The 56,924-nt window shown below is 38.2% G+C and carries 66 protein-coding genes (1 of these 66 running past the window's edge); 64 read left to right on the top strand and 2 right to left on the bottom strand.

Features of this window, described 5'->3' with window-relative positions; genetic code table 11:
* Positions 1-535, bottom strand: partial view of a transposase gene (locus EV203_RS05180; RefSeq protein WP_012268686.1) — the start only. 884 nt of this gene lie to the left of the window's left edge; 535 of the gene's 1,419 nt are visible here — the first part of the coding sequence; the start codon lies at positions 533-535; its stop codon lies off the left edge, out of view.
* 155 nt (positions 536-690) lie between these two features.
* Here EV203_RS05180 and EV203_RS05175 point away from each other — a divergent pair, with 155 nt between their 5' ends.
* From EV203_RS05175 to EV203_RS05070, 24 genes are all read left to right on the top strand, one after another.
* Positions 691-2,598, top strand: coding sequence for a molybdopterin biosynthesis protein (locus EV203_RS05175; RefSeq protein ID WP_132039443.1), 1,908 nt, complete (start codon positions 691-693; stop codon positions 2,596-2,598).
* Positions 2,599-2,610: 12 nt separating this feature from the next.
* Positions 2,611-3,564 carry a GTP 3',8-cyclase MoaA gene (gene moaA, locus EV203_RS05170; RefSeq protein ID WP_132039441.1) on the top strand — a complete coding sequence of 318 codons (954 nt, stop codon included), beginning with the start codon at positions 2,611-2,613 and terminating at the stop codon, positions 3,562-3,564.
* Positions 3,565-3,567: 3 nt separating this feature from the next.
* On the top strand, positions 3,568-4,044 hold the full coding sequence (gene moaC / locus EV203_RS05165; RefSeq protein ID WP_009052272.1) for a cyclic pyranopterin monophosphate synthase MoaC: 477 nt from the start codon (positions 3,568-3,570) through the stop codon (positions 4,042-4,044).
* A gap of 2 nt (positions 4,045-4,046) precedes the next feature.
* Complete coding sequence (locus EV203_RS05160; RefSeq protein WP_003868651.1) at positions 4,047-4,487, top strand: MOSC domain-containing protein; 441 nt, start codon at positions 4,047-4,049, stop codon at positions 4,485-4,487.
* 157 nt (positions 4,488-4,644) lie between these two features.
* Complete coding sequence (gene modA, locus EV203_RS05155; RefSeq protein ID WP_003868652.1) at positions 4,645-5,160, top strand: molybdate ABC transporter substrate-binding protein; 516 nt, start codon at positions 4,645-4,647, stop codon at positions 5,158-5,160.
* A complete protein-coding gene (locus EV203_RS13380; protein WP_029687712.1) occupies positions 5,144-5,395 on the top strand; it encodes a type 2 periplasmic-binding domain-containing protein in 252 nt (83 codons plus the stop codon). Before modA ends, EV203_RS13380 begins: the two co-directional genes overlap by 17 nt.
* The gene (locus EV203_RS05150; protein ID WP_003868653.1) at positions 5,323-5,925 is read left to right on the top strand and encodes an ABC transporter permease; all 603 of its coding nucleotides are present in this window, start codon (positions 5,323-5,325) and stop codon (positions 5,923-5,925) included. The genes EV203_RS13380 and EV203_RS05150 overlap by 73 nt, the downstream gene beginning before the upstream one ends.
* On the top strand, positions 5,922-6,089 hold the full coding sequence (locus EV203_RS14065) for an ATP-binding cassette domain-containing protein (protein WP_207910866.1): 168 nt from the start codon (positions 5,922-5,924) through the stop codon (positions 6,087-6,089). The genes EV203_RS05150 and EV203_RS14065 overlap by 4 nt, the downstream gene beginning before the upstream one ends.
* Positions 6,090-6,127: 38 nt before the next feature.
* Positions 6,128-6,427, top strand: a complete 300-nt coding sequence (locus EV203_RS14060) for an ATP-binding cassette domain-containing protein (RefSeq protein ID WP_081448163.1) — start codon at positions 6,128-6,130, stop codon at positions 6,425-6,427.
* 206 nt (positions 6,428-6,633) lie between these two features.
* Positions 6,634-7,092 (top strand): MOSC domain-containing protein, encoded by a 459-nt coding sequence (locus EV203_RS05140; protein ID WP_003868655.1) that lies wholly within the window; start codon positions 6,634-6,636, stop codon positions 7,090-7,092.
* 81 nt (positions 7,093-7,173) lie between these two features.
* On the top strand, positions 7,174-7,551 hold the full coding sequence (locus tag EV203_RS05135; RefSeq protein WP_012268702.1) for a helix-turn-helix domain-containing protein: 378 nt from the start codon (positions 7,174-7,176) through the stop codon (positions 7,549-7,551).
* 139 nt (positions 7,552-7,690) lie between these two features.
* Entirely contained in the window at positions 7,691-8,059 is a 369-nt protein-coding gene (locus EV203_RS05130) for a Lin0512 family protein (RefSeq protein ID WP_132039439.1), read from the top strand.
* A gap of 16 nt (positions 8,060-8,075) precedes the next feature.
* The gene (gene pdhA / locus EV203_RS05125) at positions 8,076-9,062 is read left to right on the top strand and encodes a pyruvate dehydrogenase (acetyl-transferring) E1 component subunit alpha (protein ID WP_009610620.1); all 987 of its coding nucleotides are present in this window, start codon (positions 8,076-8,078) and stop codon (positions 9,060-9,062) included.
* Positions 9,059-10,030 (top strand): alpha-ketoacid dehydrogenase subunit beta, encoded by a 972-nt coding sequence (locus EV203_RS05120; RefSeq protein WP_009610613.1) that lies wholly within the window; start codon positions 9,059-9,061, stop codon positions 10,028-10,030. The genes pdhA and EV203_RS05120 overlap by 4 nt, the downstream gene beginning before the upstream one ends.
* A gap of 25 nt (positions 10,031-10,055) precedes the next feature.
* Positions 10,056-11,054 (top strand): ATP-NAD kinase family protein, encoded by a 999-nt coding sequence (locus EV203_RS05115; protein ID WP_132039437.1) that lies wholly within the window; start codon positions 10,056-10,058, stop codon positions 11,052-11,054.
* A gap of 6 nt (positions 11,055-11,060) precedes the next feature.
* On the top strand, positions 11,061-12,236 hold the full coding sequence (locus EV203_RS05110) for a dihydrolipoamide acetyltransferase family protein (RefSeq protein ID WP_043884091.1): 1,176 nt from the start codon (positions 11,061-11,063) through the stop codon (positions 12,234-12,236).
* Between the two features lie 99 nt (positions 12,237-12,335).
* A complete protein-coding gene (locus EV203_RS05105) occupies positions 12,336-13,199 on the top strand; it encodes an MBL fold metallo-hydrolase (protein WP_132039435.1) in 864 nt (287 codons plus the stop codon).
* 86 nt (positions 13,200-13,285) lie between these two features.
* Entirely contained in the window at positions 13,286-13,954 is a 669-nt protein-coding gene (locus EV203_RS05100; protein WP_022587359.1) for a hypothetical protein, read from the top strand.
* Positions 13,955-14,058: 104 nt separating this feature from the next.
* A complete protein-coding gene (locus EV203_RS05095) occupies positions 14,059-14,325 on the top strand; it encodes a metal-sensitive transcriptional regulator (RefSeq protein WP_022587360.1) in 267 nt (88 codons plus the stop codon).
* 13 nt (positions 14,326-14,338) lie between these two features.
* Positions 14,339-15,490: a cysteine desulfurase family protein gene (locus tag EV203_RS05090; protein ID WP_132039433.1), complete on the top strand. Its 1,152-nt coding sequence runs from the start codon at positions 14,339-14,341 to the stop codon at positions 15,488-15,490.
* 4 nt (positions 15,491-15,494) lie between these two features.
* Positions 15,495-16,637, top strand: coding sequence for a tRNA uracil 4-sulfurtransferase ThiI (thiI, locus tag EV203_RS05085; protein ID WP_132039431.1), 1,143 nt, complete (start codon positions 15,495-15,497; stop codon positions 16,635-16,637).
* Between the two features lie 141 nt (positions 16,638-16,778).
* Positions 16,779-17,141, top strand: a complete 363-nt coding sequence (locus EV203_RS05080; RefSeq protein ID WP_011025878.1) for a DUF2089 domain-containing protein — start codon at positions 16,779-16,781, stop codon at positions 17,139-17,141.
* A 13-nt stretch (positions 17,142-17,154) separates the two neighbouring features.
* On the top strand, positions 17,155-18,123 hold the full coding sequence (locus EV203_RS05075; protein WP_132039429.1) for a DUF4097 family beta strand repeat-containing protein: 969 nt from the start codon (positions 17,155-17,157) through the stop codon (positions 18,121-18,123).
* Between the two features lie 10 nt (positions 18,124-18,133).
* Entirely contained in the window at positions 18,134-18,508 is a 375-nt protein-coding gene (locus EV203_RS05070) for an SHOCT-like domain-containing protein (protein WP_132039427.1), read from the top strand.
* Between the two features lies 1 nt (position 18,509).
* Here the strand turns inward: EV203_RS05070 and ychF are convergent, their stop codons facing one another.
* Entirely contained in the window at positions 18,510-19,601 is a 1,092-nt protein-coding gene (ychF, locus tag EV203_RS05065) for a redox-regulated ATPase YchF (RefSeq protein ID WP_011025875.1), read from the bottom strand.
* Between the two features lie 142 nt (positions 19,602-19,743).
* Between ychF and EV203_RS05060 the strand changes: the two genes are divergently transcribed.
* From EV203_RS05060 to EV203_RS04865, 40 genes are all read left to right on the top strand, one after another.
* Positions 19,744-20,304, top strand: coding sequence for a YhcN/YlaJ family sporulation lipoprotein (locus EV203_RS05060; protein WP_132039425.1), 561 nt, complete (start codon positions 19,744-19,746; stop codon positions 20,302-20,304).
* Between the two features lie 96 nt (positions 20,305-20,400).
* Entirely contained in the window at positions 20,401-21,666 is a 1,266-nt protein-coding gene (gene yfmF, locus EV203_RS05055; protein WP_132039424.1) for an EF-P 5-aminopentanol modification-associated protein YfmF, read from the top strand.
* 3 nt (positions 21,667-21,669) lie between these two features.
* Positions 21,670-22,944: an EF-P 5-aminopentanol modification-associated protein YfmH gene (gene yfmH / locus EV203_RS05050; RefSeq protein WP_009611104.1), complete on the top strand. Its 1,275-nt coding sequence runs from the start codon at positions 21,670-21,672 to the stop codon at positions 22,942-22,944.
* 148 nt (positions 22,945-23,092) lie between these two features.
* Positions 23,093-23,524 carry a division/cell wall cluster transcriptional repressor MraZ gene (gene mraZ, locus EV203_RS05045; RefSeq protein ID WP_011025873.1) on the top strand — a complete coding sequence of 144 codons (432 nt, stop codon included), beginning with the start codon at positions 23,093-23,095 and terminating at the stop codon, positions 23,522-23,524.
* A 15-nt stretch (positions 23,525-23,539) separates the two neighbouring features.
* A complete protein-coding gene (rsmH, locus tag EV203_RS05040) occupies positions 23,540-24,466 on the top strand; it encodes a 16S rRNA (cytosine(1402)-N(4))-methyltransferase RsmH (protein WP_009611109.1) in 927 nt (308 codons plus the stop codon).
* Between the two features lie 28 nt (positions 24,467-24,494).
* Positions 24,495-24,935, top strand: coding sequence for a cell division protein FtsL (ftsL, locus tag EV203_RS05035; RefSeq protein ID WP_011025872.1), 441 nt, complete (start codon positions 24,495-24,497; stop codon positions 24,933-24,935).
* A 51-nt stretch (positions 24,936-24,986) separates the two neighbouring features.
* Positions 24,987-27,023: a stage V sporulation protein D gene (locus EV203_RS05030; RefSeq protein ID WP_165911583.1), complete on the top strand. Its 2,037-nt coding sequence runs from the start codon at positions 24,987-24,989 to the stop codon at positions 27,021-27,023.
* An 81-nt stretch (positions 27,024-27,104) separates the two neighbouring features.
* The gene (locus tag EV203_RS05025; protein WP_031313955.1) at positions 27,105-28,553 is read left to right on the top strand and encodes a UDP-N-acetylmuramoyl-L-alanyl-D-glutamate--2,6-diaminopimelate ligase; all 1,449 of its coding nucleotides are present in this window, start codon (positions 27,105-27,107) and stop codon (positions 28,551-28,553) included.
* Between the two features lie 21 nt (positions 28,554-28,574).
* Entirely contained in the window at positions 28,575-29,525 is a 951-nt protein-coding gene (mraY, locus tag EV203_RS05020) for a phospho-N-acetylmuramoyl-pentapeptide-transferase (protein ID WP_132039420.1), read from the top strand.
* Between the two features lie 12 nt (positions 29,526-29,537).
* Positions 29,538-30,890: a UDP-N-acetylmuramoyl-L-alanine--D-glutamate ligase gene (murD, locus tag EV203_RS05015; RefSeq protein ID WP_132039418.1), complete on the top strand. Its 1,353-nt coding sequence runs from the start codon at positions 29,538-29,540 to the stop codon at positions 30,888-30,890.
* 4 nt (positions 30,891-30,894) lie between these two features.
* The gene (spoVE, locus tag EV203_RS05010) at positions 30,895-32,001 is read left to right on the top strand and encodes a stage V sporulation protein E (protein ID WP_011025867.1); all 1,107 of its coding nucleotides are present in this window, start codon (positions 30,895-30,897) and stop codon (positions 31,999-32,001) included.
* 6 nt (positions 32,002-32,007) lie between these two features.
* Positions 32,008-33,102: an undecaprenyldiphospho-muramoylpentapeptide beta-N-acetylglucosaminyltransferase gene (gene murG / locus EV203_RS05005; protein ID WP_022587308.1), complete on the top strand. Its 1,095-nt coding sequence runs from the start codon at positions 32,008-32,010 to the stop codon at positions 33,100-33,102.
* Positions 33,103-33,175: 73 nt separating this feature from the next.
* Complete coding sequence (gene murA / locus EV203_RS05000; RefSeq protein ID WP_009611123.1) at positions 33,176-34,429, top strand: UDP-N-acetylglucosamine 1-carboxyvinyltransferase; 1,254 nt, start codon at positions 33,176-33,178, stop codon at positions 34,427-34,429.
* Positions 34,430-34,485: 56 nt separating this feature from the next.
* Positions 34,486-35,184: a cell division protein FtsQ/DivIB gene (locus tag EV203_RS04995; protein WP_132039416.1), complete on the top strand. Its 699-nt coding sequence runs from the start codon at positions 34,486-34,488 to the stop codon at positions 35,182-35,184.
* Positions 35,185-35,199: 15 nt separating this feature from the next.
* Positions 35,200-35,928: a DUF881 domain-containing protein gene (locus EV203_RS04990; RefSeq protein WP_011025865.1), complete on the top strand. Its 729-nt coding sequence runs from the start codon at positions 35,200-35,202 to the stop codon at positions 35,926-35,928.
* Entirely contained in the window at positions 35,928-36,272 is a 345-nt protein-coding gene (locus EV203_RS04985; protein WP_011025864.1) for a small basic family protein, read from the top strand. The genes EV203_RS04990 and EV203_RS04985 overlap by 1 nt, the downstream gene beginning before the upstream one ends.
* Positions 36,273-36,296: 24 nt before the next feature.
* Positions 36,297-37,523: a cell division protein FtsA gene (gene ftsA, locus EV203_RS04980; RefSeq protein WP_011025863.1), complete on the top strand. Its 1,227-nt coding sequence runs from the start codon at positions 36,297-36,299 to the stop codon at positions 37,521-37,523.
* A 14-nt stretch (positions 37,524-37,537) separates the two neighbouring features.
* Positions 37,538-38,611: a cell division protein FtsZ gene (gene ftsZ / locus EV203_RS04975; RefSeq protein WP_011025862.1), complete on the top strand. Its 1,074-nt coding sequence runs from the start codon at positions 37,538-37,540 to the stop codon at positions 38,609-38,611.
* A gap of 174 nt (positions 38,612-38,785) precedes the next feature.
* A complete protein-coding gene (gene spoIIGA / locus EV203_RS04970) occupies positions 38,786-39,598 on the top strand; it encodes a sigma-E processing peptidase SpoIIGA (RefSeq protein WP_132039414.1) in 813 nt (270 codons plus the stop codon).
* A 14-nt stretch (positions 39,599-39,612) separates the two neighbouring features.
* Positions 39,613-40,338 carry an RNA polymerase sporulation sigma factor SigE gene (gene sigE, locus EV203_RS04965; protein ID WP_011025860.1) on the top strand — a complete coding sequence of 242 codons (726 nt, stop codon included), beginning with the start codon at positions 39,613-39,615 and terminating at the stop codon, positions 40,336-40,338.
* A 72-nt stretch (positions 40,339-40,410) separates the two neighbouring features.
* Positions 40,411-41,187 (top strand): RNA polymerase sporulation sigma factor SigG, encoded by a 777-nt coding sequence (gene sigG, locus EV203_RS04960; RefSeq protein ID WP_031313941.1) that lies wholly within the window; start codon positions 40,411-40,413, stop codon positions 41,185-41,187.
* A 69-nt stretch (positions 41,188-41,256) separates the two neighbouring features.
* On the top strand, positions 41,257-41,508 hold the full coding sequence (locus EV203_RS04955; protein ID WP_011025858.1) for a YlmC/YmxH family sporulation protein: 252 nt from the start codon (positions 41,257-41,259) through the stop codon (positions 41,506-41,508).
* Positions 41,509-41,566: 58 nt separating this feature from the next.
* Complete coding sequence (gene nrdR / locus EV203_RS04950) at positions 41,567-42,043, top strand: transcriptional regulator NrdR (protein WP_011025857.1); 477 nt, start codon at positions 41,567-41,569, stop codon at positions 42,041-42,043.
* A 21-nt stretch (positions 42,044-42,064) separates the two neighbouring features.
* Positions 42,065-42,787 carry a response regulator transcription factor gene (locus tag EV203_RS04945; protein ID WP_132039412.1) on the top strand — a complete coding sequence of 241 codons (723 nt, stop codon included), beginning with the start codon at positions 42,065-42,067 and terminating at the stop codon, positions 42,785-42,787.
* Positions 42,780-44,150, top strand: coding sequence for a two-component system histidine kinase PnpS (pnpS, locus tag EV203_RS04940; protein WP_132039486.1), 1,371 nt, complete (start codon positions 42,780-42,782; stop codon positions 44,148-44,150). The genes EV203_RS04945 and pnpS overlap by 8 nt, the downstream gene beginning before the upstream one ends.
* A gap of 77 nt (positions 44,151-44,227) precedes the next feature.
* Positions 44,228-45,103, top strand: a complete 876-nt coding sequence (locus EV203_RS04935) for a phosphate ABC transporter substrate-binding protein (protein ID WP_132039410.1) — start codon at positions 44,228-44,230, stop codon at positions 45,101-45,103.
* A 190-nt stretch (positions 45,104-45,293) separates the two neighbouring features.
* On the top strand, positions 45,294-46,187 hold the full coding sequence (gene pstC / locus EV203_RS04930) for a phosphate ABC transporter permease subunit PstC (RefSeq protein ID WP_009610335.1): 894 nt from the start codon (positions 45,294-45,296) through the stop codon (positions 46,185-46,187).
* Positions 46,184-47,071 carry a phosphate ABC transporter permease PstA gene (pstA, locus tag EV203_RS04925; RefSeq protein ID WP_011025855.1) on the top strand — a complete coding sequence of 296 codons (888 nt, stop codon included), beginning with the start codon at positions 46,184-46,186 and terminating at the stop codon, positions 47,069-47,071. The genes pstC and pstA overlap by 4 nt, the downstream gene beginning before the upstream one ends.
* 43 nt (positions 47,072-47,114) lie before the next feature.
* Complete coding sequence (pstB, locus tag EV203_RS04920) at positions 47,115-47,864, top strand: phosphate ABC transporter ATP-binding protein PstB (RefSeq protein ID WP_011025854.1); 750 nt, start codon at positions 47,115-47,117, stop codon at positions 47,862-47,864.
* 14 nt (positions 47,865-47,878) lie between these two features.
* A complete protein-coding gene (gene phoU, locus EV203_RS04915; RefSeq protein WP_009610351.1) occupies positions 47,879-48,565 on the top strand; it encodes a phosphate signaling complex protein PhoU in 687 nt (228 codons plus the stop codon).
* A 101-nt stretch (positions 48,566-48,666) separates the two neighbouring features.
* On the top strand, positions 48,667-49,365 hold the full coding sequence (locus tag EV203_RS04910) for a DUF1614 domain-containing protein (RefSeq protein WP_011025853.1): 699 nt from the start codon (positions 48,667-48,669) through the stop codon (positions 49,363-49,365).
* On the top strand, positions 49,328-50,467 hold the full coding sequence (locus EV203_RS04905; RefSeq protein WP_022587311.1) for a stage II sporulation protein P: 1,140 nt from the start codon (positions 49,328-49,330) through the stop codon (positions 50,465-50,467). The genes EV203_RS04910 and EV203_RS04905 overlap by 38 nt, the downstream gene beginning before the upstream one ends.
* On the top strand, positions 50,464-51,369 hold the full coding sequence (locus EV203_RS04900) for a YIEGIA family protein (protein ID WP_132039408.1): 906 nt from the start codon (positions 50,464-50,466) through the stop codon (positions 51,367-51,369). The genes EV203_RS04905 and EV203_RS04900 overlap by 4 nt, the downstream gene beginning before the upstream one ends.
* A gap of 4 nt (positions 51,370-51,373) precedes the next feature.
* Positions 51,374-51,577, top strand: a complete 204-nt coding sequence (locus EV203_RS04895; protein WP_011025851.1) for a capping complex subunit for YIEGIA — start codon at positions 51,374-51,376, stop codon at positions 51,575-51,577.
* 8 nt (positions 51,578-51,585) lie between these two features.
* The gene (locus EV203_RS04890) at positions 51,586-52,017 is read left to right on the top strand and encodes a DUF3189 family protein (protein WP_132039406.1); all 432 of its coding nucleotides are present in this window, start codon (positions 51,586-51,588) and stop codon (positions 52,015-52,017) included.
* A gap of 9 nt (positions 52,018-52,026) precedes the next feature.
* Positions 52,027-52,491 (top strand): DUF3189 family protein, encoded by a 465-nt coding sequence (locus EV203_RS04885; protein WP_011025849.1) that lies wholly within the window; start codon positions 52,027-52,029, stop codon positions 52,489-52,491.
* Positions 52,492-52,550: 59 nt separating this feature from the next.
* Entirely contained in the window at positions 52,551-53,861 is a 1,311-nt protein-coding gene (locus tag EV203_RS04880; RefSeq protein ID WP_132039404.1) for a DUF512 domain-containing protein, read from the top strand.
* A gap of 5 nt (positions 53,862-53,866) precedes the next feature.
* Positions 53,867-55,186 (top strand): ribosome biogenesis GTPase Der, encoded by a 1,320-nt coding sequence (der, locus tag EV203_RS04875; protein WP_009610356.1) that lies wholly within the window; start codon positions 53,867-53,869, stop codon positions 55,184-55,186.
* 18 nt (positions 55,187-55,204) lie between these two features.
* Positions 55,205-55,801, top strand: a complete 597-nt coding sequence (gene plsY / locus EV203_RS04870) for a glycerol-3-phosphate 1-O-acyltransferase PlsY (protein WP_011025846.1) — start codon at positions 55,205-55,207, stop codon at positions 55,799-55,801.
* A 15-nt stretch (positions 55,802-55,816) separates the two neighbouring features.
* Positions 55,817-56,809 (top strand): NAD(P)H-dependent glycerol-3-phosphate dehydrogenase, encoded by a 993-nt coding sequence (locus EV203_RS04865; protein ID WP_132039402.1) that lies wholly within the window; start codon positions 55,817-55,819, stop codon positions 56,807-56,809.
* Positions 56,810-56,924 lie beyond the last annotated feature (115 nt).

The following is a 56,924-nucleotide window of genomic DNA, read 5'->3' as shown; positions in this document are numbered from 1 at the left end:
GATTAGATTTAGAGAACTTTTTAATATTTCTATAAAGGGAATCAAAGAACTTAGGATTATTTTCTCTGACATAAGGTTCAAAGCCAGTAGTATCAGCGATGAGGATATTAGAAAGTGAAGGATTAATAGCCTGACAAATAGGCTCAGTTAAATTAACAAGATTATTGAAGAAATTCTCCAAATCTTTGAGGAAAATGGATTTAAATCTAGAGAATTGAGAAGGATGAGGGACTCTTTTAAAGCCACAAAGCTCTCTTAATTCTTTAGATAGTTTAAGAACATGTGCAAGGAGTTGAACAGTAGGGATAGAGAGAATTTTTTGGATAATCAAAGCAGTGAGCATAGATTCAAGAGAAAAATCTCTATGACGTCCAAAGTGGGAATAATAGTGGGCATAAAAAGAAGATGGAATAAGTTCAGATAAATCAACAAAGGAATCAAAGAGTTTAATAAACTTGGGTTTATCTTCTTCAAAGAAGGATTGAACATCATCGTAAATATCGGAGAGAGAAAGTTGTTTAGCTTTGATTTTCATAGGATTTCCTCCATTTCTTTTTGGGATTTGGTTCTCTATATAAATTCGACGAAAGTGGAGGAATTCCTTTGAAAATATATAGCAGAATCCCTTAATCCATAAGGATTTTGGGATTCTGCAAAGACCTAAAAGTTTATAAATTTTAGGAGGGTGCTATGAGGCAAAATATCTATCTTTCAAATATAAGCTTGAATGAGGCAATAAATATTTTTCTTGAAAAAATAAAAGATTTTAAGCTTGGAAGAGAATATGTAAAAACTTATGGAGCAAATGGTAGAGTTACAGCAAAACCTATATTTGCTAAAATTTCATCACCTTTTTACAGCTGTTCTGCTGTTGACGGGATTGCAACAGTAGCAAAAAAGACATTTACTGCAACAGACAAAAATCCTGTAAGGCTTAAAGAAGGAGTTGATTATGTAGTTATTGATACAGGTGATCCTATTCCAGATGAATATGATTGCGTAATTATGGTTGAAGATTTAATTTGGGTATCTCAAGATGAGGTTGAGATAATAAAGCCTGCTATTCCATGGCAAAATATACGACAAATTGGTGAGGATATAGTAGAAGGACAACTTATACTTCCTCAAAGCCATAGAATAAGACCTGTTGATATTGGTGCTTTGATTGCAGGAGGAGTATTTGAAGTTGAAGTTTATAAAAAGCCTAAAGTTGCAATCATTCCAACAGGAACAGAGCTAGTAGAACCAGGGGAAGAACTTAAAGTTGGAGATATAATAGAATTTAACTCGAGAGTTTTTGCCGCGCAGGTTGAAGAATACGGCGGAATTCCAACAAGATTTGATATTGTAAGAGATGATTTTGAGAAATTGAAAGCTGCTGTTGATAAAGCTTCAAAGGAATACGACATTATCCTATTAAATGCTGGTTCATCTGCAGGACGTGAGGATTATTCTAAAAAGGTTATTGAAACCTTAGGTGAAGTCTATATTCATGGAATTGCTATAAAACCTGGAAAGCCAGTTATACTAGGAAAGGTAAACAATAAGCCTATTGTTGGAATACCAGGTTTTCCTGTTTCAGCTTATTTTATAATGGAAAACATAGTTAAGAAGCTTATCAACTTTGTTCAAGGATATGATATAAAGGATAAGAGATATATAGAAGCAACTCTTTCAAAAAGAATTATGTCATCTTCAAAATATCTTGAGTTTGTAAGAGTAAAACTTGGTTTTATAGACGGTAAATACATCGCAGCGCCAATTGAACGGGGAGCAGGTACTACAATGAGCCTTGTAAGGGCTGATGGGGTTTTGGAAATACCTGAGGAGCTTGAGGGTTATGAAAAAGGGACAAGGGTTAATGTAAACATATTAAAAAGCGAAGACGAGATTAAAAATACAATTCTTTGTATAGGAAGCCACGATTTGATACTTGATATTGCAGCAGATCTTCTTGCCAAAAGAGGAAAATTCACGCTATCTTCAGCCCATGTCGGAAGCATTGGGGGAATACTCTCATTGAAGGATAGGGAAACACATTTTGCAACAATTCACCTTCTTGATGTGGAAACGGGTGAGTATAATAAATCTTATGTGAAAAGATATATTCCAAACAGAAAAATTGCCCTTATAAAATTTGTAAAAAGAATTCAGGGGCTTATGGTTAAAAAAGGTAATCCACTAGAGATTAATTCTTTGGAGGATATTGTAAAAAAAGGTGCAAGGTTTGTGAACAGGCAAAAGGGATCTGGTACAAGGATTTTGCTTGATTATGAATTAAAAAGATTGGGTATAAATCCCAAAGACATCATAGGTTATGATAGGGAAGAATATACTCATATTTCGGTTGCAGCACAAATAGCTAAAGGAAATGCAGATGCTGGACTTGGGGTATTTTCTGCTGCTAAGATTATGGACCTTGATTTTATTCCGATAGCAAATGAAGAGTATGACATTGCAATTCCCGTTGAGTACTTAGAACTTGAAGGGGTAAAGCAGTTTTTGGAGGTTATAAATTCAGAAGAATTTAAAAATGAGCTTGATAAGCTTGGAGGGTATGACTATAGCAATTTAGGAGAAATTATCATTATCGAGTAAAGGAGAGTTTTTATGAGAGATAGGTTAGGAAGAAATGTTGATTATTTAAGAGTTTCTGTTACGGATAGATGTAACTTAAGGTGCATTTATTGTATGCCGGAGGAGGGAATACCCAAAAAAGATCATAATGAGATTCTAAGGAACGAAGAGATTTTAAAAATAATTAGGATTTCAGCAGAACTTGGCATTAAAAAGGTAAGGTTTACAGGAGGCGAGCCACTTGTAAGGAAGGGAATTGAGAACATAATTTATGAAACATCAAAAATAAAAGGCATTGAAGACATTGCACTTACAACTAATGGAACAAAACTTTATGAAATGGCAGATACTTTAAAAGAAGCAGGACTTAAAAGAGTTAACATAAGCCTTGATAGTCTTAAAAAAGATCGATACCGTATGATTACAAGGCTTGGGAATATTGATGATGTATTTAGGGCTATTGACAAAAGTTTATCTATTGGACTTGAACCTGTAAAAATTAATACGGTTGTAATAAAAGGTATAAATGACGATGAAATTTTTGATTTTGTGAAGCTTGCCGATGAAAACCCGCTTCATATCAGATTTATTGAAATAATGCCGATAGGTGAAGGAGCAAAATTTAAAGATAACTATATATCGTCGGATGATTTAATAAGTAGCATTCCCGGACTGATTCCGGTTGAAACAGAACCGGGTAGCACTGCAAGGGTTTTTAAAAGAAAAGGAGCAAAGGGAACGGTTGGTTTTATTGCACCTTTGTCATGTAAATTTTGTTCAAGTTGTAATAGGATTAGACTTACTGCAGCTGGAACTATAAAACCTTGTCTACATTCAAAATATGAAGTAGATATTAAAAGTTTTTTAAATGATGAAGACAAGATAAGAGCAATGCTGGAACATGCAATCTTAAGTAAGCCGGCAGGGCATAATCTTGAAAAGGAAATAAGCCAGAGTCAAAAAATGATGTTTCAAATAGGGGGATAGTATATGAATTTAACACACATTAATGAAGAAGGTAGAGCAAGGATGGTTGATGTTAGCGATAAAGATGAGACAAAAAGGGAAGCTGTTGCAATAGGAAGCATTTATATGAAAAGTGAAACTTTAAGAAGAATACATGAAGGAACTATTAAAAAAGGAGATGTCCTAGCAGTTGCACAGGTTGCTGGTATTATGGCTGCGAAAAATACATCTCATATGATTCCAATGTGTCATCCTATCATGATAACCGGGTGTGATATTAGTTTTAGTTTGGATTTTGAAAATTCAAAGATTGACATTAAAGCGGTAGTTAAAACTGTTGGACAAACAGGGGTTGAGATGGAGGCATTGACTGCAGTTACGGTTGCAGCTCTTACGATTTATGATATGTGTAAAGCAATAGATAGAGACATGGTTATAAGCGAAATAATGCTTGTGAAAAAAAGTGGTGGAAAATCAGGCCTTTATGAAAGGGAGGTTTAATAATGGCAAAGGTGGTGTCAGTTAATATTAGCGAAAAGAAAGGAACTGTAAAAAAGCCTATAGAAAAGGGATATTTTAGGGAAAACCACGGGCTTGAAGGAGATGCTCATGCTGGAAGGGGACACAGGCAGGTCAGTCTTCTTGCAGAGGAGAGTATAGAAAAAATGAAAGCAAAAGGCATTTGGGATTTGGCTGCAGGAAAATTTGCAGAAAATATAACAACGGAAGGAATTGAACTTCACACTTTGCCGGTAGGGACAAAACTTAAAATAGGAGAAGAGGTTATTCTTGAAATATCTCAAATAGGGAAAAAATGTCACGAAGCTTGTGAGATCAGAAAGATTACAGGCGATTGTATAATGCCAAAAGAAGGTGTATTTGCAAGGGTGTTAAAAAGCGGGTTTATAAAGCCCGGAGATGAAATTATAGTTATAAATGGATAAAATTACTGTAACTCCGAGAGATAATTTTTGTCTTTTAAAAATTTTAAATTATATGTCAAGGAGATAAGCAGCAAATATGGCAGGTATGTATATAAAAGGAAGCTATTACTCTCAACAAAAATGATGAAGAAATTATGAAAAGTTTAAAGTGTTATAAATGAAAAGGAATGTTTGGTTATTGGCGATTTTTGCATTGTTAATGTTCCTTACCAATGGATGCGTTAATGCGGGCAAGAGTTCAAAAGAGACTCCAAAAATGAAAAGTGCAAGTTACACAGGACAAAAACTTTACATTTATGCACCAACATCACTTAAAAAACCTATGGATGAAGTTATTTTTAGCTTTGAAAAGAAAACAGGAGCTAAAGTAATACCAAATTATGGAGCTTCCGGTGAACTTTACTCTCAGATAAAAAGTGGACAGCCTTGCGATATTTATTTTTCTGCTGATTGGCTTTATGTTGATAAACTAAAAAGTGATGATATGCTAAAAACTTCTCAGAAATTCTTGGAAGATGTTGTAGTGCTTATAGTTTCAGAAAAAGGCAAGAACAAGGTTCAAAAAGTGGATGATTTGTTAAAACCGAATGTAGTAGTGGGAGTGGCTGATCCTAAAGCTCCTATCGGTGTTTATACCGAAACAGCACTTAAGAAAAATGAAATTGTGGGATAAATTAATTTTGTCGGGAAATCTTAAAGCTCGACCTGCAACTGTTAATCAGGTTGCGATGATGGTTAAAAATGTTGAGCTTGATGCCGGTTTTGTTTACTCAAGTGTAGCTAGCGTTAAGAACACTTTTGTAATTGCTTTTTTTGCTTCAATTTTAGCACCTTTTTGGCTTTGGGATTTGGATATTACCATCTTTTTTCTAAGAATTCTTTTATATATCGTTTTGCCAATCTTATAAATGATTTGCCTGTTGCTGTGCTCCATACAGTAGCCGGAGCTGCTCTGCTTTTGGCATTTGGACGCAATGTTTTGGGATTTATCAGCAATACTGGTCTTGCTTTCATGATGATTTCGGTTGTATTAGCTATGTTTTTTGTATCATATCTATTAGCTGCAAGAGCAATAGCAAGTGGAGCAGATCAAATAGAACCAGAACTAGTAGACGTAGCGCGCACCTTGTGGGATATACTCTTCAAAGTTTACTTGCGAATTATCCTTCCTCTTTTGAAAGAGGCTATATTTTCAGGACTAGTACTTACCTTTGCTCATTCTTTAAGTGAGTTTCCTGCTGTAATTATGTTTGGTGGAAATATTCCAGGTGTTACTCAAGTTTTAGCTTCTCATGTATTTACTAAAATTGAGGAGGGCGAACTTGATATGGCTGTGACAGCTAGCGCTTTTTGTGCCGTAATATCCCTAATACTTGTTGGATTGCTTAATTTAATAAAGAAGGAGGAGTATCAAAAATGCTTGAAATTATTGAGATGACTAAAAGTTTTAAAGAACGAAAAGTGCTAAAAGATGTGACATTCAAAATATCTTCTGAAATTAAAGTAATAATAGGATTGAATGGAAGTGGTAAATCTACATTGCTTAGAATCATAGCTGGAATAATAAAACCTGATAAAGGGCGAATAATTATTAACGGCTAAGATGTAACCATGCTGCCGCCCGAACACAGAAAGGTAGGATATGTGCCGCAGCGCACAGCCCTTTTTTTGGTCATCTGACAGTAAAAGATAATATCATATATCCATTGAAAAATGGACGAGGATCTAAGGAAACAGCAGAAAGAATGATTGAGATATTGGGGCTAAAAGACTATTTGTATTATAAGCCACGACAACTTAGTGGAGGGTATAAAATGCGAGTTTCGTTAGCTCGAGCTTTAGTATATGAGCCGCAAATTATGCTTCTGGACGAACCTTTTAGTGAAATTGATGCTGTGCAGCTAAAGAAAAGCTTTTACCTGAGTTTTATAGACTGCTGAAAAGCAGAAATATACCGTTACACATGATATCCATGAGGCAGGGTTAATAGGAGACAGCTTTGCAGTTGTGAATGATGGAGAGCTTATTCATATTGATTCAGCATCTAAAGCCTTTGAGCTTATAGAAGATAAGGTTTTTCAAAAATCATATTTTTCAGGACACGGCAAAAAATGATCTATATGAACATGAGAGAGGAGGCAGAAATATGGAAGGAATAGTTTTGTCGATAAATATAAGTGAAAAAAAGGGTGAGCCTAAAACACCTATATCAGAAGGTTTTTTTAGGAAGGATTTTGGGCTTGAAGGTGATGGACACGCAGGTGTAGATATATACCGGCAAGTAACATTTTTGGATATAGAGACTATTGAGGAAATGAAAGTTTTAGGAATAGAAGGTTTAAAACCTGGTATGATTGCCGAAAATATTACAACTAAAAACATAAAACTTTACCGATTTCCTATTGGTACAAAAATAAAAGTTGGAGAAGTGTTTTTGGAGATTACAATGATAGGGAAGAAATGCGAAAAGCCAGAAAATTGTTCATTGAAAATAGAAGTAGATAAATGTTTAGCAAAATCGCGTATAGTTTTTGCAAAAGTTATAGAAAGTGGAAAAATAAAAGTGGGCGATATAATTAAAGTGCTAGACTATAAAGATGAGTAGAATGGAAGATACTCAGATTAATGTAAAAAGTATACATTTCTCTAAGACTTTTAATTTTTAATATAGTTAAAAAAGGGTTCTTTGTCAAGAGTTGGGGCAGATATTTGTCCGTGTCAAGATTTTGTAGGTAAAAATTTTTTTAATTATAAATTGCAATATAGAGAATTGCAGAATGCCATTGACAGAGCCTATTACCTGGCAGAAGGCGAAATAATCACTGAAGATTATTTTCCCGAGAATATAGAGAGAAAAAATTGTGAGGAAGACATAAATGTGACTGCAGTACTTCCTTTTGATGTTATTGAGGAGAAGAATATAAAAGAAGCATTAAGGCTTGCAAAGGGCGACGTTGTCAAAGCGGCTAAGATGCTAAATTTAAGCAGAGCGACTATTTACAGAAAAATAAAGAAATACAAAGTAAATTTGAAAGAACTTTCATCTCTAGTTGAGACAAAATAGTTTAAGTCTCAAAATGAGACGCAATATATGTCTCATTTTGAGACTGTTACTTTTATGTCCCCTAGGATTATGGGGGTTTTTATTTTGGCATAAAACTTACATAAATACTGAGTATGAGGCAAAAACTACTTAAGTAAAAATGGAGGTGATATCTATTAAAAGATATGTAGTGGAGTTTGGATATGGAGTAGATTTACATGGACAGGATGTCAATAAAGCTGCTCAAAAAGCAGTAAAGGATGCTATATCTCATAGCTGTTTGTGTGGCCTTGAGGAGATTTTAGGTGTAAATCTAGATGAAGTGATAGTCGAAGCAATAGTAGCAGTTTCAAGGCCAGAGGAAATTGATGAAGAGGGCATAAAAGCTGTGCTCCCAATTGGTCAGAAGTATGTAAAAGCCGTAAAAGGGGGATTGAGAGTCCCGGGAATAAAGGAGCCACAGTTTGGAGACACAGAAGATGATTCTATCGAAGTGGCAGTTGCTTGTGTGACAGTAAGTATTAAATGAAAGGAGATGAAAGGTTATGGAAATTTCAAGAGAAGTTCTTTTGGATATGTACACTAGAATGGTTAAAATAAGAAAATTTGAAGAAAGGGTCGCTGAGCTATTTGCACAAGGGAAAGTTTTAGGGTTTGTTCACTTATACATTGGTGAGGAAGCAGTGGCGGTGGGAGTTTGTGAAAATTTAAAAGAAGAAGACTACATCACGAGTACTCATAGAGGGCATGGTCATTTGATAGCAAAAGGTGGAGACCTTAAGTACATGATGGCTGAACTATTTGGAAAAGAAACGGGCTATTGTAAGGGCAAAGGTGGCTCCATGCACATAGCAGATGCTACAAAAGGTATTCTGGGAGCTAATGGAATTGTAGGAGGAGGCTTTCCTATCGCCGCAGGAGCAGCTCTTTCTGCCAAAATGAGGGGTACTGACCAGGTGGCAGTGTGTTTCTTTGGTGATGGAGCTTCAAACCAAGCGACTTTCCATGAAGCCCTAAATATAGCTTCAATATGGAAGCTTCCCGTTGTATTTGTATGTGAAAACAACCTGTACGGCATTTCCATGAGACAAGACAGACATCAAGCGATTAAAGACATAGCAGACAGGGCTGTAGGGTATGGAATTCCTGGGGTTACTGTAGACGGAAACGATGTCTTGGCGGTATATGAAGTAGCAAAAGAGGCTATAAATAGGGCCAGGAATGGTGCTGGACCAACTTTAGTAGAATGTAAGACTTACAGATACAGAGGGCATTTTGAAGGAGATCCAACTGTGTACAGACCAAAGGAAGAGGTTGAAGAATGGTTGGCAAAAGACCCAATACTTCGACTGACAAGGTATATTTTAGACAATGATATAGCAAGCGAAAAAGAGTTAAAGGATATTGAGGCAAAGATAATCGAAGAAGTAGAGGAAGCTGTAAAATTTGCAGAAGAAAGTCCTTATCCAAAAGAGGAAGCAGCGGTAGAAGATGTTTATACAGATATAGTAGAGGAGGTAAGGGTAAGATGAGGATTATGACTTACGCAGAGGCGTTAAGAGAGGCCTTAAGAAATGAGATGAAAAGGGACCCACGGGTATTTCTTTTAGGCGAGGATATTGGAGTTTTTGGTGGAACATTTGGTGTAACTAAAGGGTTGTTAGAAGAATTTGGAGAAGATAGAGTAAGAGATACTCCTATTTCGGAAACAGCTATTACAGGAGTCGCTATTGGAGCTGCTGCTACTGGTATGAGGCCTGTAGCTGAACTTATGTTTATGGATTTTGTGACTGTTGCTATGGACCAGTTAGTGAATCAAGCTGCGAAAATGAGGTATATGTTCGGAGGCAAAATTACAATTCCCATGGTTTTAAGAATGCCTGCAGGAGCGGGGATACAGGCTGCTGCTCAGCATTCCCAGAGCCTAGAAGCATGGTTTACACATGTTCCTGGGTTAAAGGTGGTCTATCCTTCTACCCCCAAGGATGCATTGGGGCTACTGATATCGGCTATAAGAGATGACAACCCAGTGGTTTTTGTTGAACATAAAGTCTTATACAGCATGAAAGGAGAAGTCCCAGATACTAATGAACCTATACCATTGGGAGTAGCGGATGTGAAGAGAGAAGGAGAGGATGTTACTATTGTTGCAACAGGCCTTATGGTACACAAAGCTTTAAAAGCTGCAGAAGAATTGGCTAAAGAGGGAATAGAAGCAGAAGTAATAGACCCCAGAACTCTGTTCCCGCTGGATAAAGAAACGATATACAGTTCATTAAAGAAGACTCACAGAATTGTAATTGTTACAGAGGAAGTTAAAAGAGGTAGCTGGGCAGGAGAATTAGCAGCTATGATAGCGGAAGAAATGTTTGATTACCTTGATGCTCAGATAGTAAGAGTCTGTGCTTTGAATACGCCTATACCATTTACGACAGTTTTAGAAAATGTAGTAATTCCTAACGAAGTGGACATAATAAAGGCGGTGAAGTCAATAGTGTAAATTTGCCCGTAAGAAGGAGGAAAAAATGAAAACAATAGGAATAATCGCAAACCCTGCATCTGGAAAAGACATTAGAAGGCTGGTTGCTCATGCCACGGTTATTGACAATTATGAAAAAGTGAATATTGTTGAAAGGATAATAGCAGCTGCACAAGAATTTGGAGTGGAAAAAATATATATAATGCCAGATACTTATGAAATTGGATATAAAGCTGTGAACAATCTCTGCTATCTAAATCAATTAAAAACTGATGTAGAAATACTTAAAATGCCTGTTACTGCAAGCTTCAAAGATACTTTTGTTGCTACGCAAAAGATGGAAGAATTAAAAGTCGGATGTATCGTTTCTTTAGGAGGAGATGGTATCAATAGAGTCATAGCAAAAGCGATAGATGAAACGCCGCTTTTGCCTATTTCAACAGGGACAAACAATGTTTATCCTCTCATGTTAGAAGGTACAATTGCGGGTATTGTGGCGGCAGTAGTAGCATCGGGAAAATTTGATAGAGAAATTTTTTGTAAAAAAGATAAACGAATCGAAATATATAGAGAAGGTCAGCTTGTAGATATTGCATTAATTGACGCGGTGGTGTCTAAAGAAAAATTTATAGGCACTCGTGCAATATGGAATATTTCGACAATTACTGATATCTTTGTGACAAGAGCCCATCCTAAAAATATAGGTTTTTCTTCTATTGTGGGATATAAGTATACACTTTCTGAAGAGGAAGAAGGAGGCATATGGGTTGAAATTGGAGAAAGCCCGGAGAGGGTGCTGGCACCTGTTGCTCCGGGCGTTGTAGAGGAGGTTAGGATAAAAGAGTTTAAAAAAATAGACAACGATGTGGATTATGTTTATGAAGTAAAAGACACGGGAACAATAGCGTTGGATGGGGAAAGAGAAATAATTGTAAAAAAAGGAGAGACATTGATTTTTAGAATATCAAGAAAGGGACCTTGTAGAGTGAATGTTACAAAAACACTTGAAATTGCTCAACAAAAAGGATTTTTTGAAAAGAGGTGAAAAATAATGCCAGTGAACGTCGTAATGCCTAAACTGGGGCTTACTATGACGGAAGGAAGAGTAGATAGATGGTTAAAGAGGGAAGGGGAAAAGGTAAAAAAAGGAGAAGAGATAGTAGAAATATCGACGGATAAGATAACTAATGTAGTGGAAGCACCTGCAGATGGAATTTTGGCCAAAATTTTAGTACAAGAAGGAGAAACAGTCCCTGTGGCAGCTCCTATAGGGATAATTGCGCAAGAAGGAGAAAAATTGGAATTAGGTTCAGAAGTGAAAGGAGAAACTAAAGGAGAAGAAAAAGAAGAGAAATTTATAAAAGCTACTCCTGTGGCTAAAAGATTGGCTAAAGAGCACAATATTGACCTTTCTCTGATTACAGGAACTGGTCCAGGAGGTCGTATTACAGAGGAAGATGTAAAGAGATATATTTCTGAAAAGCAAATTGGTACTTTACCAGAGAAAACTGAAAAGGAAATAGCTTTAAGAGAAGAACAGATTCTCAAAAAAGCAGAAAGAGTGCCAATGGACACTATGAGAAGGACTATAAGTCAAAGAATGAAAAAAAGCTGGACAGAGATTCCTCATGTGACGGAAAACATCAAAGTAGATGTGACAGAACTTGTTAATTTAAGGGAGAATTTAAACAAATCTGGAGAACATAAATTTACCTACACTGATTTGATTGCAAAAGCTTGTGTTATTGCATTAAAGAAAAATCCTGTTTTAAATTGGTCTATTGAGGGAGATGAAATAATTAAAAATCCTAACATCAACTTAGGAATTGCAGTGGCATTAGAGGATGGATTAATAGTTCCTGTGGTGAAGAATGCTGAAAATAAATCTTTATTAGAACTTTCAAAAGAGATTAAAGAACTAAGTGAAAAAGCAAGAGAGAATAAGCTAACTCCTGATGAAATAACAGGTGGTACTTTTACTATCACTAACCTAGGAATGTATGAAATAGATAGCTTTACTCCTATTATAAATCCTCCAGAAAGTGCTATATTAGGAGTTAACAAAATATACAAAGAACCAGTGGTAATAGAAGACAATATTGTCATACGGCACACAATGAAACTTAGTCTTTCTTTCGACCATCGACTGATTGATGGAGCTACTGCTGCTAAGTTTTTGCTCGACCTAAAGAAAATTTTGGAAAATCCTGTATCCATGCTTATTTAAATCTTTAAATGGCGGGCCATGTATTTTAGGCTCGCTTCTTTTATATTTTAAAAACTATGATATAATTAGAGTTAACATATTGAAGGGAGTGTAACCCTTATGTTAGAAAAGCTTATTATTACGGTTTTAGCGGAAGATTCTGTGCTATATGAAAGTCCTTTTTTAGGGCAGCATGGTGTCTGCTTTTTTGTAGAGGCATATGGAAAGGAGAAAAGAAATATACTAATAGACGTAGGGCAAAACATCCAGGCAATAGCTCATAATATGGAGCTAATGGGGATTTCTTTTAAGGAGATTGATGCTATTGTTTTGACTCACTGCCATTATGACCATACTCAAGGGATTGTTGAGGTATTGGAATTAATTGGCAAAAAAGAAGTGTCTGTTGTTGCTCATCCTGATATTTTTAGGTTAAATTTCATAACAGATCCATTTATAAGACATGTAGGTGTAATGAGGGAAGGTATAAAAGAAAAAATAGAAGAGAATGGGGGACGCTTGTTTTTGACAAGAGATCCTCTAGAAATAATGCCAGGGGTTATAACTACAGGTGAAGTTGAAAGGGTCACAGACTTTGAAGAAGTTGGCATTTCTCTAAAAACTATAACTGAAGATGGAAGAATTGTAGAAGATGTAATGAAGGATGACATATCTTTTGTGGCAAATATAAAGGGGAAAGGGATTGTGATAATTTCGGGTTGTAGTCATGCTGGAATTGTAAACATAACAAAAAGAGCTGTAAAACTTACTGGAGAGGATAAAATTTTGGCTATAATTGGAGGGCTTCATTTAATTGATGCTTCTTCGGAAAGAATTTCAAAGACAGTGCAAGCTTTAAAAGAATTTGACATAGAACTTATTTCTGCTGGTCATTGTACGGGCTTTAAAGCACAGGTAGAGCTATACAAGGCTTTTGGTGAAAGATTTGTTCCCCTTCATACGGGAATGAAATTTGAATTTTGACAATTGTAACACATCCCCCTTTATCTGCGTATATTGTAGTAGTAGAAGAAGGCTAAGCTTTTCAAAGATAAAAAGGGGGAAATAATATGGCTTTTACTAGAAAGCTGTTAGGACAGCAGGAGATAGTGCCAGGGCCAGTACAACCAGGGCAACTTCCGGAACCTACAGAAATTGCCTGCATAGAAGTCACTAAAATATACGATGCTTGTTCTCAAAGGCTGTGCCTGGATAATATACCGCCAATTACTTTTGTCCCAACACTAACTACTTTGACACCTACTTTTGGTGAGATAACAAATATAAAAATTTCCCTTGTAGAGCCGCCAGGCTTTGTGATAACTCCTATCGCTGAAAGACCTGGTTTTGCAAGGGTTGAAGCGACTTTCCAGGTAACTTTTGATGTCGTCATAAATTACCCTGATGGTACAACACAAACATTGCCGGGAAATATTACTACTTTTAGTAAAGACATCGTGCTTTATGTACCTGATCCAAATGTAGCTATAATGAAGTACGAAGCAATGGGAGAAGGTTTATACGGCAAAGTGAATGTAGGGGTAACTACTACTGTAGAGGTCATAATAGGCGTCTGGATCATAATAAAATCTGCAGTGGATGTGCAATTGCTAGTGCCTTCTTACGGATTCTGTCCTACACCTGCAGCCTGCGAAGAGTTTGCTACAGACGTCTGTGACATTTTCTACAAAAAACCCTTCCCAACCTTTGAGCCGCCACAGATGTACCAAAATCCTTAATTTGCCAGCGAATTCGCTGGCTTTTTTACATAACAATTGACTGTTTGCAAATTTTATGGCAAAGTTAATATAGGAAAACAAACTTATTGAAAGGTGTGTTGCAAGTGGTGGACAATTTGAGAAATGATATATTAATGAGATTAAGGACCATAAAAGGTCATATAGCTGGAATAGAAAAAATGGTGGAAGAGGAGAAAAGCTGTGAGGAGATTTTACTTCAAATTGCAGCAGTAAAGGCATCTTTAGAAAAAGTAGGCATGTCAATAATACAGGAGCATGCAAAAGACTGTATACTTGCCAGTAAAGATGGAAAGGCTACTTATGAAGATGTGCAAAGAATTATTAACCTTTTAGTTAAATTTGCAAAATAAAGGGATGATGATTATGGAAGTGTATTTGGACAACAGCGCTACCACAAAAGTGAGAAAAGAAGTCATAGACAAAATGCTTGAAGTTTTAGAAGAGGAATATGGTAATCCTTCTTCACTTCACAGAAAGGGTTATCAAGCAGAAAAGCTCTTAAAAGAAGCGAGAGAAAATGTTACGTGTCTTATAGGCGGCAGACCAGAAGGCATTATATTTACTTCTGGCGGGACAGAGTCTAATAACCTTGCTCTCATAGGAGTGGCAGAAAGCCTTAAGAAAAAGGGCAATCACATAATTTCTTCTACCATCGAGCACCCCTCTATTTTAAATGTCCTCAAATTTTTAGAAGAAAATGGTTTTGAGGTTACCTATCTTGAAGTTGATAAAAAAGGAAGAGTCCACCCAGAGGATGTGAAAAGTGCTATTAATGATAAAACAATACTTATCTCAATTATGGCTGTAAACAATGAAATAGGAACAATAGAGCCTATTGGAGAAATAGGTACGATAGCAAGAGAAAAGGGAATTTTATTTCACGTGGATGCTGTACAAGCTGCTGGAAAAGTAGAAGTTGACGTAAAAAAGCAGAAGCTTGACATGGTGTCTTTAAGTGCGCATAAGATTCACGGTCCAAAAGGAGTAGGGGCGCTATATTTATCGGAGGAAGTGAGAATAAGACCCATAATATTTGGAGGAGGGCAGGAAAAGAACATAAGGTCTGGCACAGAAAATATGCCCGGTATTGTAGGATTTGGAGTTGCTAGCAGACTGGCCAAAGAAAGTTTAGAAGAAGTTTCTCAGAAGCTCATGGGGTTAAAAAAGAGGTTGTGGGAGGGTATTTCTTCAGAAATAAAAGATGTGCATTTGAATGGACCTGAAGTAGAAGAAGGCGCGCCGCATATACTTAACGTTTCTTTCCGTGGAGTCAGAGGAGAGGTGCTTTTACACGCTTTAGAAGAAGAGGGTATTTACGTCTCCACTGGATCTGCTTGTTCATCGAAAAAGAGAGGAGGAAGTCACGTCCTTAAAGCAATAGGCTTAAAAGGAGACCTGCTAGAAGGGGCTATCCGCTTTTCTCTGGGGATTTTTAATACTGAGGAAGACATAGATTACACAGTGGATATTTTGAAGAAAAAAGTTGACTTTTTAAGAAGATTTAAACGGAGGTAAAATAATGAAAGACGTACTTCTCATAAAATACGGAGAATTGGCATTGAAAGGAGAAAACAGGTCTTTTTTTGAAAATACACTTGTAAAAAATATAAAATACGCTCTAAGAGATTTTGATGGCGTAAAAGTCGAAAAAACCCATGGGAGAATTTATGTGGAGTGCGAAAAAAATGTTGAAGAGGCAATAGAAAGGTTAAAAAAAGTCTTTGGAATAGTCGGGATAACGAGGGCAAAAGAGGCTGACCTTGACCTTGAGGAAATTTTTAAAGCTGCTGTAGATCTCATGAAAAGTCACCAGGGCAAGACTTTCAAGGTAGAAACCAAAAGGCCCAACAAGGCCTTTCCTTATAATAGCATGGAGATAAGCAGAAGAGTAGGAGCAGCCGTTTTGAAGAATGTGAAAAACATGAAAGTGGATGTACACAATCCTGATGTGCTCCTTAATGTGGAGATAAGGGAAAAAGCCTTTTTATATGCAGGGGTTATTGAAGGGGCAGGAGGTCTTCCTCTTGGCACGAATGGAAAAGCGACTGTACTTCTTTCGGGAGGAATTGACAGCCCTGTAGCGGCATGGATGATGATGAAAAGAGGTGTGGAAGTAGAGGCTGTTTACTTTCACAGCCCTCCGTACACGTCAGATAGGGCGAAGGAAAAAGTTGTGGACCTGTGTAAAGTGCTTTCTCAATATGGAAGGGGAATGCGACTGCATGTAGTCCACTTCACTGACTTGCAGCTTGAAATTTACGAAAAATGCCCTGCTAGGTTAACGACGATAATAATGAGAAGAATGATGATGAAAATAGCGGAAAAGATCGCTCAGCAGAATGGCTCTCTAGCCCTTATAACGGGAGAGAGCCTTGGACAGGTGGCAAGCCAGACCATTGAAAGCCTGTATGTAACCAATTCTTCTGTTTCACTTCCTGTTTTTAGACCTTTGATTGGGATGGATAAGAGGGAAATAATTGATATAGCTCAGAAAATTGGCACCTACGAAATCTCCATAAGGCCTTATGAGGACTGCTGTACCATATTCGTTCCAAAACATCCTGCTACAAAGCCCAAGCTGGAGAAGGTTTTAGAAGCAGAAGAGAAGATGGATTATCAAAAATTTATAGACAATTTTGAAGAAGAAGTAATAGAAATTTGAGTCAGGTTGCAACCTGACTCAAATTTATTTTTTAAAAATTAAACTTTTAGCTAGATAAAATTAAAAAATTTAAAATTGATATTGACATTTTTGAAGGAAGTGTTATAATGAAATCAAAGCTTATGACTTGAGGTGAAACCTATGAAAGAAGTGATAGGGATTTGTCCTGTGTGCGGGGAAAAGATGAGGGTTACGAGACTAGAGTGCTCTCACTGTGGAACTGCTATTGAGGGGCAATTTGAACTTTGCAAATTTTGCTATCTCACAAGGGAACAGAGGGAGCTGTTAGAGATTTTCATAAAGACAAGAGGAAATATAAGGGAGATGGAAAAAGAACTCAATCTGTCGTATCCGACTATAAGGAACAAACTGGATAATTTGATTGCAGCATTAGGGTATGAAGTGGAAAGAAGACCTGTGGTCGATAAGAAGGAGGTGCTGAGGAAGTTAGAAGAAGGGGAAATCACTGTAGATGAAGCTATAAAGCTTCTTAAAGAAGGATGAGGGAGGGTTTTTAATGGAAGAGGAAAAAATGGTGGTATTGAGAATGCTGGAGGAGGGCAAGATTACTGCTGAAGAAGCAGCCATTCTCTTGGAGGCTTTGGAAGGGAGAAGAGAAGTGAATCTTCAGGAAGAAGGTAGTTTTAATTTATTAGACAAATTTAAGGAAAGGATGACTGCTCTTTCCGATATTCCGAAAGAAGTAGAAAAAGGGCTTGATAAAATTGAAGAAAAAATTGAGGGAATAAAGAAAAAGGATTTTGGAACCAGCATTGCTGACAGGATATTGGATTTTATCTGGGAGGGGAGGGAAGAAAAGCTTGAGAAAGATTTTGAATTTAAAGATGTTGGAGAAAGCATTTCTTTAAAGATAGCCGTTGCAAACGGCAATATAACTTTGAAGAGGTGGGATAAAGATTACATCCGGACAAAGGTGGAGTATGCAATAAGAAGCAGAGGGGGAGGCTTAGATGTAAAATATGAGGAAAATTATTTAAAGATAGTAGGAGATAAGGGAGTGAAAAAAGCAGAGATCGAAGTGTACCTTCCAGCTGTCAAGTGCGATGAAGTAAAACTTGAGACCGTAAATGGGGAAATTTCTGCTGAGGACCTAAAGATGAAAAAAGTAGCTTTAAAGAGCATTAACAGCGATGTAGACTTAAAAGATGTATGTTTGGAAGAAGCGGACATTTCCACGGTAAATGGGGATGTCTCTATTCACAACCTTAAGGTCGATTTGCAGAAAGTTTTTCTGAAAATAGATACTATCAACGGAGATGTTGAGGTCAAATTAGAGGATAAAAATGTGGGAGTATATTACAAATTGAAGACGATAGCTGGGGATTGCAGCATAAATTTACCAGGGACCTCTCAGGCGACAAGAAATAGGCACTATTTAAAAGGAAATACAAAAAATTACAGAGAATCAGAAAAGAAACTGGAAATTCATGTAAATTCAGTAAGTGGAGATATTACCTTAGAGTGAGGTGGGTTTTATGGAAGAAAGATTGAGGATTTTGAAGATGGTAGAAGAAAAAAAGATAACAGCAGAGGAGGCGGCTGAACTTCTTAAGGCTCTGGAAGTAGAGGAAGAAAAGGAGATAAGGAGGCCCCATAGAAGAATTAGGTGGCTTAAAATTAGGGTAACAGATATGAATACCAACAAAGTGAAGGTTAATTTATCTATACCTTACAGCCTTTTATCGTGGGGCATGAGAATAGCCGGGAGATTTACTCCCAGCGACATATTAGAAGAGCACGGTATCAATTTTAATGACCTTTTAAAAGCTATAGAAGAAGGAGAAACAGGAAAAATCGTGGATGTATACGATGAAGAGGATGGAGAACATGTGGAAATAAGCCTGGAGTAGATTACACGTTAAATCTAAATACTACAACATCTCCATCCTGCATGACATAGTCTTTGCCTTCAAGCCTTAAAAGCCCCATTTCTCTTGCTGCTGCCTGTGATCCTGCTTTGACTAAATCTTCAAAGGAGATTACTTCTGCTCTTATAAACCCTCTTTCAAAGTCAGAGTGGATTTTCCCAGCCGCTTGAGGAGCTTTAGTTCCCCTTTTTATTGTCCAGGCATGTACTTCTTTAGGCCCTGCAGTGAAAAATGTAATTAGTCCTAAAAGAGAATATCCGTGCCTTATTATATTGTTAAGCCCGGGCTCTTTGAGCCCGTATTCTTTTAAAAGCTCATTTCTTTCTTCATCTGGAAGAGCTGCTAGCTCTTCTTCAATTTTTGCGCTTATTACTAAAACTTCTGAGCCTTCTTTTAATGCATATTCTCTTAGCTTTTTTACGTGTAGATTTTCTTCTCTTAAGATTAAATCTTCTTCTGATATATTTGCCACATACATCACAGGCTTTGAAGTTAAAAGCATCAGCTGATTTACTACGGCTTTTTCTTCTTCATCAAATTGAACTGCCCTTGCAGGCTTTCCCTCTTCCAGTGTATTTTTTATTTTTTCCAAAACTTCAAGTTCAAAGGCGGCTTTTTTATCGTTTCTAGCAAGTTTTGAAGTTTTTTGCATTCGCCTTTCTACAGTCTCTAAATCAGCCAGTATGAGCTCCAGGTTTATAATCTCGACATCTCTTACGGGGTCAATAGACCCTTCCACATGCACTATGTTGCTGTCTTCAAAGCATCTCACAACGTTTAAAATTGCGTCTACTTCTCTTATATGAGATAAAAATTTATTTCCTAAACCTTCTCCTTTGCTTGCGCCTTTTACAAGGCCTGCAATGTCCACAAATTTTATGGTGGCAGGAACTACTTTTTGAGGATTTTCAATTTTAGCAAGAAAATCCAATCTTTCATCGGGGACAGATACAATCCCTACATTTGGCTCAATAGTGCAAAAAGGATAATTGGCGCATTCTGCACCAGCTTTGGTTATTGCGTTAAAAAGTGTGCTCTTTCCTACATTTGGTAGACCAACAATTCCTATTTCCATTTATTCTCCCTCCATTAATTATACACATATGGATTATATATTACTCATAAAAATTTTTCAAATGTTTTTAATGCTTTTCCATAATTTAGCATAATACTTTTTTATAAACGTGCAAAAATATATTTTGAGGAGGTGTATAGCATTGAAAAAGATAAAAAATATAATAACCGTTTTGCTGATAGGTGTAATGATTCTGACGTCAATGGCAGGGTGTAAGACTGCTACAAAAAAGCCTGCTCCTGCAAGGTACACTCCTACGCCTACAAGGCCAGCGCCGGCACCTTCAAAGGCTACTCCAACGCCGGGATATACTACACCTGCGCCAACAGCTCCTACAGCTCCGACACCTGCGCCTGTTAGAAAGCCAACTACAGAGAGCATGAGGGCTTCAAGGGTTGCGGCAAGTGTGGCTAGAATTCCCGAAGTCAATAAGGCTACTGTCGTCATATCAGGTACGACTGCTCTTGTAGGAGTGGACATGAAGGCAAAGGTTCAGGGAACTCACGAAAAGGATGTAAAGAAGAAAATAGAAAAAGCGGTAAAAGATACAGATAAGTCTATAACAAGAGTGTATGTGACTGCTGACCCGGACCTTTATAAAAGGATTGACAATATAGCGAGGGGAATTTCTGAAGGAAGACCTGTGTCGGAGTTTGCAAAGCAAATTTCTGAGATAATCAAACGCATCTCTCCTGGCATGTAAAAACCTGGGGGTTTCCCCGGGTTTATGTATTATCAAATTTGTGATACAATTATCGTGTGATGAAATATCTGGATTATTTTAGAAGGAGTTGATCTGATGGAGCTTATACATAAAGAGCTAGGAGATGGGATAAATCTATACCTAGATGTTACGGACAAGTTTAAAACGGTGACGGTAAATCTCTACGTGCAGAACAAATTGGGAGATGAAGCCACTTGGTATGCGCTTATACCTTCTGTTTTAAAAAGGGGGACTTCCACCCTTAAAACTTACAAAGATATGGTAAAGTATCTAGAAATGCTTTATGGCACTACTATGGCTGTATCAGTATACAAAAAAGGAGAAAGGCATTTTCAGCAGTACAGACTGGAATTGCCCCAGGAGGAATATGTGGAGGAAAATGTATTTGAAAAAGGGATAAAATTTTTGTATGAATTGGTTTTTGAACCTTTTACGCAGGATGGAGCATTTTTGAAGGAATATGTGTTACAGGAGAAGGAAGTGCAGAAGAATTTGATAGAGTCAAGGATAAATGACAAGACCAAATATGCAGTTGACCGCTGCTATGAAGAAATGTGCAAAGGAGAGCCTTTTGCAATTTTTGAATTGGGTAAGAAGGAAGACCTGGACTTGATAGACGAGAAAAACCTTTTTGAATATTACAAAAAGTGTATTGACACATTGCCAGTAGATATATATGTGGTGGGGAATGTAAATCCTGAATATGCCGAAGAAGTTTTTAGGAAGTATTTCAATTTAAGAAGAAAAGAGGTTTTAGAAATTCCTTTTACAGATGTTAGAAAGGAAGTAAAGGAAGTAAAGTACGTTACAGAAGAGCTTGATGTAAATCAAGGGAAGCTCACATTAGGTTTTAGGACAAATGTATCTCCAGGAAGCGAAGAGTATTATTCTCTTTTGGTGTACAGCACTATTTTGGGAGGAGGACCTTTTTCCAAACTTTTTATGAATGTGAGAGAAAAAGCAAGCCTTGCATACTATGCTTATTCGCGTCTTGAAAGGTTTAAAGGACTTATGGTGATAAGTTCAGGAATTGAAGTGGAAAATTACAGCAAAGCCCTTGATATAATCCTTAAAGAGGTTGGAGAGATGGAGAAGGGGAATATATCGGATTATGAGTTTGAATCTGCTAAAAAGTCCTTATACACTTCGCTGAATGCTATAAAAGACAATGCAACTTCAAAAGCAGACTACTATCTTTCCCAAAAGATAGCAGGGACAAATTTAGGAATAGAGGAATTCATAAAGAAAATAGAGAAAGTCAGTAAAGAAGACGTAGTAGAAGTATCTAAAAAAGTGAAATTGGATACGGTTTACTTCATGAGGAATAAAAAGGAGGCATAAACAGTGCAGCAGGTTTATGATGAAAAGGTCAGAGAGAAGATTTTGTTTGAAGAGCTTGAAAATGGACTTAAAGTTTATGTGATGCCTAAGAAAGGATATACAAAGCAGTTTGCTATATTTGCAACTCGATTTGGGTCAAATGACAGCAAGTTTATCGCACCGGGCGATGATTATGTTACAGAAGTTCCTGATGGCGTGGCCCATTTTCTTGAACATAAAATGTTTGAGGAAGAAGAAGGCAGCATTTTTGAGAAGTTCTCTCAACTTGGGGCATCTGCGAATGCCTATACGAATTTTACTACTACTGCCTATCTGTTTTCTAGTACAGAAAATTTTTATGAAAATTTAAAGCTTTTGGTCCATTTTGTGCAAAATCCTTATTTTACGGATGAAAATGTGGAAAAAGAAAAGGGGATTATAGCCCAGGAGATAAGGATGTATCAGGATGACCCAAACTGGAGAGTGTATTTTAACGCCTTGGAAGCTTTATATCACGTCTATCCTGTGAAAAAGGACATAGCAGGGACTATTGAGTCCATCTCAAGAATTGACAAAGATATTTTGTACAAATGCTATTACACCTTTTATCATCCTGAAAATATGGTCTTATTTGCTGTAGGGGATATTGATGTTGACAAGACTCTTCAGGTTATAGAGGAAAATGTAAGGCAAGTTAAAAAACAAGGTGAAATAAAGAGGATTTACCCAGATGAACCTGTAGAAGTTCACAAAAAAGAAGTAGTTCAGAATATGCAGGTTTCTATTCCTCTTTTCAATTTGGCGTTCAAGGACACAGATGTGGGCTTTGGCGGAAGGAATTTATTGAAAAAGAGTTTGGAAGTGCAGATAGGATTAGAAATGGCTGTCGGCAGGAGTTCTGAACTTTATGAAAAACTCTATCAGGAAGGTCTTGTGGATAGCACTTTTGGCTTTGATTACACGGGGGAGATAGATTATGGATACACTATAATAGGTGGGCAGTCAAAAGACCCGCTCAAAGTTAGGGATATTATTATTAAGGCTTTTAAAGAAAAAAGCTTTTTGGACAGGGAGACTTTTGAGAGAATAAAGAGGAAGTACATTGGAAAATTTCTCAGGACTTTTAATTCGGTGGAAAGCATAGCCTATAGTTTTATAAACCTGTACATGAAAGACATAGATTTGATGGATTATTTACCGGTTTTACATCAGATAAACTTCAAGGATGTAGCAGAGAGGGTTGAAAGCCATTTAAATGAAGAAACTAGTGCGATGTCTATCATATACCCTGTTAAATAGGTCTTTGGACCTTCTAGGTCTAAAGACCTGTTTTTTTATTTTTTTATAAAATTTTAGCAGGATTTTTTGATTTTATATAGAATAACATATTAAGTGGTGAATTGTGGTGGTAAGTGGGAGAATGTGAAAGGAAAGTTGGGAGTTTGCCATGTTAATGGGGCAGTACGAACACACAATTGACTCAAAGGGAAGAGTCATAATTCCTGCAAAATTCAGAGAGGAATTAGGGGAAAAGTTTGTGCTCACAAAAGGTTTGGACAACTGCCTCTTTGTGTACTCACTGGATGAATGGAAAAATATAGAAGAAAAGCTCAAAACTCTTCCACTTACCAAGAAAGATGCAAGGGCTTTTACTAGATTTTTCCTTGCTGGGGCTGTTGAATGCGAGGTAGACAAACAGGGAAGAATACTTATACCTTCTCATTTGAGGGAACACGCAAAAATAGAAAAAGATGTGATATTTATAGGCGTATCTACTAGGGTTGAGATTTGGAGTAAAGAAGTTTGGGAGGAGTATTCCAAGAGCACAGATGTGTCCTTTGAAGAGATTGCAGAGCATTTGGATAATTTTAACATATAATTTGGGGTAGAGAGCATGGAATATGTTCATAAAAGCGTACTTCTCAAAGAAACGATAGAGCACTTAAATATAAATCCAGAAGGTATTTATGTGGATGGAACTTTAGGCGGTGGAGGTCATTCAGAGGAAATATTAAAGAGGCTTACTACTGGGAAATTAATTGCAATTGACAGAGATGAAGAAGCGATTTTAGCTGCCAAAGAAAGGCTAAAAGATTACAAAAATGTGATTTACATTAAAGACAATTTTAAGAATATAAAAGAGATATTGAGAAATTTGGGGATTGAAAAAGTTGATGGAATTCTTCTGGATTTGGGGGTCTCCTCTTACCAGCTGGAAGAAGTGGAGAGGGGCTTTTCTTATATGAAGGATGCTCCTCTTGATATGAGGATGGATAAAACTTCTCCTTTTTCCGCCTATGATGTTGTGAACAGATATTCAGAAAAAGAGCTAGAGAGAGTGATAAGGGAATACGGAGAAGAGAAATGGGCTTCCCGTATAGCGAAGTTTATAGTGGAGGAGAGAAAGAAGGGAGATATAAAGACTACTTCTCAGCTGGTGGAGATTATAAAGAAAGCTATTCCGGCTTCTGCACGAAGAACAGGGCCTCATCCAGCGAAAAGAACTTTTCAAGCCATAAGGATAGAAGTGAATGAGGAGCTTAAAGATTTAGACAGAGCTTTGGAAGATATGGTGGAGGTATTGAGGGGAAAAGGGAGGATAGCAGTGATTACTTTCCACTCCTTGGAAGACAGAATAGTAAAAAATACTTTCAAAAAGCTTGAAAATCCCTGCACATGTCCTCCTGGTTTGCCGTGCACTTGTGGGAAACAGCCTGTTATAAAAATTATCACAAAAAAACCTATTCTGCCTTCCAAGGAAGAAGTAGAAGAAAATCCTAGGTCGAGGAGTGCAAAGCTTAGAGTGGCGGAGAAACTGTGAGTTCTAAAAGAAATGGAGGTAGAATAAATTGATAGTAGCTCAAAAAGATTATAATTATCAATATCCCCCATATACCTCTTACGACAAAAAGCCTGACAAAAAAGCTAAGCCAAATGCCAAGTTGAAAAATTTGATCTTAGTCGTAATAGTGGCTTCTCTAAGCATCTTGGTATTGTATAGATATGCACTTATTTATGAAAAATCCCTCGCTTTAGATAGACTGGAGAAACAAATTGAGTATACTGAAAGCATTAATCAGCAATTGAGGGCAGAAATTGCTTCTTTAAGCAACCCGGCGAGGATTGAAGAGATTGCAAAGGAAAGGCTTAAAATGCAACTCCCTGAGAAGGACCAGATAGTGTATGTGAAAGTAGGAGAGGTCCCGAAAGTTGCAGAAAGCGATAATCCAAAAGAACCTCATAAAAAGGACAGTTTCTTCATGAGGTTATTGGGGGTGTTCAATAGATAGGGGGGATTTTAGATACATCCAACGGTTTCTACGAAAAAGCGAATTCTTTTTTTGCTGTTTCTGTCTTTTGCTGTTGTGTTTGGACTTATGATGAGACTTTTCTTCATACAAGTGGTAAAAGGCGAAGAATATCAAAAGATGGCTTTGCCTCAATGGACGTTGGATGTGTCTTTAAGTGGCAAAAGAGGGTATATATTTGATAGAAACGGAAAGGTTTTGGCTGAAAATATAAGTGTGAGCAAAATTAGCGTGATTCCAAAAGAAATTCCAGATTCTAAAAGGCAGGTAGTGGCAGAAACTTTGGCCAGTATCCTTGGCCTTGATAGACAAAAAGTTTTGGAAAGAATTTCTAATAAAAACTTGCAAGAGGTATTGATTGCCAAGCAGGTAGATGAGGAAAAGGCGAAAGCCATATTGAGACTTAATATAGATGGGGTAATAGTTTCTGAAGACATGAAGAGATTTTATCCAGAAGGCACACTTGCCTGCCATGTTTTGGGCTTTACAGGAATTGATAATCAGGGACTGGACGGAGTAGAACTTGTGTTTGATAATTTTTTGAGAGGAATACCTGGAAAGTCTACCACTCCCATGGATGCCATAGGGCGAAAGATAGACACAGGAGAGGAAGAGTATTTTGAACCTCTTCCAGGATATAATGTAGTTCTCACTATTGATGAGACAATACAGCATTTTACTGAGAAGGCTTTGAATCAGGCTATGGTACATTCTAAGCCTTCAAAAGGTGCAGTGGCCATTGTAATGGACCCCAAAACAGGCGAAATACTGGCTTTGGCCAATAGGCCTAATTTCGATCCCAATAATCCCTTTGAAGGTCCTGAAGAAGAATGGTATAGGCGGTGGAGGAATAAGGCAATTTCTGACTCCTATGAGCCGGGTTCTGTCTTTAAAACTATAACTGCTTCTGCTGCACTAGAGGAAAAGGTTGTAAGTTTACATGAACAGTTCTACTGCCCCGGCTATACGACTGTTGCAGGGCACAGGATTAATTGCTGGGCAACACATGGTAGCGAGGATTTTGTAAAAGGAGTGCAGAATTCTTGTAACGTGGTCTTTGTGACTGTAGGGCAGAGGCTGGGAGTTGAAAAACTATATAAATACATAAGAGATTTTGGATTTGGAAAGACTACAGGTATTCTTCTTCCTGGAGAAGCTCCCGGGCTTGTATTGCCGGAAGAAAGAGTTGGACCTGTAGAACTGGCAACAAATTCTTTTGGGCAGGGCATTGCAGTTACTCCCCTTCAGATGATTACAGCAGTAGCTGCTATAGCTAATGGAGGCAAATTGATGCAACCGCAGATAGTGAAGGCAATCGTCGATTCAAAGGGGAAAGTGGTAAAAGAGTTTAAGCCGAAGATTGTAAGGCGTGTAATTTCAGAAGAAACTTCTGCTACAATGCGGGAAATACTAAAAAGTGTGGTGGCAGAAGGTACAGGCAAAGCAGGTTATATTGAAGGCTTTGACGTGGCGGGGAAGACAGGAACCACAGAGAAGTACATGCCGGGGAAATATGTAGCTTCTTTTGTAGGATTTGCGCCGGCAGATGACCCAAAAGTTATTGTGCTTGTCGTCATAGATGAGCCTAACAACCCAGAGACCCACTTTGGAAGTCAGCTGGCTGCACCTGTTGTGAAGAGCATTTTGGACGATACTTTAAAGTATCTGGAAGTCCAGCCCAGAGGGGTAAAAAAGCCCGAGACGGTAATGGTGCCAGATGTGAGGAACATGAAATTGTATGAAGCAGAAAGAATTATACTTGAAAATAAGCTTGATTTTATTTTACAGGGAAATGGAGATACTGTATTTGACCAGGTTCCAAAGCCTGGAGCTTTGGTCAATGAGAATACTAAAATTATACTGTATTTAAATGGAGTTTCTACAGAGGAAGTAGTGGTACCTGATTTGAAAGGGAAAAGTGTTAAAGAAGCGACAGAGATTTTGAACAGCCTGGGCTTAAGGATAAAAATAAAAGGTACAGGATTTGCAGTGGACCAGAGTCCTAAAGAGGGGACGCTTGTTAAAAGGGGAGAAGTTGTGGAAGTTGAGTTCAGGCCGAAGGAAAATTGAACTAGCCTCTATGCAAAATAGATAATTGTGCTATACTATTAGTGATAGCAATTGGTCAGTATCGGTGCGAGGAGGCCTATTATGAGACTTGTAGATTTGTTAAAAGGGGTAAAGCATGAGATAAAGGGGAATCCAAATGTAGATATAAGCGGGGTGTGCTACGATTCGAGAAAAGCTAAGCCTAAATACCTTTTCATAGCTATAAAGGGATTTAAGACAGACGGGCTTTTGTATGTAGAAGAGGCTATAAAAAATGGGGCTGTGGCTGTTGTTACTGACAGGGATATAAGCGAATATCCAGGAGTCACGGTGGTGCTTGTAGAAGATGCGAGGGCAGCTATGGCGAAAATTGCTTCTAATTTTTACAACAATCCTACTAGTAAACTTACATTGATAGGTATCACTGGTACTAATGGTAAAACTTCTGTGACATACATGCTTAAAGCTATTTTGGAACAGCAGAACAACAAAGTAGGGCTGGTAGGAACAATACAAAACATGATAGGAGATAGGGTGATACCTACCACCCACACAACCCCAGAGTCTTTGGATTTGCAGGAGCTTTTCAGCCTCATGGTAAATGAGGGAGTTAAATATGTTGTCATGGAAGTATCCTCTCATTCTTTGGCTTTGCACAGGGTGGACAGCTGCGATTTTGACATAGCTGTTTTTACCAATTTATCGCAGGACCACCTTGACTTCCACGAAAGCATGGAAGAATATGCAAAGACGAAGAGCAAATTGTTTAAGATGGCCAAAAAGGCCTCTGTGATAAACATAGATGACAAATATTCTTCAATGATGATAGAGAGTTCAAAGGGCAAAGTGCTCACATATGGCATAAAAGATTTTGCCTATGTGATGGCAAAAGAAATAAAAAATAGTCTAAGTGGAGTTAAATTTAAAGTCCAGATTCAGGATAAAAAGGAGGAGATTTCTTTAAAAATACCTGGATTGTTTAGCGTGTACAATGCTCTGGCTGCTATTACTGTGGCAGACTTTCTAGGAATTCCTCTAAGGAGTGTTAGAGAAGCTTTAAGCCATGTGACAGTGAAGGGGAGATTTGAGCCTGTTGAGACAGGAAGAGATTTTTATGTGTTCATTGACTATGCCCATACTCCAGACGGTATACGAAATATAATGGAGGCTTTAAAGGAATACGAAGCTGGAAGGAAGATATTGGTTTTTGGAGCAGGAGGAGATAGAGATAAGAGCAAAAGGCCTCTTATGGGAGAGGTTGCAGGTAAATACGCTGACTTCTGCATATTGACTTCAGATAATCCGAGGTCAGAGAACCCAAAAGAGATAATTGCACAGATTGAAGAGGGGATAAAAAAGACAAACTGTCCGTACGTCGTCATTGAAGACAGGAGAGAAGCGATAAGGTATGCATTGTCAAATGCTCAGAAGGATGACGTCATTATATTAGCAGGAAAGGGACATGAGACGTATCAGATCATAGGGGATAAAGTCATTCCTTTTGATGAAAGAGAGATAGTGAAGGAAATCTTAGCTGAAAGCGAAAAATAAGACAGGAGAGGATAAGGTAGGATGATACAAAAGATAATATTTGCGACTTTATTGTCTTTTACTGTAGCTATTATATCTGGGAGATTTTTTATTCCATACTTAAGAAAGCTAAAATTTAGTCAAAAAGTAAGAGAAGATGGACCTAAAACTCACTTGAAAAAGTCTGGCACTCCTACAATGGGAGGAATTATATTTGTAGTTGCTACTTTTTTGACATCTCTGATTTTCTCTCCGTGGAATAAATATCTTTTTATACTGCTAGCAGGATTTTTAGGATATGGACTTATAGGTTTTGCAGACGACTTTTTAAAGGTGTATTTTAAAAGGTCTTTAGGGCTTCGCGCTAGAGAAAAACTGCTGGCACAGTTTTTGCTGGCCATTGTAATTTCTTGGTTTATAAAGAGCAATGTGGGCACAGAGATAATCGTCCCATTTTTTAAGAGGTCTGTTGATTTAGCGAATTTTTATATTCCTTTTGCTGTGTTTATAATTGTTGGAACTGTGAACAGCGTCAACCTTACGGATGGGCTGGATGGATTGGCAGCAGGAGTATCCACTATTGTCATGGCTTTTTTTGCAATGATTGCTCTGTTTTTAAACGATGTGACCTATGGAGTATTCAGCGCTTCTTTGACAGGAGGACTGCTTGGGTTTTTGAGGTACAATAAGCATCCCGCTGAAGTGTTTATGGGGGATACAGGTTCTCTTGCGATTGGAGGAGCGGTAGCGACTGTTGCGCTTCTTACCAAACTTCCTTTGATATTGCCTGTTTTAGGGATAATTTATGTGGCTGAGGCTATTTCAGTTATTTTGCAGGTGTTTTCTTTCAAGTTATTCGGAAAGAGGATTTTTAAAATGAGCCCTTTGCATCACCATTTTGAGCTTTCGGGTTGGAAAGAAGAGAAAGTTGTATACAGCTTTTGGTTGGTTACATTGATTGCTTTATTTGTATCTTTTTACAGTCTGAGTTAAGGAGTGCAGTATATGGAATTAAAAGAAAAAAGAGTATTTGTAGCAGGGTTAGGCGTAAGTGGTGTAGCACTCTGCCGTGTGCTTGTAAATCTGGGAGCAAATGTAATAGCTTATGACCAGAAAAATGAAATAGCCTTAAAAGAAGCTTTAGAGGAGTTAAAGGATTTGCCTGTAGAGATAAAACTGGGGGAGTTTAAGGAAGAGTTTTTGAAAGGAATAGAGCTGGTAGTTTTAAGTCCAGGCATCTCTCTCGAATCGGAAATAGTAAAAAAGGCTAAAGACATGGGACTTGAAATACTGGGAGAGGTAGAACTAGCTTATAGGCTTTCAAAAGCCCCTATTTATGCAATCACAGGTACAAATGGAAAGACTACTACAACTTCTCTGTTAGGCGAGATGTTTAGAAACGCTGGAAGGAAGGTGTATGTAGCTGGCAATATAGGGTATCCTCTCATCTATGCCGCTTTAGAAGCGGGACCTAATGACCATATTGTAGCAGAGATCAGCAGTTTTCAGCTTGAAACTGTAAAAGAATTTAGGCCTAAGATAAGCTGTATAATAAACATAACGCCTGACCATCTTGACAGGCACAAGACCTTTGAAAACTATGCAAATATAAAAGGAAGAATTTTTGAAAACCAAAGGGAAGAAGAATACGTAGTTTTAAACTATGACGACCCTGTCACATGGGGGTTGAAAGAAAGGGCAAAAGCGAAAGTTTTTCCTTTCAGTAGAAAGAAAGTCCTGGAAAATGGAGCGTATGTAAAAGAAGGCTTTTTATACTTACAGAATAAGAAAGTGATTAAAGTTGAGGATATATACATTCCCGGAGAGCACAATTTAGAAAATGCATTGGCGGCTTCATCGGTAGCTTATCTTTCTGGAATTGAGGTTGATGCTATTGAGACGACTTTGAGAACTTTCAAGGGTGTGGAACATAGAATAGAGTTTGTAGCGGAAATAGAGGGGATAAAGTTTTACAACGATTCTAAAGGCACCAATCCCGACGCATCTATAAAGGCTATTCAGGCTCTTAAAACTCCTATAGTCCTAATTGCAGGCGGTTATGACAAGGGAAGTGAGTTTGACGAGTTTGTAAAGACATTTGATAAGAAAGTGAGAAAGTTAATCCTTATAGGGCAGACTGCTCAAAAGATAAAGAAAACTGCTCTTAAGTATTCATACCCTGAAGAAGACATATTTTTGGTGGATTCTTTAGAAGAGGCTGTGAGAAAAGCTTATGAGGTGGCAGAAAAGGGGGATAGCGTTCTTCTGTCGCCGGCCTGTGCTAGCTGGGACATGTTTAAAAACTTCGAAGAGAGAGGCAAAGCTTTTAAAAAGGCTGTAATGGATTTGAGGAGGTAAAAAGATGAAGAAAAAGCCCCCTGTGGATTACGGAATTTTGCTTGTGGTGATGATTTTAGTGGCAATAGGGGTGGTAATGGTTTTTAGTGCAAGTGCTGCTACTGCCGAGTACATGTACAACGACCCCTATTATTTCCTCAAGAGGCAGCTGGTATGGGCAATATTAGGCTTTTTTGCCATGGTTTTTACAATGAATGTAGATTACCTTTGGTTTAAAAGGTGGGCAGGGGCTTTTCTTGTGATTTCAATAGTACTGCTTGTACTGGTTTTAATCCCAGGAATTGGAGTTGAAAGGTACAATGCTACGAGGTGGATAGGAGTAGGTAATTTTACTGTTCAGCCCTCTGAAATTGCTAAATATGCTCTTATAATATATCTGGCGAAGTACTTTGACAAACATCCTGAATATGCAAAGAGCTTAAAAAAAGGAGTAATTCCCGTCTTGGGATTGGCAGGGGTATTTTTTGGGCTGATAATGCTTCAGCCAAATTTCAGTACTGCAGGCATAATATTTATTGTGTCAGTTGTGATGCTTTTTGTAGCAGGAGCTAAGCTATCCTACATGGGAATTCTTCTTGGTACAGGATTAGGGGTTGCAGTTTTAGTTATCTCTTCCTTCAAATATGTGAGGGAAAGAGTTTTAACCTTTTTAAATCCGTGGCAGGACATACAGAAGTCTGGCTACCAGATAGTTCAATCACTTTATGCCTTAGGCTCTGGCGGACTTTTTGGTGTAGGACTTGGGAACAGTCGTCAGAAGCTCATGTACCTTCCAATGCCTCATAATGACTTTATATTTTCCATAATTGGTGAGGAACTTGGGCTTGTGGGTACAGTGACTATTCTTCTCATGTTCTTGTACATAATTTTAAGAGGTTTGAGGGTAGCAGCTAAAGCGCCAGACATGTTTGGATGCCTTTTAGCTACGGGTATTACCAGTTTAATCGGAATTCAGGCTTTTATTAATGTAGCAGTTGTTACCTCATCCATGCCGCCCACAGGAGTTTCTCTGCCTTTTATAAGCTATGGAGGTACTTCTACGCTCATCATGATGGCTGGAGTTGGGATACTTTTGAATATATCGAGACATGCAAATTTAGATAGGAGCTGATGACATTTGAGGTATCTGTTTGCAGGAGGAGGCACAGGGGGGCATATTTACCCGGCTGTAGCTATAGCTAAGGAAATTTTAAAAAATGAACAGGATGCCCAAATACTATTTGTGGGAACAGAAAAGGGCTTGGAGAAAGAACTGGTGCCGCGGGAAGGCTTTGAGCTAGTCACCATAGAAGTTCAAGGCTTTAAAAGAAAGCTATCTTTCGATACTTTAAAGACTGTGTACAAGGCCTTTACTGGTTTTAAACAGGCTAATAAAATTTTGAAAGACTTCAAGCCCCATGTGGTGATCGGAACAGGGGGCTATGTATGTGGGCCTGTTTTGATGGCAGCAGTGATAAAAAGAATACCAACTTTGATCCACGAACAGAATGCTTTTCCAGGACTTACTAATAGATTGCTTTCGCCTTTTGTAGATATAGTAGCTGTCAGTTTTGAAGATTCTGTTAAGTATTTCAAAAAAGCTAAAAAAGTAGTGGTTACAGGTAACCCTATAAGAGAGGAGCTTTTGAGAGTAAAAAAAGAAGAGGGGAGAGAAAAGCTGGGCTTTTCTATGTCCAAGCCTTTGGTGGTTTCTGTTGGAGGAAGCAGAGGAGCAGAAAAAATCAATTCCACCATGGTGGAATTGTTAAAGATAAAGGATAGAAAGTTTCAGGTACTTATAATAACTGGTTCTTCTAACTACGATAAAGTGTTGGAAAAAGTTAAAAAAGAAAATGTGGTTTTGGACGATTCAGTGAAAATAGTTCCATATAGCCATGAAATGCAGTATGTGTATGCTGCAGCAGATATAATGATTTGCAGGGCAGGGGCTATAACCCTTTCAGAAATTACAGCAGTGGGAGTTCCATCGATTTTGATTCCATCTCCTTACGTTGCAAACAACCATCAGGAGTATAATGCTCGCCTTTTAGAGAGGCAAGGAGCTTCCCATGTGATTTTAGAAAAGGACCTTGATGCCAAAAAGCTTTATGAAAAGATTGAATATCTTTTAAGTGAGCCTTCCCTCCTTAATGAAATGAGAGAAAAAGCTAAAAGTATGAGCAGGACAGATGCATCTTACAAGATATACCAACTCGTTAAAACCATAACTTAATAATATATGTAACACCCCATCTTATCCATGCATAGTATATGGGTGTAAGCGGGAATTTTTTAGGGGGGATAAGATGGGGAAATTCAAGATAAATGGAGGGAAGAGGCTTTATGGCGAAGTAGAGGTACATGGGGCTAAAAATTCTATTCTGCCAATTCTTGCCGCTACTATTTTAAATGAAGGAGTTTCTGTCATTCACAACTGCCCTAGGCTCAAGGATGTAGATTCCATGATTGAGATTCTTGAGCACATAGGCTGCAAAGTAAGTTTTAGCGGGAGAGACATCGTAGTAGATGCGAGAGATGTAAAAGACAGCGAAATTCCAGACAATTTGATGAGAACCATGCGGTCTTCCATTTTTCTGATGGGAGCCTTAATTGCCCGAAACAAAAAAGCTTTTATAAGTTTTCCTGGAGGGTGCGATATAGGTCACAGGCCAATAGATTTGCATCTTAAAGGCTTAAAAAAACTGGGGGTCGAGATTGAAGAGTCTTACGGGTATATAAGATGTAAAGGGGTAAGGGTTAGGGGAAATGAGATTCACTTAGACCTTCCAAGTGTTGGAGCTACAGAGAACATAATGTTAGCAGCTACATTGGCTGATGGGATAACTGTTATAAGAAATGCGGCTAAAGAGCCGGAGATAGAAGATTTGCAGAATTTCTTAAACTCCATGGGAGCTAGAATTACTGGAGCAGGAACAAACACTATTGTGATTGAGGGAGTGAAAAAACTTCATGATACCGAGTACACTATAATTCCGGATAGAATTGTTGCTGGTACTTACCTTTGTGCTGCGGCAATGACAAGAGGAGAACTGACTGTTGTAAAAGCTTTAAAAGAGCATTTAGAGCCCTTAATTTCTAAACTTAAAGAAACAGGTTGTGAATTAAAAACAGGAAATGACTATATAAAAATTACCTGCAATAAAAGGCCAAAAGCTGTGGATATGATTGTGACCTTGCCTTACCCTGGATTTCCTACGGATTTGCAGCCCCAGATAGTTTCTGTGCTTTCTATTGCTGAAGGCACTTCAATAGTCACAGAGACTATCTTTGACAATAGATTTAAATACACAGAAGAACTGGTGAGAATGGGAGCTGACATAAAAGTGGAAGGAAGAGTAGCGGTAATAAGAGGAGTAGACAAAATAACAGGGGCGAAAGTTTTGGCAAAAGACCTAAGGGGAGGAGTAGCTCTTGTAATAGCTGGATTGGGTGCTGAAGGGACTACTGTTGTAGAAGGAGCAGAACACATAGATAGAGGATACGAATCTTTAGAAAAGGCTTTAAAGAGCGTGGGAGCAGATATTGTCAGAATTATGTAAAACAGCGTCATGCTGTTTTACATATTAGCGGAAAAAGGTACAAGCAGGTGAAAACTATGAACAAAAGAGCCTTTAGAGTAATTTTCTTCCTTTTAATTTTGGCAGTTTTGAGTTATGTTTTTGCCTTTCACACAAATTATTTCAAAATAAAGTCTATAAAAGTTGTAGGCAATCAAATTTTGTCTTATAATGATATTAAAGAGATTTCAAAAATACAGGCAGGGACTAATATTTTTAAAGTCAACCCAAAGCAGGTGGAGAAAAACCTCCTAGAAAATCCTTATATAAAAGAATGTAAAGTTAAAATTCTTTATCCAAACAGAGTAGAAATTTTTGTCGAAGAAAGGCGTGTGGTTGCTCAAGTCAGGTACAAAAGCGATTATTTGAAGATAGACAAAGAGGGCGTAATTGTAGAAAAGGGGAGTTTTGCACCTGGCCTTCTATTGATCGAGGGAATTAAGGTGGAAAGATATCAGATAGGGAAAAAGTTAAATAGCAATTTTGATAAAACTCTTCTCAGCGAAGTGCTAGGTTTGATTGAGAGTAAAAGTAATTATTATGCCCTCAGGTATATAAAAGAGAATGAGGTAGAACTTCTTTCAAAGCAGGGAATAAATATTTTTCTCAAAAATCCTGCTGATGTTAATTATTCCTTTAAGTTTGCCGAATTAATATTAAAGGATTTGCTTAAAAAGGGTTACAAAAGTGGTAAGATAGAAATTATAGGAGATGGCAATGCCGTATTTATGCAATAGAGGATGGGGGTACGTATGAAAAAAGGTTTTAGTATATATATATCGATTGCGCTGGTTTCTCTTGTGTTGGGCATAATGCTTTCTACACAATTTAAGATTGTAAAAAAAGGTGGAGTTGTGACAGCTCAGAGGGCAGAGGAGCTTGCTACTCAATTAAAGCAATTGCAATCTGAGAAAGAAGCCTTGTTGAAACAAATAAGCGAATTGGAAGCCAAAATAAATGCGTATGAGGACTCGGCTTCTAAAAACAGTGTGATTACACAGACTTTAAAGAGTGAAGTTGAAAAGTACAAAGAGCTGGCTGGGCTTACAGACCTTCAGGGACCAGGGGTCATTGTCACGGTAAATGACAGCAAGCAGCCTGTTCCACCTGGACAGGACCCGAATTTGTTTTTAGTGCATGATGAGGACTTATTGAGGATTGTAAATGAGTTAAGAGCAGCAGGAGCTGAAGCCATTTCTTTAAATGACCAGAGGCTCATTGCAACTTCAGAGATAAGATGTGTTGGACCTACTGTGGTAGTAAATTCTGTGCGATTTGCTGCTCCATATGTGATAAAGGCTATAGGAGACCCTGATACTTTAGAAGCAGCCTTGAAATTGAAAGGCGGAGTTGTAGATAGCCTAGCTACATGGGGAATAGAAGTAAATATAAAGAAGTCAGACAAGATAGTCATAAAAAAGTACGATGGCGTATTGAAATTTAGATATGCGAAACCATTGGTTGAGGGAGAGAAGAAGTAATGGCATATATAATAGCTTTGAGCTTGTTGCTTGGACTTATAATAGGTTTTGTACTTCCCATTAACATACCTTTTAGCTATGCTCCTTACCTTTCTGTGGCAATTCTTGCAGCTTTGGATTCGGTCTTTGGAGGGATAAGGGCAAGTTTTGAAGAAAAGTTTGACAACCTAATTTTTATCACAGGATTTTTTGGCAATATAATTTTAGCTGGAGGGCTCGCGTATATTGGAGATGTTTTGGGAGTTCCTATCTATCTAGCAGCTGTGTTTGTGTTTGGAAGCAGGCTTTTCTCAAACTTTGCCTACATAAGAAGGTATTTGATAGACAGGATGCGGCGAAGGTAGTGGGCTTTTAAGGAGGATTTTCAAATGGGAGATTTGATAGTAGGTTTGGACATTGGCACGTCTAAGGTATGCACAATCATTGGGGAAGGGGATAAGACGGGAGAACTTCATATAGTGGGCATAGGGTATTATCCTTCTACTGGTGTGAAAAAGGGCATTATAGTGGATATAGATGAAACTGCCTACTCAATCCAGAAATCTGTAGAACAGGCTGAAAGAATGGCTAATAGAAAAATTTCATCTGTGTACTTGAAAATATACGGTGGACTTACTACTATATACAAGAATAATGGAGTAGTAGCAGTTTCAAGAGAAGACAGAGAAATAACAAGACAGGATGTGGAGAGGGTATTGCAGGCTGCTAAGATAATAGCCCTTCCTTCGGATAAACAGATCATAGATGTGATTCCTTTGGAGTACATAGTGGATGGATATGGGGAGATAAAAGACCCAGTTGGAATGTCAGGAATACGGTTGGAAGTAAACGCGGCTGTGGTGACAGGGAGTGTCACTGCTATACAGAATATGGAAAAGTGTGTAAGAAAAGCAGGCTTGGAAATAGATGGCATTATCGTAGGGCCTCTTGCTACTTCTGAAGCTGTTCTTTTAAAGGATGAAAAAGAATTGGGAGTTGCACTTATTGACGTTGGGGCAGGGGTTACAGATATATCTGTTTTTAAAAATGGCGGACTCATTTATTCTTCTATGATAGCGGTTGGGGGATGGCATATAACCAATGACCTTTCGGTTGGATTAAAGATTTCCTTTGAAGAAGCCGAAAATATAAAGAAAAAATACGGCACTTTGGAAAAAGTGGATCCAGACAGATTAGAACCCATAAAAATTGCCAGTTTAGCAGGCAAGTCAAAGACTACCACCGATATAAATGAAATTGCTGACATAATAGAGGCAAGGGTGTCAGAACTCTTAACTCTTGTATATGAACGCTTAGAAGAGGCTGGGGTTTTAGAAGACATTGTGACTAATGTAGTCATTACAGGAGGAGGTATTTCCTTTTTAAAAGGGAGTGTAGAGCTTGCTCAGAAAATATTTGACAGAAATGTGAGAATTGGTTCCCCGCAAAACATTGGAGTGGCTACCCCTATTTACTCAGCAGGGGTTGGAGTGGTAAAATATGTATATAACAACAGGAGATTTATGTATCCGAGTACATCCACTGACAAAAAGGAAAAGAAAAATTCTCGGTTGTTAGATAAGTTAAAAGAAATTTTTAGTGATTTTTGGGCGTAAGAGGAGGGTTTTGTGTGATAGGATTGGAGACTGATGTACAACAGTTTGCTGCTATTAAGGTGATAGGAGTTGGCGGTGGCGGAGGAAATGCTGTAAACCGCATGGTTGAAGCGGGAGTTAAAGGTGTGGAATTTATAGCCATCAATACAGACAAGCAAGCTCTTTCTTTGTCAAAAGCTGAAACTAAAATCCAGATAGGAGAAAAATTGACAAAAGGTCTGGGGGCTGGTGCCAATCCTGAAATTGGTAAAAAAGCGGCAGAAGAGTCGAGGGAAGAGATCGAAAGAGCGATAAAAGGTGCTGACATGATATTCATAACAGCGGGCATGGGAGGCGGCACAGGTACAGGAGCAGCTCCAGTTGTAGCTGAAATTGCAAAGGAACTTGGTATTTTAACTGTAGGCGTTGTGACTAAACCCTTCACTTTTGAAGGAAGGAAGAGAATGGCGCAGGCAGAGATGGGAATAGAAGATTTAAAGAAGTACGTAGATGCACTCATAACGATCCCTAATGATAGATTATTACAGGTAGTGGAGAAGAAGACATCTATGCTAGATGCTTTTAAGCTGGCAGATGACGTTTTAAGGCAGGGCGTTCAGGGAATTTCTGATTTAATAGCTGTCCCGGGGCTTGTGAATGTGGATTTTGCCGATGTAAAGACTATAATGGTAAATACTGGACTTGCTCATATGGGGATAGGAATAGCTTCCGGAGAGAATAAAGCCACAGAAGCGGCTAAACAGGCAATACACAGTCCTTTGCTGGAGACTTCTATTGAGGGCTCCAAGGGGATTTTGCTCAACATTGCGGGCGGCCCTAATCTTACAATCTTTGAGGTGAACGAGGCAGCCAACTTCATTTATGAAGCTGCAGATCCAGATGCCAACATAATTTTTGGCGCTGTAATTGATGAAGCACTAGAGGACCAGATACGCATCACTGTCATTGCGACAGGCTTTGAGAAAAACAGCAAAGCTAAAGAGGAGCCAAAAAAGAAAGAGGTTAAAGGGGTGGATGTGAAGCTAGAAGATATTCTAGATAATGATGACTTAGATATTCCTACCTTCTTAAGGCGTGGAAGGCGGTAATCTGCAAAGGCAACTTTGCAGATTTTTTTTGCAAAATTTCTACAAAAATTACCTTAAATTCATTCCAAAATATTACAAACTAAAGGGCGTTTTTGAGATATAATTAAGAATAAAATGAGAAAATGAGAATATAAATTGTATAAGGACCGAGAATGTCCCCGGGGAGGAAAATTGATGTATCTTGATATACTTTTTCTGGAAAATTTGCTCATCAATTATGTCATTCTTTCTCTTACGCAAAGATTTTCTAGAAAGTATTCAACTCCTTTTAAATTGCTGTTGGGGGCTTTTATAGGGGCAGGATATGTGCTGATTTTCTTTTTGACGCCTTACAGTTTTTTTAGAGAATTTTTGGCTAAGTTCCTTTTATCCCTCTTAATAATATATATGGCGTTTAGCCCAGAAACATTAAAAGAATTTTTTAGAATCTTATCAGTTTTTTATTTAGTTTCCTTTGCGATGGGAGGTACAATTTTTGCACTCTTATATGCTGTGAAAGGAAGAGAAACTGCTCTTCCAGTAGGAATTGGATTTGCGGCATTGCTCCTTTTTCTTAACTGGGATTATGTAGTAAAAAAAGCAAAACAGGACAAGATGAAGTACGAGATTTATATAGAAATATTTGGGAAAAAAGTGAAAACCTATGGTTTTGTGGATACAGGAAATAAGCTTTTTGACCCGCTTTCTAACCTGCCTGTGGTTGTCGTAGCTTATTCTTCAGTAAAAAGTCTTTTGCCCTATGATTTAGAGGAATTTGTAGCAGAGGGAAAAATTGATTTTGGAAAAGTTTTGGAAATTATAAAAGATGAGAAATGGCATTCTAGAATAGGAATTATACCTTTTTCTGGTGTGGGAACAAAAGGATTATTGCTTGGCATAAGGCCTGACAGATTGATAATTAACGAAAAAGAAATTAAAGAGGTCATACTTGGTATTTCTACAGACAAAATGGAGTTTGCATTGTTAAACCCCGAAATTATGGATTGATGGAGGTGTTTTTGGTGAAACTTAAAACAAAATTAAAAATAGAATTGCTGTTGATATGGAGAAAACTTCTAGACTTTTTGGACCTTGCAGAGGAGGTATACTACATAGGCGGAAGTGAAGCTTTGCCTCCTCCCCTTTCTGTGGAAGAGGAAAGTTATTTAATATCAAAAATGGAAAAGGGAGATAACGAGGCAAAAAGCATTTTAATTGAGAGGAATTTGCGGCTGGTAGTTTATATAGCAAAAAAATTTGAGAATACAGGAGTGGGAATTGAGGATTTAATATCAATCGGCACTATAGGACTCATAAAGGCTATAAATACTTTTAATCCCAGGAAAAAGATAAAATTGGCCACATATGCTTCTCGCTGCATTGAAAATGAAATTTTGATGTATTTAAGGCGGAATAATAAGACAAGGCTGGAGGTTTCTTTTGATGAGCCTTTAAATGTTGACTGGGACGGAAATGAACTTTTGCTCTCAGATATTTTAGGCACTGACAACGAAACAGTGTATAAGTACATTGAGGACGAGGTTGAAAGAGAGCTTTTGACCTCTGCCTTAAAGAAGCTTCCTGACAGAGAAAAGAAGATAATCAGGTTGAGATTTGGATTGGAGGGCGGTACGGAAAAAACTCAAAAAGAAGTAGCAGATATGCTAGGGATTTCTCAGTCTTACATTTCTAGGCTTGAAAAGAAAATTTTAAAAAGACTAAAGAAAGAAATGAACAGGTTAGTATAAATTTTACAGTATATTTTCCAATCCTGCCGGCAATACTGTAAATGAGCTTAGCGGTTGGAGGCAGGATTGGCTATGAATAACAATAATAAAGTAGAAATTTCAGGAGTAAACACCTCTAAATTGCCTGTTTTAAAGCCCTCTAAACAGAGGGAACTTCTCATCAGGATGAAAAATGGCGATAAAAAGGCAAGGGAAGAGTTTATAAACAGCAACTTAAGGCTTGTTTTAAGCGTTATACAGAGATTTAACAATAGGGGAGAGTCTGTGGATGACCTTTTTCAAGTGGGATGCATAGGCCTTATTAAAGCCATTGACAATTTCGATTTAGATCAAAATGTGAAGTTTTCTACTTACGCTGTTCCGATGATAATAGGAGAGATAAGGAGATATTTAAGAGATAATACTCCTATAAGGGTAAGTCGTTCTTTGAGAGACATAGCTTATAAAGCACTTCAAGTGAGGGATAAACTCGTTTCTGAGAATTCCAAAGAACCGACAGTTGGAGAAATTGCTAAAGAGTTAGACCTTCCAAGCGAAGAAGTAGTGATGGCACTGGACGCTATACAGGAGCCGGTTTCTTTGTTTGAGCCTATATATCACGATGGTGGAGATGCCATATATGTGATGGATCAGGTAAGTGATGATAAAAATGTAGACGAGGTATGGCTTGAGAAAATTGCTTTAAAAGAAGCCTTAGAGAAGTTAAATGAGAGAGAAAAGATGATACTTACAATGAGATTTTTTGAAGGAAAAACGCAGATGGAAGTCGCAAAAGAGATAGGGATTTCACAAGCGCAGGTTTCTCGCCTGGAAAAAGCTGCATTAAATCATATGAGAAAGTACATCTAGCTTATCAGGAATGATAAGCTAGATTTTTTCATATAATGAGAGAAAAGAAAGTGAAAAGGGGAGAGGAAAATGATAAAAGCGTCTGATTTGAGGGATAAAGAAGTGATTGACATAAATACGGGCGAAAAACTAGGAAATATAATTGATATAGACGTAAACTTAGAAGAAGGTAAAATAGAAGGCATAATTCTCCCAAAAGAAACAGGTTTTTTCAGGTTTTTTAGCAAAGAAGCTGAAATATATCTGCCTTGGGCAGCGATAAAAAAGATTGGTTCAGATGTAATATTAGTGGATTTTAGGAGTGCCAATGGTTCAGTTTGACTAACAAACTCAAGTTTATTATAATTTTATTAAACGATGAATTTTTGGAGGTACAGTCATGAAATGTCCGTACTGTGGTTATCCTGATTCGAGGGTGATAGATTCACGGCCTACAGACGACAATACCGCTATAAGGAGAAGAAGAGAATGTCTTAAATGTGGCAAGAGATTTACTACCTATGAGAAGGTAGAGCAACTTCCTATACTTGTGATTAAAAAAGATAACCGCAGAGAGCTTTACGACAAAGAAAAGATATTAAGAGGGATGATAAAAGCCTGTGAAAAGAGGCCTGTTCCTATAAAAGTGCTGGAAGAAATCACTGATGAAATTGACAGGAAGATAGTAAATTCAATGGTTAGGGAAATTACCTCTGCTGAGATTGGAGAAATGGTGATGGAAAAGTTAAAGAGCGTAGATGAGGTGGCTTATGTGAGGTTTGCGTCTGTCTACAGGCAATTTAAGGATATAAACACTTTTATGGATGAGCTAAAAAAACTTCTTAAAGAGAATGAGGAGAAAAAACAGAAGGAGTAAAGCCTATTTGGAGGGGTAAAGATGCCTTATACTGTCCTGGTGATAGAGGATGAAATCCATATCTTAGAGCTATTGAGATATAATCTAGAGGCTGCAGGATATAAAGTCATAGCTTCGGAAAATGGGAAAGAAGGTTTGGAGAAAGCTTTGGAAGAAAAGCCGGATCTGCTGATACTAGATTTGATGTTACCTGATATGGATGGGTTAGAGATATGCAAAGTGCTGAAGAAAAATGAGGATACTAAGAACATCCCAATAATAATGCTGACTGCAAGAAGTGAAGAATTTGATAAGGTATTGGGACTAGAACTGGGAGCTGATGATTACATTACTAAACCTTTTAGTGTGAGAGAGCTTTTAGCTAGAATAAAGGCGGTTCTTCGGCGAACGCAGCAGGTAGAGGAAGAAAAAGAAGAAATAATAAAGTTTGGGGACATAGTGATAGATACTGGAAAGCATGTAGTGTACAAGAAAGGAAAGGCGCTGGATCTGACTTTGAAAGAATTTGAGCTTTTAAAGCTCCTCTCTCAAAATAAAGGGAAAGTGCTGACGAGAGACTATTTGCTGGACAAGGTGTGGGGGTACGAATACGCTGGTGAAACGAGGACTGTTGACGTTCACATAAGGCATTTGAGAAAGAAGATAGAGGATGACGACAAGGCGCCTGTCTATATTGAGACTGTGCGAGGGATAGGTTACAAACTCAGAGACTTGGGTGAAGACAAAGGTGAAGAAGATGCTTAGGAAATCTTATTACAGGTTATTTTTTATAAACCTCATAGGGATTTTGACATTGGCTTTATTTTTTTGGGGCAAAGTCTCAATTGAAAATTTGCTCATAGGTGTAGGAATTGCCCTTTTTATCTCTTTTGTTTTAAGTTACAGGTTTTTACGGCGAATAATTGAACCCCTTCAGGAAATTACAGAAGTAACGAAAGACATTGCCAACGGTATATATCACCATGGCATAAAAGATAATTCGATTGACGAGATAAGGGAACTGTACTTTGCAGTGAGCTCTATGTCTCACAAGTTAAGAGAGACCATCGAGGAATTAAACGATAGAAATGCTACACTAGAAGCTATTTTAAAGAGCATTGCCAATGGAGTTATAGCATTTGATAATGCAGAAAGGATATTAATGATGAACGATTCGGCAAAAAAAATTTTGGGGATTGAAGAGAAAGATTTGACGGGAAGGCGCGTCTTTGAAGTCATAAGGAGCAGCAAATTGTATGAGGTTTTTGAAACGTTGAGGAAGAACAAAGTCCTTTCTTCGAAAAGCCTTGAACTTAACTTTTTCAACAAGCACCTCAAAGTCTATATAAGCCCCATCTTACACCCTGTTTCCCATGTGAATTTAGGTTTTGTTCTGGTAATTGACGACATCACTGAGATGAGGAAATTGGAAAAGATGAGAAGCGAATTTGTAGCAAATGTGTCTCATGAACTCAGAACTCCTTTGACCTCAATAAGGGGTTTTATTGAAACTCTGAGGAGTGGTGCCATTGAAAACCCAGAGGCAAGAGAAAAATTTCTAGATATAATTGACTTTGAAGCTGAAAGGCTTACAAGACTGATAAATGACATTTTGACTCTTTCTGAGATTGAAAATGTGAAAGAAGGATACCCCGTAGAAAAGATAGAAATGGATAAGGAGATTGAGGACATCCTCTATATAATGGAAAAAGCTGCAAAAGATAAAAGCATAACATTAAAAAGGGACTTAAATTGTGGAAATTTGACTATAATTGCAAACAGGGATCGATTCCACCAGATGATGATTAACCTTATAGATAACGGGATAAAATATACACAAGAAGGCGGCTTTGTTAAGGTGAGTACTAGATTAGAAGGGGAGAAAATAATTATAGAAGTTGAAGATAACGGGATTGGGATACCAAAGGATAAGATTCCGAGGCTTTTTGAGAGATTTTACAGAGTGGATAAAAGTCGCTCGAGAAAGCTTGGAGGTACAGGGCTTGGACTTGCAATTGTTAAGCATATTGTAGAATCGATGAAAGGCGAAATAAGTGTTGAGAGCGAAGTCGGCAAAGGGACAAAGTTTACTATAAGGTTTAACAGAAAGGATTTAACAAAAACTTAACATTGTCTTAATACAGACTTTACACTAAACTGTTACAATTGACTTGTACAAAATCAAAAAAGTGTGGAGGTGCTTTGATGTTAACCAGTAGATTTGCAAAGACATTTATTGTAGTACTGATAATAGCAAGCTTATTTGCTTTGTCGGCATGTGGAACGAAATCACAAGAAAGCCAAACTCCTTCTCAAAGTTCTACTTCTCAAGAACTTTCAGGGAATATCACAATTGCAGGTTCTACGGCGTTACAGCCCTTGGTAGAGCAGGCAGCAAAACTTTTTATGAAGAAATATCCTAATGTTTCAATTACTGTACAGGGCGGAGGAAGCGGCACAGGTTTGACACAGGTAGTCCAGGGAGCTATTGACATAGGAAACTCAGATATTTTTGCTGAAGAAAAATTGGACCCAAATATTGCAAAACAGTTAGTCGACCATCAGGTTGCAAAAGTAGGTTTTGCTGTAGTTGTAAACAAAGACGTCACAGTTGATGATTTAACACAGCAGCAGCTTATTGACATATTCACAGGTAAGATAACCAACTGGAAAGAAGTCGGCGGACCAGATATGAAGATAGTGATAATCAATAGACCAACCAGTTCAGGAACGCGTGCTACATTCAAGAAGGTCGTTTTGAAAGGGCAGGAAGAAGCTCAGGGTATAGCTTTAACAGAGGATTCCTCTGGTGCTGTTAGAAAAGCTGTTGCAGATACAAAGGGTGCTATAAGCTATCTTGCACTCTCTTATGTAGACAATTCTGTCAAAGCTTTAAAATACGAAGGAGTTGAGCCAACTGTTCAGAACATAATAGACGGCAAATACCCAATATGGTCATATGAACACATGTACACAAAAGGAGAACCTAAGGGTGCAGTAAAAGCCTTCTTGGATTTTATGCTGTCCGATGAGGTTCAGAAGAATTTAATACCAAAGTTAGGGTTTATACCGGTAAAGTAACTATCGTAAAAAAGGGGGAGCTGGATTTTACTTCCAGCTCTTTTTTAATTGGTTGCCAATTTAAGGATTTAACATAAATTTAACATAGATTTAACATAAATTTAATGAATGTTTTTTTCCGGGTTGGTATTATTGAATAGGCGTAATGGTTTTACATGGGTATAAATTGAACGGGGGATGAGAGTATACTATGGACAAGAGGTATGAAGTAGCTAGAAAACGCCAGGATATGTTGGGGAAAGTTATCGTTTTCTCGTCGGCAGTGCTTTTAATAGTTCTGGTCATATCCCTTTTTTATTTTGTGGCATCTAAAGGACTTTCTACTTTTATTGTAAACAAGATTCCATTGAAAGAATTTTTGTTTTCTGCTGAATGGCGGCCTGACAGAGAAGTGCCGCAAGTGGGAGCTTTACCTTTTATTGTAGGTTCTGTTCTTGTTTCGATTTTTGCTATATTGATAAGTGCACCGTTAGGTGTCTCTTCGGCAATATTCATGGTGGAGATAAGCAAAAAAATGGGGCAAAAAATCTTACAGCCGGCTATAGAGATATTTGTAGGTATTCCTTCTGTTGTTTATGGATGGCTTGGGCTTAGCGTATTAGTTCCTTTCATAAGTAAACATTTTGGAGGGCTCGGCTTTAGCTTGCTAGCAGGTATACTAGTCTTAGCCATAATGACTCTGCCTACCATAACGAGTGTAAGTGCGGATACGATAAGGTCTTTGCCAGTAGAAATAAGAGAAGCAAGTTACGCACTTGGAGCAACCCGCTGGCAGACCATAAGACATGTGCTAATACCTGCGGCAAAACCCGGCATTTTGACAGCGATTATACTCGGGCTTGCGAGAGCTTTTGGAGAAGCTTTGGCAGTGCAGATGGTTATTGGAAACCGTCCGGTGATACCAAAATCTTTTCTTGAACCCATGTCAACTATAACTTCGATTATTACAATGGAAATGGGAAATACGGTAATGGGTACTGCTTGGAACAATGCTTTGTGGTCTCTTGCGCTTTTACTGCTCATCATATCCTTCTTCTTTATTATATTGATTAGACTCGTAGGCAGGAGGGGAATGTACAGATGAAGGCAAAACTTTACGATAAAATTGCTACAATATATTTTTACGTGGTAGCAGGGTTTTTAGTGGCATTTTTGATTTCCCTCATAGGATATATTTTGTATCAAGGAAGGACAAGGCTTAATTTGTCTTTCTTAACTTCCCCTCCCAAGTTTATGGAGGCAGGAGGAGGTATAGGCCCTCAGCTTTTTAATTCAATTGAACTTCTGGTGATTACCTTAATTATCTCTGTTCCGATTGGACTTGGAGCGGGAATATACATGGCAGAATATGCAAGGCCAGGGCTTTTTACAGAGGTAATACGCCTGTCTGTTGAGACTTTGTCTTCTATGCCTTCTATTGTCGTTGGCCTTTTCGGACTTTTGGTTTTTGTCACAATGACAGGTTGGGGCTATTCACTTATGGCGGGAGCTCTGGCTCTTACAGTTTTAAACCTTCCTGTCATGACAAGAGTCAGTGAGGATGCCATAAAGAGTGTTCCAAGTAGCTTGAGGGAAGCGAGTTTTGCCCTTGGGGCGACAAAATGGCAGACTATCACAAAAGTAGTTGTACCTGCTGCCATGCCTGGAATTTTAACTGGAATAATTTTAACTGCCGGAAGAATTTTTGGAGAAGCTGCGGCACTGCTTTATACAGCTGGTATGAGTAGCCCTGCCCTGAATTTTTCAAACTTAAATCCTTCAAGCCCAACTTCTCCTTTGAATTTGTTCAGGCCGGCAGAGACTTTGGCTGTATATATTTGGAAAGTAAATAGCGAAGGTTTAGCTCCTGATGCAAGGCAAATTGCGGATGGAGCTTCTGCGGTCTTGCTTTTAGCAGTTTTGACTTTCAACCTTTTTGCAAGGTGGTTAGGCGGAGTTTTGTATAGAAGAATGACAGGTGAAAGATAAAATGGTATAATATATAGATAATAGGAAGGGGAATGACTGGCAGATGAAGAAGATAGAGGTAAGAGACTTGGACTTATTTTACGGAGAAGTACAGGCTCTCAAAAAGATAAATTTGGATGTGGAGCCCAATAGTGTCCTTGCACTTATTGGTCCTTCCGGGTGTGGGAAGTCTACCTTTATCAGGACTTTGAACAGGATGAACGACTTAATTGAAGGCGTTAAAATAAGTGGTACTGTGTTGCTCGATGGCAAAGACATTTACAAGGAAGTTGATGTGATTGAGCTTCGCAAAAAAGTGGGGATGGTATTTCAGAAGCCAAATCCTTTTCCTATGACAGTATATGACAATGTAGCGTATGGACCCAGAATTCACGGAATAAGAGATAAAAGGACTTTGAATGAAATAGTGGAGAAAAGCTTAAAAGCAGCGGCTTTATGGGATGAGGTAAAAGACAGGCTTCATCATTCTGCTTTGAGCTTATCAGGAGGTCAGCAGCAAAGACTTTGCATTGCAAGGACTTTGGCAGTGGAACCAGAAGTTATTTTGATGGATGAGCCTACATCGGCGCTAGATCCTATTTCTACTATGAAGATCGAAGAGTTAATTGAAGAGTTGAAGAAAAAATATACTATAATAATAGTAACCCATAACATGCAACAGGCAGGAAGAGTATCTGATTACACGGCCTTTTTCCTAAACGGTGAATTAGTGGAATGGGGGCCTACAGATCAGGTGTTCTACAATCCTAAGGATAAAAGGACAGAGGATTACATCACTGGCAGATTCGGCTAAAAGGAGGTGAGAGGGTGAACAGAACTCGCTTTGAAAAGGAACTTGAAGAACTTCACTACGATATCCTCAAAATGGGGAGTTTGGTAGAAGAGGCTATTGGGAATTCTATAGCTTCTTTAGTTAACCACGATAAAGAGATGGCTCAAAGGGTTATAGATGAAGATGACAGAATTAATAAGATGGAGATAGAGATAGACGAAAAATGTGCCAAGATAATGGTTACTCAGCATCCCATTGCAAAGGACTTGAGAATTGTGCTGACAGGTCTAAAGATTGTAACAGACCTGGAGAGAATGGGAGACTATGCGGTTAATATAGCTAGGACTACTTTGAGAATTGCCGATGAGAAGTATATAAAGCCGTTGATAGATATCCCTAGGATGAGCGATGTTGTAAGAGAGATGGTTAAGCTGTCTTTAGACTCTTACGTAAGGCAGGATTTAGATTTGGCGAGGTCAATAGGCGAAAAGGATGAAATAGTAGATGCGCTTTACGGCCAAATTTTTAGAGAGCTTTTGACCTACATGATAGAAGACCCTAGAAACATTCATCAGGCAGCTGAATTTTTATTTGTTGCCAGGTACTTAGAAAGAATTGCCGACCATACCACTAACATAGGCGAATGGGTGATTTATCTAGAAACAGGTGAAAGGATAGACTTTAAGTTTGAAAACATAAAGAAAAGGTCTGGGCAGCAATAAAAAAGTGCCTGCTTCCTTCTGGAAAGCAGGCGCTTTTTTGTATATTTTCACTTCAATCTGTAAAAGATAATTTAGGAGACAATTTTATTGGAGGGATTACTATGCCACTTAGCTATATATTGCTCTCTATTACAGCTTTTGCTATACTTTTCGGATTTGCACATAGAGTGCTGGATAGAATGAAAATGACAGATATGTGGGCGTTTCTGGTTATTGTGGGAATGATTATAGGAACTTTTCTTCCCAGCCTTTACGTAACTAAATACGTTTCTGTAAACATAGGAGGGGCAGTAATACCCTTTGCTGTATCATTGTATCTATTTTTGAAGGCTGAGAGCACCAGAGAGAGAGTAAATGCAATTGTTGTCTCAATTTTGGCAGGTGTTGCTGTTTATATTGCTGGGAGGATTTTGCCAGCGGAACCTGAAGCGATGATAATTGAACCTAATTACGTCTACGGGATAGTAGGTGGATTGATTGCCTATCTTTTTTCTCGATCAAGGAGAAGCGCTTTTATAGCTGGTGTCATGGGAGTGATACTGGCAAATGTAGCTCAAGCAATAATAAACTCTATCACAGGCATAAAAGGCGCAGTTCCAATAGGAGGAGCAGGTTTTTTTGACTCTGTGGTCATTTCCATGATTATTGCGGTATTTCTTTCTGAAGTTATTGGAGAGGCGAGAGAAAAATTACAGGGAGGTACGAGTAAAAAGCATCTCGAACCCAAAGAAGGGATGGCAAGCAGTTTAACTGACATAACTTATGAAAAGGGTGATGAAGGTGAAAAGGATAGAGAATAAGATTTTTACATTTTTAGCTTTTGTATTAATTCTTGCGTCAATTCCTTTTGAAGGGCTTGGAAATTCAGGATACTACACAGTATATGACATTAAAACAGATAAAGTGCTGTTTCGAACAGCAATGGATGTGCACAAAAAAGACATGTACCTTTCAGGGGATAACAAGCTGTACGAAATAGTGGAGGTAGATGAAGGAGAGAAAATTGCTTATGCCAAGTACATACGGACGGAAAAGCTTCCAGATGTGGATGAAGAAGTTTCTGCTGCGATAGCTGTATCGCAAAACACAGGTGAAAAAAGGATAGCAATATACTCCACTCACAGTGACGAATCTTACTTGCCATCTGACGGCGCTGCTAGCATTAATGGACACGGAGGAATATACAGGGTAGATACTGCTCTTCAGAAAGCATTGGAAGACAAAGGAGTAAAGGTAAAAGTGGATTGGACCTTGTACCTTCCCCACGATGCCATGGCATATACCCGCTCAAGGGCAGGGGCTGTGAAATTGCTGAAAGAATTTAAGCCAGATCTCCTTTTAGATGTCCATAGAGATGCTGTTCCTTTGGAGGAATACATAAGGAAAATTGCAGGTAAAAATGCTGCAGGAGTGAGAATTGTCCTTGGGAGGAATAACCCCAATTTAAAAGCTAATCAAAATCTGGCGTATAGGATTAAAGCCATTGCCGACAAAACTTATCCTCACCTTATAAAAGACATATTTTTTGGAGAAGGAGACTTCAATCAGGACCTGACTCCCAATGCTCTTCTTTTAGAATTTGGGACATACCCTCACACGAGGCAAAGGGCAGAAGTTTCAGCAGGGTTTATGGCAGATGTCCTTACAAAAGCTCTTTACGGGTTGGATCAGCAAAAACAGGTGGGAACAGTTACAAAAACGCAGAAACCACTTCCCGGGCAGAATAAGGCTGCAGCTACTGGCATATGGATTTTGGTAGGAGTAGGAATAGTTTCTGCCGTTGCCTTTATGCTTCTCAGTACCGGGGGTAGGGAGATGCTGTACAAATTTTCTAAAGCGACTAAAAGAGAATTTGCCAGCTACTTAGGAAGATTTAAGCGAAAAAAAGGAGATGAAGAATGAGCATAGGACATGACCTCTATATAAAAATTGTTTTGATGGGAATTGTTATGGGAAGTCTTGCTCGATTTGTATATTTGCGAGTAGATTACAGGCAATATCCCACATATCCACAAGGGTACATGACACATTTGACACTAGGTGTGATATCTGCAGCTTTAGGAGCCTTTTCTGTTCCTGCCCTTATCGAAAAGCAGTACACTGCTGTGACATTTCTTGCTTTAGCGGCACAGCAGTTTAAAGGCGTGAGGGAGATAGAGAGGACAAGCCTAGAGAAAATGGAATCTACTGAGCTTGTTCCAAGGGGAGCTGCTTACATAGAAAATATAGCCAAGATTTTTGAAGCGAGAAATTATATCGCTATGGCAGTGGCTGCAGTAACTTCTCTTTCTACCTACCTTGCGAAAAGCGCTTTAGTCGGTCTTGCAGTGGGAGGAATTTCCATCTATTTATCTCGCTATGTGATGAAAACTGCCTATATAAGGGATATCGCTGATGTGATTCCAGCTAAAATAGTATTTAAAGGGCCCCGCTTAAGTGTTGAAAATGTGATTTTGGCGGACATAGGCCTTAAAGAAGGAAGAGAGATTATTGAAAAGTATGGTGTTGCTGCAATAATTCGACCTAAAAGTCTTGACAGTTTGATTTCTATAAACAACCTGGGGATAAGACAGGCCATACTTCATGAGACAGCTAACCAGCTGGGGCTTAGGATGAACATAGATACGCCTGAATTAGCTCCCATGACCATGAACAACAGCGAAAATGGAGATGTTATTGTCGTGATGGTTGTCATGAAGCCGGATGTAGATGCGTTTGTTGAAATTATCAAGAATATTCCTGCTATAGAAACTGTGAGAAAATATCCTTCCAAATCTAGAGGAGCCACAAGGAATTTGGGGTGATATAATGGAAGTTCACGTCACAGGCTATGTAGTAGCGATAGTAGCGTTAAGGAGGGCCAAAGACAATGTATCAAGCGGGACAGCTCCCATCATTTACGTCGATACGGAAGAGGATCAACAGAGAATATCTATGTACATGAGCAGAATTTTCAAAGCAGCAGTTCATGACCTTGAGAACGGAGTTTTTATTTTAGTTAAGCAATATTAGGTGATGTTATGAAAGCGATTTATTATAGTTTCTACGGATGCTATTCTTCTCCCATTTGCGCTTATCTTCATCTGAATGAGAAGTTCGATATTGGAGAAGAGGAATTTTTTAAAATCCCCTTTTTATTCCAAGTAGATTATGGGAATATAAAATACATGGGAAAAGATGGGTGTGGAAATGAAATTTTTGTGATGGGAGTGAAAAATTTTGGTGAAAACATAAAGAGGACTTTAAAAGACTTGATGAAGGTTTTTGACATCGATGATGATGTGATTTTTATAGATACCTCCCAGTATGATTTTAAGTTTTTTGGCTTTTTACTGGGGCTAAGAGAAAATAAGATATTCAGAAATGCTGTAGAGAAATTTTTTTATGGCTACTACCTCCAAAAAAGAAAACACATGAAAAAATTTGTTGAAAAATATAAGAGAATTTTATGAGGTGATAGAATGGTTATAATCTACATGTGCTATGGGAGTGCACATTCTTCTGTTGTTGCTGCTTCAATTCACATTGGCCTTTTGCCTACAGATAGGGTACCTAGTTTCAGAGAAATTATTTCTCTTCCTTATTATGATAAGACTTCCAATGAAGAGATTGGAACTCTTTTTTATATGGGTAAAGACGAGTTTGGAAATGAAGTTTATATCGTGGGGGCGAGAAATGGGAGAGATATTGTGACAAAAGCTATTTACAGCTTTTTGAATCTTTATGGGATTAGTGAAAAAGAAGTGCTAGTAGTGGATGCGTTGCCCGCCATTGGCATTACTACAAAAATTGGGGGGATTGCATCGCGTAGACTTGGTATTATTTCACTGGGAAGGCCAATAACAGTTTATGGAATACTGAAAAGGTATAAGAATTTTGTGGAATTAGTAACAGCTATTAAAACAAAGTTGCAAAAAATCTCTTGACGTATTTTTAAGATTAATTCATAATTTAGTAGAGGGGGAGGAGATTTAGGAGGAATAATATGCAGAAGATTAACATAAAAGATGTCATAAAAGGAAGTATAGCAGAGGAATTGGGCATACAAAAAGGCGATAAGTTAATTTCATTAAATGGAAGAGAAGTCATTGATATAATAGATTATCGCTATGAGATGGCTAATGAATTTGTACAGGTGGAAATTGAGAAAATTTCAGGTGAGAGATATGTGTTTGAAATTGAAAAAGATTACAATGAAGACATAGGACTGGTGTTTGAAGAGGAGATAATTGATAGGCCAAAGAGGTGCAGAAACAAATGCATTTTTTGCTTTATCGACCAATTGCCAAAAGGAGTTCGAAAGTCTTTGCTTTTTAAAGATGATGACTACAGACTTTCTTTTCTTCAGGGAAATTTCATAACTTTGACTAATATGAACGAGGAAGAAATTGATAGAATCATAAAATACAGGCTTTCGCCCATTTACGTCTCAATTCACACCACAGACGGCGATTTGAGAGCAAGGATGATGAGAAATCCTAACGCGAGAAATATAATGGAAAACCTAAAGAAACTAGTAAATAATGGGATTGAAGTTCACGGGCAGATTGTCTTGTGCCCGGAAATCAACGATGGAGCTAAGCTTGATAAGACGATAAAAGACTTATCTGACCTTTATTCGGGAGTAAAATCAGTGGCTGTGGTGCCGGTAGGGCTTACTGACCACAGGCATAACCTCTATCCACTGCGCCCTTTTACTATTGATGAGGCGAGGGAGGTAGTGGAGCAAGTTTCTTCCTGGCAGGAAAAATTAAAAGCTAGATTGGGAACGTCTTTTGTTTTTTTGTCTGACGAGTTTTATGTGATTGGGGATTTGCCGATTCCCGATTATGACCACTATGAAGATTTTCCGCAGATAGAAAATGGCGTTGGGCTTATGGCTTTGTTCAAGCACCAGTTTGAAGAAGCTTTTCAGAGAAGAAAGCGGTTAGTGAGAAGAAGTAATAAGCCTTATTTAATCGTCACGGGAATTGCTGCTTATGATTTTATGAGGAATATATCACAAAAACTTAAAAGTATAGGATTTGACATTGAAGTTATGCCCATAGTAAATAAGTTCTTTGGAAAAAACATAACTGTGGCAGGACTTGTAGTGGGAAAAGACATAATAGAACAGCTCAAAGGCAAGGCAAAGGGCAAGACTTTGGTTATACCTCGGGTGATGCTAAAAGAAGGTTCAGATATATTTTTGGACGATGTAAAAGTGAGAGAAGTGGAGGATGCCTTGGGAGCGGAAGTAATTGTTTCCGAAGTTGATGGAAGAGAGTTTTTACAAAAGATATACAGAGGTAGGTGAGGCAAATGTCAAGAGCGATGGTAGCTATTGTCGGAAGACCAAACGTTGGGAAATCCACTCTTTTTAACAGAATTCTTAAAAGAAGGATATCAATTGTTGAGGACATACCTGGAGTTACAAGGGACAGAATATACGGAAATGCAGAATGGCTTAACAGGAAGTTTATTTTGGTAGACACTGGTGGATTGGATCCTGACCCAAAGGACGTGATCTTTTCGAAAGTGAAATTGCAAGTAGAAGCGGCTATTGAAGCAGCAGACTTGATTTTGTTTGTGGTTGATGCGAGAGAGGGACTTGTCCCTGAAGATGAAGAAATAGCCAATATGCTAAGGAAAACCAAAAAAGAAGTGATTTTGGTTTGCAATAAAGTGGATAGTTTCAAAGAGATGCCTGCGAGTTTTTATGACTTTTTCAAGCTGGGTTTAGGAGAACCTATACCCATCTCTGCTTCAAATGGGCTTGGAATAGGTGAACTTTTGGATGAAGTGATAAAGAGGTTGCCTGAAAATGATGTAGAATATGAAGAAGAAACGATTAAAATTGCTGTGATTGGGAGACCCAACGTAGGAAAATCTTCTTTAGTAAATCGCATACTAGGGGAAGAAAGAGTTATTGTAAGTGATATACCAGGAACTACTCGAGATGCAATAGATACTCCTTTTACTAAAGATGGAAGGAATTATATATTAATTGATACTGCTGGAATAAGAAGGAAAAGCAGGATAAGCGAGTCAATAGAAAGGTACAGCGTTTTAAGGGCATTGGCTGCAATTGAGAGGGCTGATATATGCCTTCTCATGATAGATGCTACAGAAGGTCCTACGGAGCAGGATACAAAAATTGCTGGTTATGCTTTTGAAAACGGGAAGGGAATTATAATTCTTGTGAACAAGTGGGACATTGTTGAGAAAGATAGCAATACTTATAAAGAATATACAGAGATGATTAGAGAAAAACTGGCTTTTATCTCTTTTGCTCCTATACTATTTATATCTGCCAAGACAGGTCAAAGAATTCACAAAGTTTTGGAAACTGTAGATAAAGTGTGGGAAGAATATAATAAGAGAATTACTACAGGGCTTTTAAACAATGTCTTAAATGAAGCAATGCTCATGTTTCCGCCACCTTCTTCTAAAGGAAGACCTGTAAAAATATACTATGCTACACAAGTAGGAACAAAGCCACCAACTTTTGTAATTTTTGTGAATGAGCCTGAATTATTACATTTCTCTTATGTGAGATTTCTTGAAAACACTATAAGGCAAAATTTTGGTTTTGAGGGAGTGCCTATTGTGATTTCTACTAAAAAAAGAGGAGAAGATTAAAGGGAAAGGGGGGAGAAGATGAAATTTGTACTCGTTGCTGTTTTGGCTTATTTAATTGGCTGTATAAATAATGCATATATTTTCACAAAATACACTAGAAATATTGACATAAGAAATTATGGGAGCGGCAATGCTGGAGCTACTAATGTCTTAAGAGTATTGGGTCCTAAGGCAGCAGCGCCTGTTTTTGTGCTCGATGTGTTGAAAGGGGTAGTAGCAGTCTTACTTGGAAAGTATTTCATAGGAATGCCTGGAGCGTTGATTGCCGGTATAGCTGTTGTGTGCGGGCACAACTGGCCGATATTTTTAAAGTTTAGGGGTGGAAAAGGAGTTGCCACAAGCGTAGGAGTGGTGATGACTATAAATCCCCTTTTAGGACTTATTGCTCTTGCGATTGGAGTAGCGGTAATTGCTATAACTCGCTATGTATCTTTGGGGTCTATGACAGGTGCTATTACTTTTGCTCTTTTGAACATATTTTTCCCTAATTCAGTTCAAGTTTTAACTTTTGCAATAGTCTTAGCGTTGTTAGTAATATTCCAGCATCGCTCTAATATAAAGAGGTTGATAAACGGGACTGAATCTAAAATAGGGCAGAGAGCTCAAATAAAATAAGAAAGGGAAAGAGAAATGAAAATAGCGGTACTGGGAGCAGGAAGCTGGGGAACTGCTATAGCTATTCACCTTAATAAATTAAACCATCAGGTAAGGCTGTGGATGAGAAGTAAGGAGCAATTTGAGGAACTTATTGCAACAAGGCACAATTCGAGATACCTTGACGTGGATCTTCCTTCAAGCATTTTACTGTACAATGACCTAGATAAAGCAGTAGAAGATTCCGAAGTAGTGGTCATTGCTGTTCCTTCCCATGCTGTAAGAGAAGTATCCGAAAAATTAAAAGGGAAAATCTCTAAAAATGCTATTGTTGTCAATCTGGCAAAAGGGATTGAAACTTCTTCATTGAAGAGAATGTCTGAGGTAATAAAGGAATACCTTTTAAACCCTGTGGTAGTGCTGTCAGGACCAAGTCATGCGGAAGAAGTAGTAAGACAGATTCCTACGGCCTGTGTACTTGCTTCAGAGGACGTTAAGGCTTGCGAATTCATACAGGAGGCTTTTATGAACGAGACTTTCAGGCTGTATGTAAATACCGATGTAATAGGAGTGGAACTAGGAGGAGCTTTAAAAAATATAATCGCTTTAGGGGCGGGGATTTCCGACGGGCTTGGCTTTGGGGATAATACAAAAGCTGCTCTCATGACAAGAGGGCTTGCCGAGATTACAAGGCTGGGAGTGGCTATGGGTTCGGACCCTTTGACTTTCCTGGGATTGGCAGGGGTCGGGGACCTTATTGTGACCTGTACAAGTAACTATTCAAGAAATAGAAGAGCGGGGATTTTAATAGGCAAAGGGAAAAGTTTAAAAGATGCGTTAAAAGAAATAGGGATGGTAGTGGAAGGCGTAAATACTACCAAATCAGCCTACAGGCTTTCTCAAATATATGGAGTGGAGATGCCAATTACCAAGGAGATTTATTCTATAATTTTTGAAAATAAAAATCCTTTTGAGGCGGTTTATAATTTGATGACGAGAGATAAAAAGCACGAGTTACACGGAATTTAATCTCCGGCTTTGCCGGAGATTCAGACTGTTGACAAAATATCGGGAACCCGTTATTATGAGAAGGGTTCCTTGTTTTTTATGAAGCAAAAGAGGAGAGGAGAAGGAAGATGTTATC

The sequence above is a fragment of the Caldanaerobacter subterraneus genome (assembly GCF_004345675.1).
Taxonomy (GTDB): Bacteria; Bacillota; Thermoanaerobacteria; order Thermoanaerobacterales; family Thermoanaerobacteraceae; genus Thermoanaerobacter; species Thermoanaerobacter subterraneus.
This window is presented reverse-complemented; position numbering and strand designations above follow the sequence as displayed.

Excerpts from the sequence above, each read along its gene's own strand:
- EV203_RS05130 (WP_132039439.1), top strand. The coding sequence starts at position 7,691 with ATGGAGGTGATATCTATTAAAAGATATGTAGTGGAGTTTGGATATGGA.
- EV203_RS05115 (WP_132039437.1), top strand. The coding sequence starts at position 10,056 with ATGAAAACAATAGGAATAATCGCAAACCCTGCATCTGGAAAAGACATT.
- ftsA (WP_011025863.1), top strand. The coding sequence starts at position 36,297 with ATGGGAGATTTGATAGTAGGTTTGGACATTGGCACGTCTAAGGTATGC.
- yfmF (WP_132039424.1), top strand. The coding sequence starts at position 20,401 with ATGGAGCTTATACATAAAGAGCTAGGAGATGGGATAAATCTATACCTA.
- EV203_RS05160 (WP_003868651.1), top strand. The coding sequence starts at position 4,047 with ATGGCAAAGGTGGTGTCAGTTAATATTAGCGAAAAGAAAGGAACTGTA.
- EV203_RS05120 (WP_009610613.1), top strand. The coding sequence starts at position 9,059 with ATGAGGATTATGACTTACGCAGAGGCGTTAAGAGAGGCCTTAAGAAAT.
- rsmH (WP_009611109.1), top strand. The coding sequence starts at position 23,540 with ATGGAATATGTTCATAAAAGCGTACTTCTCAAAGAAACGATAGAGCAC.
- EV203_RS05140 (WP_003868655.1), top strand. The coding sequence starts at position 6,634 with ATGGAAGGAATAGTTTTGTCGATAAATATAAGTGAAAAAAAGGGTGAG.
- EV203_RS05100 (WP_022587359.1), top strand. The coding sequence starts at position 13,286 with ATGGCTTTTACTAGAAAGCTGTTAGGACAGCAGGAGATAGTGCCAGGG.
- EV203_RS04945 (WP_132039412.1), top strand. The coding sequence starts at position 42,065 with ATGCCTTATACTGTCCTGGTGATAGAGGATGAAATCCATATCTTAGAG.
- EV203_RS05090 (WP_132039433.1), top strand. The coding sequence starts at position 14,339 with ATGGAAGTGTATTTGGACAACAGCGCTACCACAAAAGTGAGAAAAGAA.
- pstC (WP_009610335.1), top strand. The coding sequence starts at position 45,294 with ATGGACAAGAGGTATGAAGTAGCTAGAAAACGCCAGGATATGTTGGGG.
- EV203_RS04990 (WP_011025865.1), top strand. The coding sequence starts at position 35,200 with ATGAAAAAAGGTTTTAGTATATATATATCGATTGCGCTGGTTTCTCTT.
- pstB (WP_011025854.1), top strand. The coding sequence starts at position 47,115 with ATGAAGAAGATAGAGGTAAGAGACTTGGACTTATTTTACGGAGAAGTA.
- EV203_RS04985 (WP_011025864.1), top strand. The coding sequence starts at position 35,928 with ATGGCATATATAATAGCTTTGAGCTTGTTGCTTGGACTTATAATAGGT.
- nrdR (WP_011025857.1), top strand. The coding sequence starts at position 41,567 with ATGAAATGTCCGTACTGTGGTTATCCTGATTCGAGGGTGATAGATTCA.
- murD (WP_132039418.1), top strand. The coding sequence starts at position 29,538 with ATGGAATTAAAAGAAAAAAGAGTATTTGTAGCAGGGTTAGGCGTAAGT.
- EV203_RS05075 (WP_132039429.1), top strand. The coding sequence starts at position 17,155 with ATGGAAGAGGAAAAAATGGTGGTATTGAGAATGCTGGAGGAGGGCAAG.
- EV203_RS05080 (WP_011025878.1), top strand. The coding sequence starts at position 16,779 with ATGAAAGAAGTGATAGGGATTTGTCCTGTGTGCGGGGAAAAGATGAGG.
- ychF (WP_011025875.1), bottom strand. The coding sequence starts at position 19,601 with ATGGAAATAGGAATTGTTGGTCTACCAAATGTAGGAAAGAGCACACTT.
- EV203_RS05025 (WP_031313955.1), top strand. The coding sequence starts at position 27,105 with ATGAGACTTGTAGATTTGTTAAAAGGGGTAAAGCATGAGATAAAGGGG.
- EV203_RS04890 (WP_132039406.1), top strand. The coding sequence starts at position 51,586 with ATGAAAGCGATTTATTATAGTTTCTACGGATGCTATTCTTCTCCCATT.
- murA (WP_009611123.1), top strand. The coding sequence starts at position 33,176 with ATGGGGAAATTCAAGATAAATGGAGGGAAGAGGCTTTATGGCGAAGTA.
- der (WP_009610356.1), top strand. The coding sequence starts at position 53,867 with ATGTCAAGAGCGATGGTAGCTATTGTCGGAAGACCAAACGTTGGGAAA.
- EV203_RS05070 (WP_132039427.1), top strand. The coding sequence starts at position 18,134 with ATGGAAGAAAGATTGAGGATTTTGAAGATGGTAGAAGAAAAAAAGATA.
- pstA (WP_011025855.1), top strand. The coding sequence starts at position 46,184 with ATGAAGGCAAAACTTTACGATAAAATTGCTACAATATATTTTTACGTG.
- mraY (WP_132039420.1), top strand. The coding sequence starts at position 28,575 with ATGATACAAAAGATAATATTTGCGACTTTATTGTCTTTTACTGTAGCT.
- plsY (WP_011025846.1), top strand. The coding sequence starts at position 55,205 with ATGAAATTTGTACTCGTTGCTGTTTTGGCTTATTTAATTGGCTGTATA.
- EV203_RS13380 (WP_029687712.1), top strand. The coding sequence starts at position 5,144 with ATGAAATTGTGGGATAAATTAATTTTGTCGGGAAATCTTAAAGCTCGA.
- pnpS (WP_132039486.1), top strand. The coding sequence starts at position 42,780 with ATGCTTAGGAAATCTTATTACAGGTTATTTTTTATAAACCTCATAGGG.
- EV203_RS04865 (WP_132039402.1), top strand. The coding sequence starts at position 55,817 with ATGAAAATAGCGGTACTGGGAGCAGGAAGCTGGGGAACTGCTATAGCT.
- mraZ (WP_011025873.1), top strand. The coding sequence starts at position 23,093 with ATGTTAATGGGGCAGTACGAACACACAATTGACTCAAAGGGAAGAGTC.
- EV203_RS04905 (WP_022587311.1), top strand. The coding sequence starts at position 49,328 with ATGAAAAGGGTGATGAAGGTGAAAAGGATAGAGAATAAGATTTTTACA.
- sigG (WP_031313941.1), top strand. The coding sequence starts at position 40,411 with ATGAATAACAATAATAAAGTAGAAATTTCAGGAGTAAACACCTCTAAA.
- EV203_RS04955 (WP_011025858.1), top strand. The coding sequence starts at position 41,257 with ATGATAAAAGCGTCTGATTTGAGGGATAAAGAAGTGATTGACATAAAT.
- modA (WP_003868652.1), top strand. The coding sequence starts at position 4,645 with ATGAAAAGGAATGTTTGGTTATTGGCGATTTTTGCATTGTTAATGTTC.
- pdhA (WP_009610620.1), top strand. The coding sequence starts at position 8,076 with ATGGAAATTTCAAGAGAAGTTCTTTTGGATATGTACACTAGAATGGTT.
- EV203_RS14065 (WP_207910866.1), top strand. The coding sequence starts at position 5,922 with ATGACTAAAAGTTTTAAAGAACGAAAAGTGCTAAAAGATGTGACATTC.
- spoVE (WP_011025867.1), top strand. The coding sequence starts at position 30,895 with ATGAAGAAAAAGCCCCCTGTGGATTACGGAATTTTGCTTGTGGTGATG.
- moaC (WP_009052272.1), top strand. The coding sequence starts at position 3,568 with ATGAATTTAACACACATTAATGAAGAAGGTAGAGCAAGGATGGTTGAT.
- EV203_RS05175 (WP_132039443.1), top strand. The coding sequence starts at position 691 with ATGAGGCAAAATATCTATCTTTCAAATATAAGCTTGAATGAGGCAATA.
- EV203_RS04895 (WP_011025851.1), top strand. The coding sequence starts at position 51,374 with ATGGAAGTTCACGTCACAGGCTATGTAGTAGCGATAGTAGCGTTAAGG.
- EV203_RS04900 (WP_132039408.1), top strand. The coding sequence starts at position 50,464 with ATGAGCATAGGACATGACCTCTATATAAAAATTGTTTTGATGGGAATT.
- EV203_RS04995 (WP_132039416.1), top strand. The coding sequence starts at position 34,486 with ATGAACAAAAGAGCCTTTAGAGTAATTTTCTTCCTTTTAATTTTGGCA.
- EV203_RS05110 (WP_043884091.1), top strand. The coding sequence starts at position 11,061 with ATGCCAGTGAACGTCGTAATGCCTAAACTGGGGCTTACTATGACGGAA.
- EV203_RS04880 (WP_132039404.1), top strand. The coding sequence starts at position 52,551 with ATGCAGAAGATTAACATAAAAGATGTCATAAAAGGAAGTATAGCAGAG.
- EV203_RS04885 (WP_011025849.1), top strand. The coding sequence starts at position 52,027 with ATGGTTATAATCTACATGTGCTATGGGAGTGCACATTCTTCTGTTGTT.
- EV203_RS04910 (WP_011025853.1), top strand. The coding sequence starts at position 48,667 with ATGCCACTTAGCTATATATTGCTCTCTATTACAGCTTTTGCTATACTT.
- spoIIGA (WP_132039414.1), top strand. The coding sequence starts at position 38,786 with ATGTATCTTGATATACTTTTTCTGGAAAATTTGCTCATCAATTATGTC.
- EV203_RS04935 (WP_132039410.1), top strand. The coding sequence starts at position 44,228 with ATGTTAACCAGTAGATTTGCAAAGACATTTATTGTAGTACTGATAATA.
- EV203_RS05105 (WP_132039435.1), top strand. The coding sequence starts at position 12,336 with ATGTTAGAAAAGCTTATTATTACGGTTTTAGCGGAAGATTCTGTGCTA.
- moaA (WP_132039441.1), top strand. The coding sequence starts at position 2,611 with ATGAGAGATAGGTTAGGAAGAAATGTTGATTATTTAAGAGTTTCTGTT.
- thiI (WP_132039431.1), top strand. The coding sequence starts at position 15,495 with ATGAAAGACGTACTTCTCATAAAATACGGAGAATTGGCATTGAAAGGA.